The organism is Bacillus cereus group sp. MYBK79-1 (genome assembly GCF_051915365.1).
GTDB lineage: Bacteria > Bacillota > Bacilli > Bacillales > Bacillaceae_G > Bacillus_A.
The window spans coordinates 57672-115342 of record NZ_JBQAEO010000012.1; the positions used below are offsets into that span (position 1 = coordinate 57672).

The window sequence follows — 57671 nt, forward strand, 5'->3', positions numbered from 1 at the left end:
GCCGTCGTTAAATTTGCTTTATGTGCTTCATCATATAACGTTGTTCCTTTAATAGATTTTCGGTACCAATGCCAATCTGGTGACTCGCGTCCAGGTTGAAGTAACGTATTGCTAACTACGCCATGTTTATTAGGGTAGTTTCCAGTAACGATTGTTGAGTGACTTGGATATGTTACAGAAGGATAAATCGGTTCCACTTTTTTCGCAATTGCGCCTTTGTTTATCAATGTTTGGAAATTAGGAAGTTTTTGTAATATAGGAAAATCTAAAGCTGATAAGCAATCGAAAGATAAAATAATGACGCGGTTTGTTAATGCTTTATCCATAAAGTTCCCTCCTGATTATATAAAACCTATTCTTATATATTACTATTAATACCTAGTGATAAAAATATATTTTGAGGTGAAAATTTATTGTTTATTTTCAGAAAAGTTAAACATATAATTAAGTATAAGGGAATGAATGGAAGGAGGAAACACTATGGATTGGCTAGATGGATTTAGTATCTTTTACATCATTGGCGGAATTACGATTATCCTTGTATTTGCTATTTCGTATTTACTAAAGAAACGGTTTCCAGACAAGCAGTTTGATATTATATTTGCACTTAGTTTAATACTTCTTTGTTTAGCATCCTTCCCGGTTACAATGATGGTGATTGGTGGATGGGAAGGAATGGGATATGGATTTATTGGTTTTTTCGTTCTACTTGGTACACTTATCGGTATGATTGCACATCAACTTGTAAAAATCACGAGAAAAAGCTACGTATAAAACTGCAGAAAATGAAAAGAATATATAAAAATGAGAAAATTAGCTATTGTTTTAAAAAAGAATTTGTATTATGATAATCAACAAATTTATTTCGTTATAACGATGAAAAAGGATTAGTACATGTTCAACCTTTTTAGCAGAGAGAGAATCCAGCAGGCTGAAAGATTCTTAAAAAGGCAATATGGAACCTACCTTTGCGTTCTGCATATGCAGCGGGAATTTCCCGTTATCAAAAAGAGAGCATGCGCAATTTTTGTGCATGAATCAGGGTGGTAACGCCGGCAAAGCTCGGTCCCTATTTAGGGACACGGGCTTTTTTGTATTTTCTAGAAGGAGGAAGACTGACTATGGGAAAAGAACAAGTACAAGCGATTACGAAGATGGAAGAGGACTTTGCACAGTGGTACACAGATATTGTAAAAAAAGCAGAACTTGTTGATTATTCAAGTGTAAAAGGATGTATGATTCTACGTCCGTACGGTTATGCCTTATGGGAAAATATGCAGAAAGTTATGGATGAGAAGTTAAAAGCAACAGGTCATGAAAATGTGTATATGCCAATGTTTATCCCAGAGAGTTTATTGCAAAAAGAGAAGGATCATGTAGAAGGATTTGCTCCTGAAGTAGCATGGGTGACACATGGCGGGGATGAAAAGTTAGCGGAGAGACTTTGTGTACGCCCTACATCTGAAACTTTATTCTGTGAGCATTTTTCAAAAATTGTGCAATCCTATAATGATTTGCCAAAGCTATATAATCAGTGGTGTTCAGTAGTTCGTTGGGAAAAGACAACAAGGCCATTCCTTCGTACAACGGAATTCTTATGGCAAGAGGGTCATACAATTCATGAAACGGCAGAAGAATCTCAAGCTGAAACGTTACATATTTTAAATCTATATGCTTCTTTCTGTGAAGACTACTTAGCGATACCAGTAATTAAAGGACAAAAAACAGAAAAAGAAAAATTTGCGGGTGCAAAGGCAACTTATACAATTGAAAGCTTAATGCATGATGGGAAAGCACTTCAAACAGGAACATCCCATAACTTTGGAACGAACTTCTCAGAAGCATTTGATATTAAGTTTTTAGATCGTAACGGTAAGTGGCAATATGTACACCAAACATCTTGGGGAGTATCAACAAGAATGATAGGTGGACTTATTATGGTTCATAGTGATAATAATGGGCTTGTAATGCCTCCTAAAGTCGCACCAGTACAAGTTGTTATCGTACCGATTGCTCAGCATAAAGAAGGAGTTTTAGAGAAAGCAACAGAGTTACAAGGGCATATTCAAAAGGTTGCACGCGTGAAAATAGATGCTAGTAATAAAACACCAGGCTGGAAATTTAATGAGTATGAAATGAAGGGCATTCCAATTCGATTAGAAGTTGGGCCTAAAGATATTGAAAAGAATCAAGTTGTACTTGTAAGAAGAGATACGAAGGAAAAAGAGTTTATATCAATGGATCAAATAGAAGAACGTATTCCAGCATTACTTGAGGAAATTCATAATTCTTTATTTAATAAGGCAAAAGTATTTCGCGATGAGAATACGTATAGTGCGACGAATTTCGAAGAGATGAAAAAAGTAGCTGATGAAAAGCAAGGGTTTATTAAGGCGATGTGGTGCGGAGAATTAGCTTGTGAAGAGAAACTAAAAGAAGAAGTTGGTGTATCTTCACGCTGTATGCCTTTTGAGCAAGAGCATTTAGCTGAAGAATGTATTTGTTGTGGTAAAGAAGCGAAGCAAATGGTGTATTGGGGAAAAGCGTATTAATACTCTTTCTGATAGGTGATAAAAAGGACTTTGGGCTGCATAATAAAATGCAATCCAAAGTCCTTTTAGTTTTTCAATGTGTTTCATGTATTTTTTAGATGGAAGGATGTGTTTTTATTTTACTTTTTTACGGCGAATAAATAGTAACATACCAATTAGGAATGTTGAAAGTCCCATTAAAATAGATGCAGGATAATGTGTTGCAGTATTAGGTAACTTATCGCCTTGTTTTTTCGCATTATCTTTTACATTACCACCTTGGGAACCGTTGCCCCCCTGAGAACTGCTATCGCCTTTAACGCGGTTACCACCTTGGGAACCGTTGCCCCCTTGAGAACTGCTATCGCCTTTAACGCGGTTACTGCCTTGAGAGCCATTGCCCCCTTGAGAACTGCTATCGCCTTTAACGCGGTTACCGCCTTGAGAGCCACTGCCACCAGAACCGCTGCCGCCAGAGCCGTTGCCGCCAGAACCATTGCCACCAGAACCATTGCCACCAGAGCCATTGCCGCCAGAACCACTGCCATCAGAACCGTTGCCGCCAGAGCCATTGCCGCCAGAGCCATTGCCACCAGAACCGTTGCCACCAGAACCGTTGTCACCAGAACCGCTGCCACCAGAACCGCTGCCACCAGAACCGTTGCCACCAGAGCCATTGCCGCCAGAGCCATTGCCACCAGAACCGTTGCCACCAGAACCGTTGTTACCAGAACCGCTGCCACCAGAACCGTTGCCACCAGAGCCATTGCCACCAGAACCATTGCCGCCAGAGCCATTGCCACCAGAACCATTGCCACCAGAACCGTTGCCACCAGAGCCATTGCCACCAGAACCGCTGCCATCAGAGCCATTGCCACCAGAGCCATTGCCACCAGAGCCATTGCCACCAGAACCGCTGCCATCAGAACCGTTGCCGCCAGAGCCATTGCCGCCAGAACCATTGCCACCAGAACCACTGCCATCAGAACCGTTACCACCAGAACCACTATCGTCCTGAGAACCATTGTTTCCTGGTGGTTTATTATTATCTTTTGAGTTACCTTCTGCTAAATGATCGTTATTTTGTACAATTGCGTTTGTTGCTGGAGAGAAGTTTTCCGTTGCTGCATTACCGATATTTAAACCACTAAAAAAAGATAAAGAAAGAGTTGATGCTAAAATGAAGATTTTCGTCATTGTTTTCCTCCTAAGAAATTAATATTCCATCTAAAATACATCCCTTTGTAATATTTCTTAGGAAAAAGAGTTTTATGCAAAAAAACTATATATAGAAAAAGGTGGTGTATTTCTGAAGAGAGAAAAGAGTTAGTGTAAATTCTTTATAATAGTAGAGTGGTGGAAGTTTTACACTCATTACAGTAGAGGAAGTGACAGCAGATGAAAGAATATATTGCATTTGATATTGGTGGTACACAAATTAAATATGGAATTGTTTCAGAAACAGGCACAGTACTAAAGCATAAAACAGTTCCAACAGAAATTCATTTGGGTGGGGAACAAATCATTCAAAAACTTATTCTTCTATCCAAATAATTAATGAATAAACATACGATTTCTGGAATTGGCATTAGTACTGCGGGAATTGTTAATATTTATACAGGGGTTGTAACGGGAGGGGTGGAGCATATTCCGAACTACGCGACTATTCCTATTATTGATAGATTGCAAGGAGTATTACAAGTTCCTGTGTCCGTTGAAAATGATGTGAATTGCGCAGTTTTGGGAGAGACATGGAAAGGGATTGGAAACGGAAAAAGAAATTTTATTATGCTCACTCTTGGAACAGGTATTGGAGGAGCAATTTTTATAGGTGAAGAGTTATACAGAGGACATTCTTTTAGTGCTGGTGAGTGGGGAAATATGTTAATAGAAGGAAAGCCGTTTGAAGAGGTCGCTTCCATTTCAGGGTTAATTCGTCTTGTGCGAAAATATAAAGGTGAAAGCGATTGGAATGGAAAAAAGATTTTCGAACTGTATGATAAAGGCGATAGGGAAGTTAAGCAGGCAGTTGAGGTTTTCTTTAAGCACTTAGCGATTGGAATTAGTAACCTTGCTTATATTTTTAACGCATTATCCGAAAAAAATTACCTTCCTGGGGCGTGTGAAAGACGATAGTCTAGCGGTAGGTGGGAGATGAATTTTGGTTTGGCATAGCCAAACATTTGGTTTTCCTATTTATTTCGCCCTTGATATAATCAGTCTTATAAGAGGTAAAGTTTGGTATAACAATGAAAGTAGATAATAATCATGTAGTGTTCAGGTCTTGGGATCACCGTCATAGCTTATGGGAAATGAAGCGAAAAGTGAGGTGAATGGATATGACAAAGCAGAATAAGGCGTACAAGTTTCGTCTGTATCCAACAGAAGAACAAGCACATCTCATACGTAAAACGTTCGGGTGTGTACGTTTTGTATATAATAAAATGCTGACTGAACGAAAGGAAATATATATAAAACACAAAGCGAATAAGGAAGAACTGAAGAAGCAAAAATTTCCTACTCCTGCAAAATACAAAGTGGAGTATGAATGGTTGAAAGAAGTTGATTCATTGGCATTGGCCAACGCTCAATTAAACTTGCAAACTGCTTATAAGAATTTTTTTAGTGGTCAAAGTGATTTTCCTACATTCAAAAGTAAAAAGAGTAGAAAATCCTATACAACGAATCGAGTAAACGGAAATATTATGTTATTTCATGGTTATATCAAATTACCAAAATTGAAAATGGTGAAACTGAAGCAACATAGAGAGATACCGCAAAACCATATCATCAAGTCGTGCACAATTTCGATGACACTAACTGGTAAGTATTACGTGTCTATTTTGACCGAATATGAAAAAGAAATCACTCCAAAAGAAGTAGAACGTGTAGTTGGATTAGACTTCGCAATGGCTGAATTGTACGTGAGTAGCGAAGATGAGAAAGCCAATTATCCTCGCTTTTATCGTCAGATGTTAGATAGATTAGCAAAAGCGCAACGAGTATTGGCAAGACGTGTAAAAGATTCAGAGCGCTGGAATAAACAACGCATTCGTGTAGCGAAGTTGCATGAAAAGGTCACCAATCAACGTAAGAATTTCCTTCATCATAAGTCTAAAGAATTAGCTGCGAATTTTGATGTTGTAGCAATCGAAGATTTACATATGAAAGGAATGTCACGAGCACTTAGATTTGGTAAGAGTGTAGCGGATAACGGTTGGCGGATGTTCACGACATTTTTAGCATATAAGCTACAAGAACAAGGAAAACAGCTTGTGAAAATAGATAAATGGTTTCCTTCTACAAAGATGTGTAGCCGTTGTGGAAACAAAAAAGAAATATCATTATGTGAACGCACGTATGTGTGTTCGTGTGGACTCACAATCAGTCGTGACTATAACGCAGCGATCAATATTAGAAAGGAAGCCATGCGGTTATTAGCATTGATATAAATCGTAAGAAATAACCTTTGGAACAAGGGAGTTAGCTCGGCTGTCATAGGACAAATTCGTTAGCTATCAAAAGTAGCGATGAACCGAGAAGTCCCCACTCGGGGTAAGCTCGTAAGAGATACTAAGTGGGGGTAGTTCACTCCAGAAATGATTGTTATAGGTGGAGGAATTACTGATAGGGGAAATAAGTTTTTAAAAGAAGTAAAAGAAGTAAAAGAAGGGGTAGAAAAATATTTAAATAAAGAGATTTATAGTAATTGCGAGATTGAACTTGCACAAAACGGTAATTGTGCAGGAGTGATTGGTGCTATTTACCACTTCTTACATTAGCATAAATAAGTTATATGAATGTTTTCATATAACTGAGAATTTATCCTTTTTATCACTAGGTAAATAATGCTACAATGTAAGGGAAGAATACAATATTTTCCGCTTTGGAAAATGCTTTGTAGAAAGGAAGAAACTTCATGCCTATTATTTTAGAAAAAGGTCAAAAGATCGATTTAACGAAAGGACAACCAAAAGTAGCAAAACTACAGGTTGGCTTAGGCTGGGATCCAATTGGACAATCAGGTGGGTTTCTGTCTTCATTATTTGGAAGTAAACCAAATGTAGATTGTGATGCATCTGTTGTTATGTTAGAAGGAGATCGTTTTTTAAACAAAAACGATTTAGTTTACTTCGGAAACAAGCTTTCTAATTGTGGTAGTATTATTCATTCAGGAGATAATTTAACAGGTGAAGGTGCTGGTGACGACGAAACAATTTTCGTAGAATTACATAAAGTTCCGAGCCGTATTAATCGTTTAGTATTCGTTGTAAATATTTATGACGGTGTAAATCGTCGTCAAGATTTCGGGATGATTCGTAATGCATATATTCGTATTCAAAACCCGCAAACTGGTGAAGAATTAGCACGCTATAATTTATCGGATAATTATGCTGGCAAAATGACTTTAATTGCAGGTGAAATGTATCGTCACGGAAGTGAATGGAAGTTTTCAGCTGTTGGAGAAGGCACACAAGATAAAAACTTAAGTGAGATTGTATCACGTTATCAATAAAATAAACCGAGGAGGAATTGCATATGGCATCAATTTCATTGAAAAAAGGACAAAAGGTAGACTTAACAAAAACGAATCCAGGTCTTTCGAAAGTTCTTGTAGGACTTGGTTGGGATACGAATCGTTATGACGGACAAAACGATTTCGACTTAGATGTTAGTATTTTCTTAGTAGGTGCTAACGGTAAAGTTTCAGGTGCAGAGGATTTCGTCTTCTATAATAACCCTAAAGGCGCGAATGGTGCTGTAGAGCATCTAGGAGATAATCGAACTGGCGAAGGTCAAGGCGATGACGAATCAATCAAAGTAGATTTGAAAAATGTACCTGCACATATTGAACGTATTTGCTTCACAATTACAATTTATGATGGAGAAGGTCGTAGCCAAAACTTCGGACAAGTTTCTAACTCCTTCGTACGTATTTTAGATGAAGAAAAGAATGCAGAGTTAATTCGTTACGATTTAGGAGAAGATTTCTCTATTGAAACAGCTGTTGTAGTAGGTGAACTATACCGTCATGCAGGTGACTGGAAGTTCAATGCAATTGGAAGTGGATTCCAAGGTGGATTAGGTTCTCTATGTAATAACTTTGGTTTAGATGTAGAGTAATAGGTTAATAAATCCATCAGTGAAGCGTATGCTTACTGGTGGATTTATTTTTAAACATTAAATTATAGAGGTGAATATACATGGTTATTCAATTACAAAAAGGACAGAAAATTGACTTGGCAAAGACAAGCCCTGGTTTAACAAAAGCAGTAATTGGCCTTGGATGGGATATTAAATCTTATGATGGTGGATCAGATTTCGATTTAGATGCATCTGCCTTTTTATTAGATGCGAACGGAAAGTGTACGAAGGAAACTGATTTTATCTTCTATAACAATTTACAGTCTCCTTGTGGATCTGTTCTACATACAGGAGATAACCGCACAGGTGAAGGTAATGGTGATGATGAACAACTTGTTGTGGACTTAAAGAAAGTTCCAGCAGATGTGCACAGAATTGCTATTACAGTTACGATTTATGATGGAGAAGGCCGTAATCAAAACTTTGGACAAGTTGGAAATGCATTCGTTCGTTTAGCGAATGAAGAAACGAATGAAGAAGTTCTTCGTTTTGATTTAGGGGAAGATTTCTCCATCGAAACAGCAGTTGTCTTTTGTGAATTATACCGTCATAATGGACAGTGGAAGTTTAATGCAGTAGGAAGCGGATTCCAAGGTGGTTTAGGTGCGCTTGTAAGAGCGTATGGCTTGGATGCATAAGAAGGGAAACGATATTCGTTTCCTTTTTTTGACCTTTCTATAAATCTAGCAAAGAATAGGAGATAAAGGTAAGATGAGTATTTTGCAAGGAATCCTTGATACGTATGCTCAGTTTTTCGACTTGGACATGTGGATTAAAGTGTTGCAAGATCCAGTATCTTGGGGATTAATAGGTACACTTGTTGTACTTGAAGGGTTGTTATCTGCTGATAACGCACTTGTATTAGCAGTAATGGTAAAACACCTTCCGGAAGAGCAACGTAAAAAAGCATTATTCTATGGACTTATTGGAGCGTATGTATTCCGCTTTATTGCGATTGGAATCGGAATGTTCTTAATTAAATTAGCGTGGGTAAAAGTGTTAGGTGCACTTTACTTAGCTTGGCTATCAATTAAATACTTCATTGATAAAAGAAAAGGTAATGCAGAAGAAGAGGAAGCTCATGGTATGAACCAAAATAGTATTCTCTTCAGAATGTTTGGTGTCTTCTGGGGAACTGTTGCGATGGTTGAATTAATGGATATTGCGTTCTCTGTAGATAGCGTACTTGCTGCATTTGGTGTATCAAATAAAGTTTGGATTCTATTATTAGGTGGAATGCTCGGTATTTTAATGATGCGCGGTATCGCTGGTGTATTCTTAAAATTGTTAGAACGTATTCCAGAACTTGAAACGACAGCATATATTTTAATTTTAATTATTGCAGCAAAAATGTTACTGTCTGTTATTCATATTGAAGTAAGTCATACAGTGTTCTTCATTATTTTAGTTGTTGCATTTGGAGCAACATTAATACTTCACTATATGAAGTATTCTGGACAAGCTAAAGAAGAAGTTGCAGCTACTAAAAATAATCATAAATAATTGAAATGGGTTTGCTCGTTTTACGAGCGCCCATTTTTTATAACCAAAAATAGTTTATAATAGAAGAGAGACTTTATAAAAAAAGTAAATGTTTTTGGAGGTGAACTGTTGTGTTTTCACGTTTTACACTTCAACCATGTGCATTAAAAGACGAATCAGATTTAAAGCAATTTGAAGCGCTTTTAGAAAAACGCCCACAATATGAACTGACAGAGAATGAGATGAAGTTTAGTTATATAGCAACTCGTATTCTTGGTGTTCCTAATGATGTAGATGAATATTTCAATGAGCTATTTGATTATAGTCAAGTAAAAGGGATTGAGGTTTTGCATGAACAAAATTTAAATAAGGTGATTGATCCCGAAAAACTGCGCCATATTCAAGAGGTTTTTACATTACATCAAGAAGCACCGAATGGACTGACAGTAAATAGGCTTGTAGCCCATTTGTCTGGGAAACAACTATTACCACAAGTAGACAATCCTCACTTACAGCATTATATACATACGACGTTTATCTCTGTATTGAAATTGTATGAAAAACAACATAACCAATCATTAAAAACAGAAGGATTCCGTCGTTTCTTAATCGATATGATTAAGTTAAGTGAAAATTACGTAGCGAAGTGGTTCTCTACGATTAATTATAAGAAACAAATGCCGCGTATCGTTTGGTACGGTGATGCACAGGAAAGCCGTATATATTTCTTATACTTTCTTATTATGCTCGGCTGTGATGTACTTTATTACCACCCAGAAGGAAAAGATGGATTTGAGAATGTTGATGGGGAAGGAAGAAGTTTTGTTGTGTCTCATCCAAGTCGGATTTCTCTTGAGCCATTTCCAGATCGCCGCCGCGAACGTGTTGCTACAGTAGCATATCAGGCTTCAAAAGAAATTGAACAAGTACTTCACCACGATAATTCACTATTATACAAGCCGTGGCAATTTCGTTCCTATACGCCTGTAGCTCGTACGCTCAAAACAACGTATGATGAACTCTTTTTAATTACGAAAGAAAAGGCATTTGTGCGTCCAACGTTCTTTGTTGAAAATAAACACATTTATATCCCTTCTTTATTTGCGAAAATATCAGGTGTCTCAAAAAATGATAAAGAATATTTTCAGCGATTAAAGGCTATTACATCATTTGATAACAGTTTATTAATTAATACATTTCCGTTTACGAAAGAACAAAAAGCAAATTTCCAATATCATTACCGAGATGCGTTAGACCGCGGGGGTAAATTACACGCTGATTTAATTATGAATAGTCATTGGTGGCCACATAAGCGTTTGCCAGAAGGATTACAACATGGTATTGCAGAGGCGATCATTCATACGTGCCAAAGTGAAATGTGTAAACCCGTTGCGAAAGAGACGAAACAAGATGTAGCACTGTATGTTTTCGCGCAGCTTTCTCAAATACCGCCGAACATTTTAGAGCAACTTGAGAAATTTGATTACTCGCAAGAAGTACCGAAAATTGTTATATTTAATAATGAGAAGAGCGGAGAATTAAGCCGTTCGGATGCTGTTTTATTACTATTTTTAAATCAAATTGGAGTAGATGTATTCCACTTTAATCCAACGGGAAGAAATGATATTGAACCGTATATTGAGGCAGGAGCATTTGATTCCCATTGGCTTGAAGAAGTTAATTTCGATCTTGAGTTTCATGGTTCATCAGCCTATAAAAATTTATCACAAACAATAAAAGGACTATTTCGTCCATTTTTATAAGGAAAGGGAGAATGCCATATGAATAACCCAGTCATACTAGATTCGAAAACAGAATTAAATGAGCAAACGGCACAAGATGTTCGTTTACAACTTAGACAAGATGCAGAAGTACAACGTATTTATAATGCAGTAGATATTAAAGATCAGTTAGAATTAATCGAGCTTGGAAAAGAACCATCTATGGAAATTTCACGTTTCGCTGATCAAATTTTACATACAATGTCTTTATCAAAAATAGAAGACTCTGGAGAATTATTAAAACAGCTTGGTAAAATTATGGATAGATTTGATAGTAAAGACTTTGCGGAAGAGAAAAGCGGTTTCTTCTCACGTATGTTCAAAAAAGCTGATAAAATGATTGAACAGATCTTTAGTAAGTACCAAACAATGGGTCGCGAAATGGATAAAGTATACGTAGAAATTACAAAGTATCAAGATGAAATGAAAAAATCAATCGGTACGTTAGATGGTTTATATGAGCAAAATTTAAAATATTATTTAGACTTAGAAAAGTATGTAGTAGCAGGGGAAATGTTATTAGAGCGTTTAAATACAGAGCTCGTTCCGATGTACGAAGAGCGTGTGCGTAACAATGACCAATTAGCAGGTATTGAATTAGAATCACTGAAAAACTCTGTTGAAATTTTAGAGCAACGTATTGATGATTTAGAAAAAGCACGTATGGTTGCGCTACTGACAGCACCACAAATTCGTATGGTTCAACGTGGTAATAATAAATTAATTGGTAAAATCAATACAGCATTTATTACAACGATTCCTATCTTTAAAAATGGTATCATTCAAGCGGTAAATGCGAAACGTCAAAAGCTTGTTGCAGATTCTATGGCTGAACTTGATCGCCGTACAAATGAATTACTTAAGAAAAATGCACAAAATATCGCAACGCAAAGTGTGGAAGTAGCGAGATTATCAGGTTCTTCTAGTATTAAGATGGAAACACTTGAGGAAACTTGGAACATTATTTCAAGAGGTATGCAAGAAACACAACAAATTGAAGAGCAAAATAAACGTGAGCGTGAAGAAAGCCGCAAGCGTATGGCTACGTTAACAGAGAACATAAAAAAAGAATTACAAGGATAAAGTGAAACTTTAAACAACGGGGACATATCTCACAACTAGTGAAATAAATGAAAAGGCAATGAGGAATAATCCTCATTGCCTTTTAGTTTCTCTTTACTAATTTAATGATCTCATTCACAACAAGCGGAATGATACTTAATAAGAGAACAAATCCCCAATCTCGCATCGTTAATGCGTGCACACCGAATATATTTGCAAGAGATGGGATGGAGATGATACAAACTTGCATAAGAACACCGATAAGAAGGGAGAAGACTAAATATTTATTTGTAAAAATCCCAATTGAAAAAATGGATTTCGTTCTTGAACGCAAGTTAAATGAATGAACGAGCTGAGAAAAACTAAGAACGACAAATGCCATCGTTTGAGCGTGTAATAGAGCATCTTCATCAATTTTCTCTGGGAAGAGAGGGAATAAATTTGTATCTCCGGTATAGAATTTTGCACCTATGATAAAGGCTGTTAGCGTTAAAAGTCCAATGACAACTCCATTGAAAATAAGAAACGGAACGCTCCCACTAAATAGGCTTTCTTTCGCATGTCGTGGTTTTTCCTTCATCACATCTGGATCTTCAGGATCAACTCCAAGTGATAATGCAGGCAATGTATCTGTAATCAAATTGACCCACAAAATGTGAATAGGTCGTAGTGGTGTTGCCCAGCCGAGTAAAATGGCTAAAAATAAAGCGATAATTTCTCCGAAGTTACAAGAGAGTAGGAAGAGAATTGATTTTTTTATGTTACGATAAATATTTCTACCTTCCTCAACAGCTTTCACAATAGATGAGAAATTATCATCTGTTAACACGACATCTGCTGCCCCTTTTGCAACATCTGTTCCTGTAATGCCCATCGCTACGCCAACATCAGCTTGCTTTAAAGATGGAGCATCATTGACACCATCACCAGTCATAGAAACGATATTTCCTTTTGCACGTAATGCCTTTACAATCTTTACTTTATGCTCTGGAGAGACTCTGGCGAATACATTTAAGTGATTAATTTTATTTGCTAGTTCTGTATCTGGAATGTTATCTAATTCAGTTCCAATCATAATTTCAGATATTTCTTTGGCAATACCAAGTTCTTTGGCAATGGCAAAGGCGGTATCTTTATGGTCACCAGTAATCATAACTGTGCGAATACCGGCTTTTTTACATTCTGCAATGGAATCTTTTACTTCAGTTCGCGGTGGGTCAATCATACCGACAAGACCAATAAAGATGAGGTTTTCTTCAAGATGATCTATATCCACATCGTTTGAATTGTATTGTTTAAATGCGAATGAAAGTACTCTTAAAGCCTCTTGAGACATTGACCCGGCAGCTTCTAATATTTGATTTTTATCAGCATCTGCTAGAACCTCGATTTTACCGTTTTTAAATATGTGGGTACATCGAGGTAAGAGTTTATCAATAGCACCTTTCGTCATGCTATAGTAGCTTTCATCGTATGTATGCACCGTTGACATCATTTTACGATCTGAATCGAAAGGTAGCTCATTAACGCGTTCATGTATCTTTTCTAAATGATCTTTTTGCATGTTAAAAGTGCTTCCAGCAACGAGAAGAGCAATTTCAGTCGGGTCTCCGGTTTGTGATTCGTTACTGTAAGACGCGTCATTACATAGCACCATATTTTCTACCAATAGACGTTGCGCATCATTATTTACATTTAAGTTTTCTAAGTGGTCGTATGTGTTGTCACTATAAAAGTGAGTAACGGTCATTTTATTTTGCGTTAACGTACCTGTTTTATCTGAACAAATAATTGTGACAGAACCGAGAGCTTCGACAGCTGGTAGTTTACGAATGATAACATTTTGTTTAATCATTCGCTGCACACCAATTGCAAGAACGATGGAAACGATAGCTGGCAAACCTTCTGGAATAGCTGCAACGGCTAAACTAATTGCAGTCATAAACATTTCTAGTGTATCTCGTCCTTGTAAAAAGCCGATGAGAAACATCACGATACAAATAGCTACAGCAACAAAGCCTAAATACTTTCCGACTTGTGCTAAGCTTTTTTGAAGTGGTGTCATATCATCGTCTGCTTCATGTAACAGGGTAGCAATCTTACCAATTTGTGAATTCATTCCAGTTTCAACAGCAACACCGATGCCTCGTCCATATGTAACAAGAGTAGACATAAAGGCCATATTCTTTTGATCACCGAGTGGTACTTGTTCATCACTTTGCATGGAAGGGTGGTAGATTGCATCTTTATCAACAGGGACAGACTCACCAGTTAGAGCAGATTCTTCAACTTTTAAATTTGCCGTTTCTATAAGGCGTAAATCGCATGGGATATAACGTCCTGCATCCAGCATGACAATATCACCGGGAACGACGTGCTCAGATGGAATTTCTTTTAGTTCACCATTTCGCTTGACGATAGCTTTAGGTGTCGCCATCTTTTTCAATGCTTCTAAAGCTTGTTCTGCTTTCGATTCTTGGACGACACCGATAACGGCATTTAAAACTACAACGAGCGCGATAATACTGGCATCAGCCCATTCACCTACAAAGGCAGAAATAAGGGCAGCAATAATAAGGACATATACGAGGACGTCATTAATTTGGGCGAAAATACGCTGCCATAAATTGCGTTTTTGTTTTGTAGCCAATTCATTAGAACCGTATTGCTTTAAACGTTCATTTACAATTTCATCTGTTAAACCGTGTTGTTCGTTTGTTTCTAAATCGATTAATGTTTGATCTTTCGTCTTACTGTACCAATTGCTCATAAGTAAGCACCTCCAGTAAAAACAGTTAGCAATGGTAGTGTTGCTATTATTTGTGAGTAGTATGTATGGAGAAAAAAATCTAAGGTGAGGTTCTACTTCTATTGTACAATATTTTACAGTTGGTTGAGGGAAAGAGGAGAGTTGTCATGAATTTGTTGGAAATAAAAAAGAGCCTCATATAAGAGAGGCTTTTTTTACTTTTTAATTAATGTACCTAATTCTTCTGTAATAGCTTGCATTTCACTAATACTGAATGTTTCACGCTTCATAACATGTTCATAAATGTCACGTAAGTCTTCGTACATTTCTTCATTAAAACTAGCAGCTCTCATCGCTCCAGCATTAACCATACGTAATTTTTCTTTAATAGCTTCGACCATATATTCAACATTTTCTTCTGACTTTACGGATAAATCCACCGAAGTGTCCCCCTTTAAAATAACATAAGGCTATCTTAACATTTTTTATCATTTTCGTTAATGAATCTTTTCAATCCTATTAAATTAGTAGGGATTTCCTTTATATTTAATAATTGGTTGTTTATACTATAAGTATATATAAAGAAATGCACCAAGAAGGGAAGAAACAAAATATGGTTCAAGTATTGTTTGTTTGTCTTGGGAACATTTGCCGTTCACCGATGGCAGAAGCGATTTTTCGAGATCTTGTCGTAAAAGAGGGACTCGAAGAGAAAATTGTCATTGATTCTGCAGGAACTGGAGATTGGCATGTTGGCCATCCGCCACATAAAGGAACACAAAAAATTTTAAAAGAAAATGCAGTCACTTTTGAAGGAATTAAAGCAAGGCAAGTAGAAAAAGAAGACTTAACAAAGTTTGATTATATTATTGCCATGGACAACAAGAATATAGCAGATTTAAAAAGTTTAGGTAAAACTGGAGGCTATATTGGTAGGCTGTCCGATTTTGTTCCAGACGGTGGCTGGACAGACGTTCCCGACCCTTACTATACAGGGAATTTCCAAGAAGTATATGACCTTGTAACAGAAGGGTGTGCAAAGCTATTAGCTTTCATTCGAAATGAACAAGGAATATGAGGAAGCTTAGAAAGAAATACTTTCTAACATAAGAAATGAAAGGGTGAAGGAATATGGCAAAGAAAAATAATATTGCTCGAAACATTGCGATTGGTGTAGCTGCAGGTGTAGCTGTATCTATGTTGAAGAAAGAAAACCGTGAAAAAGTAAAAAATACTGCAGAAAAAGCAAAAACAAAGATGATTGAAATTGGTGAAAATGCAAAGATCAAAGAAAAAGTGCAAACTGTTACAGATAAAGGACGCGAACTTGCTGATTTAAATGTGGTGAAAGCGAAAGTAGCAGAAATTAAAAAATTAACGCCGTCTGTTGTAGAGACGTTAAAAGAAACGAAAGAAATTTTTAGTAAGAAAAAAGTTGAACCAGCAGAGAAGCCAGAAACGATTGAAATTCAAGCTGTATCTTCAAAAGTAGATGAACTGAAAGCAGAAGAAGAGCCAGTAGTTGCTGAAGATGGTGGTATGAAAGAAGCGCGTGAACTATTTATGAAAGACTCCAATGTAGAGGAAAAAAAAACTGAAGCGTACATTGAGTTAAAGCAAGATAAAGAAGAGAAGAAAAGCGTTTAAACATATATGAGAAAAATTTTAGAAAAGGTGAGAAGAAATCGTACTTATTCGTTTGGTAAAGATTTGTATGACCGGACGATGCGCGATGATGTAGCGGGCTTGGCAGCACAGCTCGCTTATTTCTTCTTGCTTGCGATTTTTCCTGGGCTTGTTTTCTTAATTACGCTTCTTGGATTCATTGACCTTCAAACAGAAAGTGTGCTCAATTTATTAGAACCGTATGTACCCGAAGATGCAATGTCTTTAATTGAAGTAAACGTTGATAAAGTTGTAAACCAGCAAAATGGTGGTTTATTATCATTTGGTTTATTATCGATGTTATGGTTTGCTTCAAACGGGGTAAATGCGGTTATGAATGCTTTTAACCGTGCGTATGATGTAACAGAAACACGTTCCTTTATTAAAACGAGAGCTTTATCTATTGTGTTTACGTTAGCAATCATTTTTATGATTGTCTTTGCGCTAATTGTTCCAGTGTTTGGACAAGTCATTGGGGCAGCGGTATTTAAAGCAATTGGTTTATCGGATAGTTTCTCTTACGTGTGGAGTATTACGCGGTTAGTAGCGAGTTTCTTTGTCCTATTTGCATTGTTTAGTTTTTTATATACATTTGCACCAGATCGAAAGTTAAAAAGAAGAGAAGTCATTTCAGGAGCGACATTTGCTACTGTAGGATGGATTGTGGTATCGTACTCATTTGCTTATTATGTAGATAAGTTTGCGAATTACGCCAATACATATGGTGGTCTCGGTGGTATCATTATTTTAATGTTATGGTTCTACTTAACTGGATGGGTAATTTTACTTGGCGGTGAAATTAATGGTTTACTCCATCATTATAGAACGGGTGACAATAATTCCCGTAATGAAAAATGACCTCTTGTTCCATAATAATAGGGAACAGGGGGGATATTTCATGAGTAATAATAAAAAGAACCACAACAACAAAAATAACAATAAACAAAAGAGCAGTTCGCATCCAAAGCATAAAACGAGTAGTAGTGCGAACGGACATAATAGCTACCACTAAAATAAAACGGGTCCTCTATGAGGGACCCGTTTTATTTGTTTCCTTTTAATAACCGTAAGCCATTCAAAATGACAAGAATCGTACTTCCTTCATGCCCAATAACACCGAATGGAAGAGCTAAAAATTGTAAGAAGTTTGAACAAATCAACATTGCAATTACAGCGAGCGAAAAGACTACGTTTTGCTTTACGATACGGTTCATTCGTTTTGATAAACGAATTGCTTGAGAAAGTCGAGATAATTCATTCTTCATAAGTACAACGTCTGCAGTTTCTAAAGCTACGTCTGTTCCTTCTCCCATTGCTACACCAATGCTAGCGGTAGCGAGCGCAGGGGCATCATTTATACCATCTCCGACCATTGCTACTGTCCCGTACTTTTCTTTTAGCTTTTTAATCGTTTCAACTTTCGTTTCTGGTAAACATGATGCGTAATATTCCTTTATATTACTTTCAGAGGCAATTGCTTTTGCCGTTTCCTCATTATCTCCAGTAATCATAATTGCCTCGACACCAATGCTTTGTAATTCGCGAATAGCAGCTATTGTTTCTTGGCGAAGCGTATCTTTTAAAGCGATAAGTCCAAGAATGCCTTCTTCATCACTAATATAAACGACAGTTTTACCTTCTTTTTCAAGTGAGGCAGAAATACCATTATGAAATGTCTTTGTTTCTTCACCGATAAAATCAGCTTTACCTATTTTATAAGCTTTGCTTTCAAATATTCCTTTTAGCCCAAAACCAGTTACATCTTCAACATTTTCTGGTTTTTTTAATGTAATGTCATACGCATGTTGTGCATATTTAACGATAGATTCTGCTAAAGGATGTGTAGAGTGGCTTTCAATTGACGCTGTAATAGAAAGTACTTCTTTTTCTGTTATATTTTCTCGAACATATACATCTGTTACGGTAGGTTTTCCCTGTGTTAATGTTCCTGTTTTATCAAAGGCGATTGCTTTTACAGAAGCGAGGCGTTCTAAATGTATGCCGCCTTTAAAGAGAATTCCGTTTCTTGCACCGTTAGAAATCGCAGATAACGTTGCTGGTGTAATGGCAGCAACGAGTGCACAAGGGGATGCGACTACAAGTAAGATCATAGCGCGATAAAACGTTTCATTCCAACTCCAATCCAGTAAGAAGTGAGGGACGAACATCATAAGCGCAACAACGAGTAGTACACCTTTTACATATGTTCCTTCAAAATTTTCAATGAATAGTTGTGATGGTGATTTTTCACTTTGTGCACTTTGGACGAGACGGATAATCTTTTGGAATAATGTTTGATCGCTCGGCTTCGTAATTTTAACTTCGATAGCACCGCGTAAATTTACAGTACCAGCAAATACTTCATCACCATGTTTTTTTTCATTTGGAATAGGTTCACCAGTAATCGCTGCCTCATCGATATTTGTTTCACCACTATGAATCGTACCGTCAGCAGGAACGCGCTCACCTGGCTTAATTAAAATGATGTCGTTAATTTGTAATCGTCCAACAGGAACATGTTCTTCATTTCCATTTGAAATACGTAATGCTTCTTCAGGTTGTAGATCAAGAAGCGCTGAAATTTCTTTTTGACTTTTACTTAATGTATAAGATTCCATCGCACCGCTTAGTGCGAAGATAAAGATTAAAATCGCGCCTTCTGCCCAGTAGCCAATGAGTGCAGCACCGATAGCAGCAAAGAGCATAAGCATTTCGACATTCAGCTCTTTCTCTTCAATTGTATCTTCAATACCTTCTTTCGCTTTTGCATATCCACCAACTATATAAGCAAGGATATAGCAAGTAATGCCTACATTCATTGCATCGTTCTTTGTGAATAACCAACCAGTTAAAATGAAAATACCAGATGCGATTGCAAATATAAGTTCATGATGTTTCTTTAATGTATCCCATAAAGAGGGATGAGAAATAGACTTTTGTACTTGTAATGTTTTTACTTCTGAGTTCATTACTACTCGCTCCTTCCAAATTCTTATTGAGAAAAATAATCAAAATCGAAACCCCTATAAAACGACGAAAGCTGCCATCCATAATGGATAGCAGCATTTCTGTTGAAACTGATTTTAATAATTATTATGTTGTAATTATTCTATAGTATAACATATGTTTTCGTTAGATGATATGTTTTTGTTTTTGTATAAACTGAAAACTTGTGTTTTCACAATTCCTTTGGTATATATGGATATTGTTCATAAAAAGATCGGAAAGGAAGACAACAAGTGAAGACAGAGAAATTTTTTACCCATCCGATTGGCGTACTAATTGCTGCGATAGTAGCGACTTTTTTATGGGGGAGCGCATTCCCTTTTATTAAATTAAGTTATGCTGAACTTGGAATTCAGCCACAAGAAGTTGGAGAGCAAATATTATTTGCTGGTTATCGTTTCTTTTTATCTGGAGTCATGCTCTTATTATTCTTTAAAGTGTTAGGAAAAGATATGGGCTTCAAAAAAGGAACGGGTAAGCAGTTAGTACAAATTGGTTTATTTCAAACATTTCTTCAATATATATGTTTTTATATTGGAATGAGTTATAGTTCTGGTATTGAAGGAGCTATCATTTCAGGAACATCATCATTCTTTCAAATTTTACTTGCTCATTTTTTATATAAAGATGATGCTCTCAATATGAGAAAAATAATTGGGGTCTCTATCGGCTTTTGTGGTGTCATTTTAGTAAATGTACCGAGTGATGGTAGTTTGTCATTCCATTTCGGAATCGGTAGCTTATTACTTCTTAGCGCAGCAATGTTGTATTCATATGGAAATATATTGGCGAAAGAAGGTAGTAAAACATTAGATGTTGGCTATATGACAGCATACCAAATGATCTTTGGTTCTATCGGGTTATTATGTATAGGGGCTTTGCAAGTTGGAGTCATGCCATTTACATTTAGTGTACATGCAATATTTATGCTTATCTACTTATCTTTCTTATCCGCAGCAGGATTTTGCATTTGGAATACAATTATGAAGTACAACAAAGTTGGAAAAGTATCAATGTACATGTTCTTTATACCCGTATTTGGTGTGTTATTATCGAGCATGATTTTAGGAGAAGCAATTCATTCATTCGTACTATTCGGTTTAGCGTGTGTAGCTGCGGGAATTATCGTGGTGAATCGGACGCCAGCTAAGCAAAAAATAGAGCAAGAAAAACAAGTAGCATAGACAACGAGAAAACGATTACAATGGAAGGACAGTGCTGTTCTTCTTTTTTTATATAGAAAAAGGATAATAGACTAGGTGTCACGAAAAAGGATACAAAAAGCATTTATTGAGGAGAAAGAAACAGTAAACAAAAACATAGACAAAAGTAGGCATATATAGTGAAAAGTAATTATGAAACAATATAAACCAAAAGAATTTTCAGAAATGCTTAATGTCTCTGTTAAGACATTGCAAAGGTGGGACAATCAAGGTGTTTTAACTGCTTACCGAAACCCAAAAGGAAGAAGATATTATACAGAAGAACTTGTTCAGGATTTAATATCTATCATTCATGTATTTAGCTGTAGAATATATGGGTTGAGAAAATACAAAAAGAAAATGTCGGAGGATGAAGACTTATGAAAAGAGCATATTTAATAGAAATCAAACCGACAACTGAACAAGTTAGTAAAATCCGTCAAACTATTGGGGTGTGTCGATATGTATATAACCTGTATATCTCTAAAAATAAAGAGGCATATGAGTCGGAGGGGAAATTTCTTAGTGGCTATGACTTTTCCAAATGGCTGAACAATATTCATACAAAAGAATGTGACCAGTGGATTAAAGAAGTGTCGAGCAAAGCGGTAAAACAAGCGATTATGAATGGAGATAAAGCTTTTAAGCGATTTTTTAAAGGTTTATCTAAGTTTCCACGATATAAAAAAAAGAAGAAGCAAGATGTGAAGTGCTACTTTCCGAAAAACAACAAAACAGATTGGACAGTAGAAAGACATAGAGTAAAAGTTCCTACAATTGGTTGGATAAGGTTAAAAGAGTATGGATATATTTCAAAAAATACAAATGTAAAAAGTGGTACAGTATATCAAAGAGCAGGAAGATACTATGTGTCTATACTCTGTGAAGTGAAAGGGGGAAAACCAAATGCAACTCTCAATGCAGTAGGTCTAGGAATTGATTTGGGAATTAAAGACTTCGCTGTACGTAGCGATGGAAAAACTCACAAAAATATAAATAAAACAGTACAAGTAAAAAAGATAGAAAAACGGTTAAAACGTGAACAACGCTCTTTATCGCGTAAATTTGAAAATCGAAAAAAGAGAGGTGAACAATCTGTTACTAACAAAAGAGCGAATATAGATAAAAATATTCTTAGGGTGCAAAAACTACATGCTAGGCTAGCAAATATTCGATTAGCGTATGTAAAGTCTATTGTAAATGATGTGGTGAAAACCAAGCCAACGTTTATTACAGTAGAAGATTTGAATGTGAAAGGTATGATGAAGAACAAACATTTATCTAAAGCTGTAGCGCAACAATGTTTTTATGCTTTTAAAACATTGTTATTAACTAAATGTAGGGAATATGGAATTGAACTACGGCAAGTGGACAGATTCTATCCATCTTCTAAAACATGTTCATGTTGCGGTCAAAAAAAGTCGGATTTAAAGCTGTCTGACCGAGTATATACATGTGATTGTGGAAATGTAATAGATAGAGATTTAAATGCATCTATCAACCTTTTACAAGCAAAAAAATATACAATACTAACGTAAATAGATTGTATATATGTACGGTGGGCTACATCGGAATTTACGCCTGTGGAGTGTCACAGCAAACTGTAGTAGCAAGTGATTAGCGAGGCAGGGCACGTAGAAGCAGGAATACTCTAAGAATATGCCTTTGTCTATATTTTTAGTAGCAGAACATGTTATGAATCTACTTTATATGGTGTTAATTGCACAAATCATTCTTTTTCTAATTGGTGCAATGTACGCAATAGGGCAGACAGAAAAGACAAGAAATAATATGCCGTTACCTTTAGCGGTGCGCCTTATTCTTAGTTTTTCTTTAACAGCAAGTGCAATTTGGATATGGTTACAAGATCCATCAGTAGAGTATAGTACGTGGGTTGCACTAGGTATGACGTTATCTACTGTAGGAGATTTATTTATGGCTGGTTTGATTCCGATTGGTCATAGGTTAATTGGAGGGATGATTACTTTCGCGCTTGCACATTGTTTTTATGTAAAAGCATTTTTGCAAAAAGGGATTTCGTGGAATGGTTTTTGGATTGGTTTACTCGTATACGGACTCTTTCTCATTATAGGATGGTTCTTCTTTATCCGAAATGAGAAACAAGATAAATTGTTTACGATAGGAGCTCTAATTTACGGATTGTGGGTTGGAGGAATGGCTTGCTTTGCATTCGCCGTATACTATGAGAATACAGGAATATGGTGGATACCAGCTTTTGGTGGTTTACTATTTGTGATTTCTGATTTTATTATTGGCGTGACAGATATTGGAGGGCGCAAATTAAAGTATGAGCCACTTTGGATTTGGTTTACATATGTAGCGGCTCAAATGTGTATTGTATATGTGGGAATATAAAAAGATACTCTTCGAATAGTGGATAGACTATTTGAAGAGTATCTTTTTTACTATTTTTCTCCAGCCGAATTTTGAGAAGGGAGGTTTACTGCTGACAAATAGTAAAGTAAATATAGATTATAGTATTTAAAATAAGAAATTTATCCCGCTTTAATGGGCAGTAAGACCAACACCTCAAAATTCAGCGAAGGCAAAGGATTTAGGTGGGGGATTAACTGCCCATTAAAGCCCGATTGGTTCAACTAATAATCAGTGGGGGATGAAGAAAACTCCCACTGATTAAAGTTTCACTTTATGAGGAGAGTTATTTTTAAGTTTGTGATATTACAATTTTATAATTCAGAATTTTGTGGAAATTATACAGTTGAAGTCCTTATAATAAAAGTAAAAAGATGATGAGATGGTGGAATGATGCAAAAGAAAAAACGTTTGCGTGAATTCTTTGGAACAATTGCAATTGCATGTTTGTTAGTGTTTGTAGCGAAAATTTTTGTGTTTTTTCCTACGACTGTAAAAGGAGCGTCCATGAAGCCAACGTTACAAGATGGGGATAAGGTGATTGTTAATAAGTTGGCAAAGCAATTTGAAAGTTATGGGAGAGAAGATATTATTGTTGTGAAGACGGATAATTTTTATGTGAAAAGGGTTATTGGTTTGCCTGGCGATGTCATTGAGGTGAGAAATGATCAATTATATGTGAATCATGAAGTGATAGAGGAAGAATATTTGTATAGTAATAGAAAACAAGCTGAAAAAAAACTTATGAATTTAACAGAGGACTTTGGACCGATTACAGTTCCTAAAAATAAGATTTTTGTTATGGGAGATAATCGCCTAATAAGCAGAGATAGTAGAAATGGTTTAGGACTTATTGATAAAGCAGATGTATTAGGTGAATTAGCGGCAATTTATTATCCATTTGAACATATGAAAATAATGAATTAATATAAAAAACCAAGCAAATTTTAGTTTGCTTGGTTTTTTATCCCGCTTTAATGGGCAGTAAGACCCCCACCTCAAAATTCAGCGAAAGCAAGGAAGTTAGGTGGGGGATCAACTGCCCATAAAAGTCCGATTGGTTCAACTAATAATCAGTGGGGGATGAAGCCCCCCACTGATTAAAGTTTCACTTTATGCTAAATCGTAGGAGACTCATTAAATGCATAGGCATCTTCATTATTTTTGTTCGTACTTAAAACAAATTTGTGCTGCAATAGTTGCAGTTTAAAGAATGCTAACGGATCGTGATACGTTTCTGGGTTGCTTCTTAACGTTGCTAATGTTTGCTCGTCTTCCTGTATTTCAAGTTGAGCTGATTCTACATTTTGTTTCAGTATGCTAAGTGGATCTTTAAAGAACATCATGATATCTCGTTCTAATGCGCCTTCAAATACTTCAAATTGAAGAAAGAATTGTTTTGAGATTGTTTGAGCAATTTCCGTATAATCTTCCGTTTCAATGTATTGTTTATATTTGTTTGCGAGCATAGATTGATTTTTTTGCATGTTACCAAATAGTTTTCCCGCACTCTTTAAGAAAAATTGTGTTGGTGTAAAGCGTAATAAAATATTGATGTTCGATACTGTAATTCGATTTGTCATACGTACAACATCTCGATGCCAATCATCTAGTAATTTGAAATCGCAAGGAAGTTTCATGCGTTCTTCTTTATATAATTTATTAAACGTTTCACTCATTTCATCTAAATAAGATTGAGCTTGAATAAATTCATTATGCGCTGTTTCAATCCACTCTTGAATAAATCCAGTAAATTTAGGAAGAAGCACTTGCTGTACATGTTTTTGAATTCGTTCGTTCATTGCAGCATTTAATTCTTCATGAACTAATTTGAAATCACTATCTTCTTGAACAAGGTCAGAACAGCTCTGTAATAATTCAGGAATTTGAGAATGGATATCTCGTGTGATTTCTTCTTTCGTTAAAAGATAAGATTCTGTAATAGAACGAATTTTATCTTTTTCAAGAGCAGTAAGATTGTTAATAAATCCGTTTAGTTTTACTGAGATATGTTTATTCCAGCGTACTGATTTCACTAATGTGTTTTCTAATTCCACACGTTCATTTACAAGGTATGCGATTGTCTTTTGCGTAAACCATATTAGTTTTTCTATACGTTCTTGTTCTATGTCGCGTCCTGCTAGATTAGAAAGAATAGACTCTGTAACATCTCCAAGTTGCTGACTACTCTCTTGTGAAGGAGAGTATGGGAAGAACTGCGCATTTGGGAAATGGACTTTAATCTTACTCATTAGTTTTTCATTATTGGACGTATTATTTGTGTGTAATACGAAATGGATTTGTAAGTTTGGTACTTGTTCACGTAAATAAAGTAATGTATCAAGCTCTTCACCGTGTAATGGTGAAGCTGAATTTAATACGTAAATAAGGCTATCTGCTGCTTGTAAGTATTCAAAGTATGAGCTGTTTTTATCCACTTGTCCTTGAACAGATGGCGTAACAAGAAATGCAAACTTATTTTTTCTTAAAAATCTACTTGGTAATTTAATTTCTATACATTTTTTCTCAGGTTCTGATTCGGGAGGTGTAGCCATTATTTGATGGAATTCATCAAAGTTTGGTATATTGTGCACATCTAACGCAGTGAATTCTGTTATTTCAGTTTGGCTATCATCTTTAAATAGAATAGGAGTTGTCACAGTCTCAGTTAAGATGTTCTCTCCTAATATAGAATTGACGAATGAAGATTTATCAAGGTCACTAGTTCCCGCTATTAGTAATTGAGTAACATTTAAATCACATAGTTCATGAACGAGTAACGTAAATTGATGACTTAAATCTACATCATTTTTTTCAGCCCATACAGCAATTGTTTCGAATAAATGAGAAACGGTTTCCATATTTACATTTGTTTCAGCTGTTGAATTAGAGAGTAGGGCTCCTGCACTTTTTACGAGTAATGACTCTAAAGTTGTAGGTGAAACTTCATTCCATGCTAACACTGCAGCAGAGACAAATAGGGCATCTTTTGCTTTCGTTAAACTAAACCAATTTGTTAATAGATCAGGTACAAGACCTTGCATTTCATGCATGAAATGTTCACCAGTAATTAATTCAAAGTACGTATCTTGATAGCGTTCAATAATTTCATGCCAATCGTCATTGTTGTCTGTTTCAATATGTAAGAATAAATGATTTATTGTTTGAATCCAAGGTAGATGCAAGTTTTCATTTTGATAGCTGTTCCAAAGAGCAATAACAAGTTCTTTAAAGTGGACTTGATCAATTGCATATAGAGCTTTTAAAGATTCATAGAAATATTCTGGTTTGATTTGTTTCGTAAATCCTTGATTCACATAATTGATTAAAGTATCGAACCAATGTAATGATTTTGTTCGAATTCCTTCTTGCACGGCAAGTTCGATGGCGTTATTCCAATCCTCTTGTTTTTCATAGAATGAGCGAGCAATTGAAGTAATATTTGGATAGTCAGGTTGGAATGCAACAGCCTCACTAATCGTCTTAAATGCTAGACCTAAACGATCTTGTTCGATATAAAGAGAAAGAAGTTGTAAGGAAACTTCCATTGTAAGAGTTGTATCTTCCGTTTGGATAGATTGATACATTTCTTCTGCTTTTGGCAAGAATCCTAGTTCAAAATAAGAATCTGCAATATTTTTGGTTGCCCAAAGTGCAAGTTCGTTATTTACTTTCTCCCATTTAAATATTGCTGCTTCAAAGTCTTTATTTTGGTAATAAAATTCACCTTGAGCAAAGCGGATATTAGAAATGTTGGAGAATTCATTGGTAGATTCATTTATATATGCTTCACCGAGTACTTCTGATATTGGAGTAGAAGTTTCTTCTGTTAAAAATGTTTTATAGTAAACTTTTTGGATAAATTGATTTTCAATGGTCATGTTCGTTCCCCCTGTATAATTTAGAAAAATGATGTTGTATGTAAAGGGTGCATGTTCTTTTAATAGGTAGAAGTTGCATTATATCGACCAAACTATATTTTTGCTAGGTATATCATTTTTCCTGAGAGTTAAACCGTTGCGAAAAGTAACTTTCCTTTATTGTAACAAAAAAACAAGCATATGAATTTTTATTTTTTAATCCCGCTATTTGTGGGGAGTAGGACTAGCGCTTCAAAAATCGGTGAATACAGGGGAAGTAGTCGGAAGTCGGGCGCCTAATTGGTGTGTAATGAGGATGAACAAATCACCACTGATAATGGTTCACTTTCTTCCTGATAAAGGAATGGATAGAAGTAGAGTTCATTATAAAAACAATGTATAGTGAATATGTATACCATGTTTGTCTGAAAGATAGAAAGGGCACAATGTGGAATAACGATCGTGCATAGGATGTGTCTTCCGAATGGAACAACATATTGGCGAGTTAATCGCACATTATGGGTATTTTGGAATTATTATAGCTTTAGCTGGCGGGATTGTTGGATTACCGATACCAGACGAGTTTTTATTGACCTTCGTTGGTTATAACGTTTCAAAAGGTGTTATGTCAGGAACTGCTGCGTTTTTAAGTGGGATGGCTGGTGCGATGTTAGGTATTACATTAAGCTACATATTAGGTTTAAAACTTGGACTTCCTGTTTTAAAAAAATATGGGCCGAAGATTAGAATTAAAGAACATCACATTGAAAAAACACATATTTTATTTGAAAAATATGGTCCATTTCTTTTAATGATTGGTTACTTTATCCCAGGAGTACGTCATTTAACAGCATATTTTGCTGGGATGTCTAATTTAACGCTCTGGCGTTTTTGTTTGTACGCTTACGGTGGTGCACTTATTTGGATAAGTGTTTTTATTGGGCTCGGCTGGAAGTTAGGAGAGAAGTGGCGTTTTGTTGAGTATAGTCTACATCATTATGGAATATGGATTTTATTTATTTCAGTAGTTGTTATATGCGTTGTATGGCTTTACATAAAGAAAAAGAAAAACCGCTAATAGCGGTTTTTTTAGCTGAAAGCGATAAATAGTACACCAGCTGTAATAAAGACTACGCCAACGCCAGTCATAAAGTTTAACTTTTCACCGAGTATAATCATCGCGAGAATGATAGAAAATACGACGCTTAATTTATCGACAGGAGCCACTTGTGAAACTTTTCCTGTTTTGAGGGCAAGAAAATAAAATAGCCATGACGAAGCACCTGCAACCCCACTTAATGTGATAAAGAGCAGTGCTTTTTTATTTAGCAGTACGTCGCCAATATTTTGAAATTTACCTTGGATAATAATAACGCCTACCATAAATAATGCCATAATAATAGAACGAACCGTTGTCGCGACATTGGCATCGATTCCATCTAAACCAATCTTTCCGAAAATAGATACAAGGGCAGCAGCGATTGCTGATAGTAGTGCGAATAAGAGCCATGAACTCATAGTAAAATTCCTCCAATCTTACATTATTATACATGAAAATCATTCTCAGGTATAAAGTGAAACTTTAATCAGTGGGATTTTACCGTCCCGCAAATAGCGGAATAAATAACGGAATAATCCCCACCTTATATTACTAATAAGGTGGGGATTATTATACTACTCTGCAATTTCCTCATACAAAAAGTACGTTACATTATAAATATGTTCTACTTCATCGTCTGTCATAAATAATAATTCGTCACGCTCAATCCCTTTTTTCTTTTCAATAAACTCAATCATGTTTTTGCGTTCTTCTCTTTTCATCAATTTTATTTCTCCTCTCAATCTGTTTTAATACAGTTTATTTAAGTTACTGCTATTATATAACAGAATCTTTAGAAAGTTCCACCTATTTTATTGTTTTTTTCAGAAGAACTTTTCGACAAAACGAGCCCACCTTAGGTGGGCTCGTTTTGTTTTATAGTCGTAAAAACTCGGGCTCCGTCGTACCAGCACCATCGATGTAATAAATTGTGTCGGGATTGATTTTTATTAATACGTAATTAGGGTCTTCAGGACCGAGTAACCAACGTTTTAAGCTATTATTCCAAAACTTATTTTTTAATGTGGAGTCTTCTTCAATGGAGGCTAAGCCTTCCACTTCAATATAGTCTTCATCTAATTTTTTTCCTTCACGTCCAAGTAGTACATGGACATTTGGATTGTTTTCAATATCTGTTATCTTTTTTGATTTCCGATCCGTTGCAATATATAACACAAAATCTTCATGGAAAAACATCATAAAGGCACTATGTGGTTTGTTTTCACGTACAGTGGATAATACACCAGTTCTTTGACCACCAATAATAGTTGCGATTTTTTCTTTTAAATGCATGCTTTTAACCCCTCTTTATAATTTATTATTTTCTCCGTTTAAACAAGATAATTTGAATATCTTTCATACTGTTTTCTTTAATCCGATTTTTTAAACGTAATTGTGATGAAATCGGACAAGTTAGGAGAAGAATAATAATAATATCGAGGAGAAATACATACGATGGAAGGATGAAAAGCATGTTTAATAAAATATTTCTTATAGTAGCGCTGATCGGGGTACCACTTTCTATACTTGGAAAAACGCTTCATTGGCCTCAAACAATTATGTTCGCTGTGTATTGCATTACGATTATCGCATTAGCGGGTTTTATGGGGAGAGCGACAGAAAGTTTGGCAATTGTATCGGGTCCTAGAATAGGTGGATTGTTAAATGCTACTTTCGGTAATGCTGTTGAACTCATCATTTCGATTTTTGCACTTCAGGCAGGATTAATTGAAGTTGTGTTAGCTTCTTTAACGGGTTCTGTACTTGGAAATTTATTATTAGTAGGAGGACTTTCCTTCTTTGTAGGGGGGCTTAAATATAAAAGACAAAGTTTTAATGTGTATGATGCAAGGCATAATTCAGCTTTATTAATCTTTGCTGTCGTAGTAGCTTTTGTTATTCCAGAGATTTTTTCAATGAAGATGGACGCTGGAAAGACGTATCAATTAAGTATCGGTGTATCTATTATTATGATTATTATGTACCTTGCTGCGTTGCTATTTAAGCTCGTTACGCACCGCGGTGTATATCAACATAAGAGTGATGAAGTAGCTCATGAGGAAGAACCGGAGTGGTCGAAAGGGAAAGCACTACTCATTTTAGCAATAGCGACAATTGCGGTCGCTTATGTGTCAGAGGCGCTCGTGCATACATTTGAGACAGTTGCAAAATCATTTGGGTGGTCAGAATTATTTATAGGGGTTATTATCGTTGCGATTGTTGGGAATGCAGCGGAACATGCATCTGCAATTATTATGGCGTATAAAAATAAAGTAAATATTGCAGTTGAAATTGCAATAGGTTCTACGTTACAAATTGCCATGTTTGTTGCTCCTGTATTAGTACTGCTTTCTATGTTCTTCACGCAAAGGATGCCTTTAGTATTTACAATACCAGAACTTGTTTCTATGATTACAGCTGTTTTCTTAACGATTGCGATTTCAAATGATGGAGATACAAACTGGTTTGAAGGCGGTACGTTATTAGCAGCGTATGTCATTATGGGAATTGGTTTTTATTTATTATGAAAAATAGGCATAACAATTGTGCTCAGAGAAAACAATAAACGAAGTAGTATATATACCTTTACGTAGGAAGGAGCCAGACAGGTGAAACGAGTATACAGCATATGTCTTTCAACTATGGTCTCGTTTATTCTATTATTTCCTAACATGAGTTTTGCAAAGACAACGGTAGAAACAAAAATGCCTTCATCTGTTTTAAATATTTCTAAAGACAATACGTTTCCAAATGATGCGCAAGATTTACCGCGTTTACAGCCGAGTAAGTTTGCTCAAGAACTATTGAAAACAGCAAATATTAAAATTGAAAATCCGGACTTAATTCGAATGTTTAATGAAACGACAATTTCGAATGCGCCGCTTGCGGTAGGGTACCGAGCGAAGATTTATTTAGGTCAATGGGCTTTAAATTATGAATCGGTGGATACATCGGTTAATTGGGAATATAAACAAGTAAATCGCAATGTGTACGATAATCGAGGAGGAGATCGCTTATATCCGCTACGCTATAAGCAAGAAACGCAAAAGACGGTTGAAGGCGATTTAACAGCAGATATGAAAGATGCTGCAGATGTGAAAAAAATGATGCTTCTCAAAGCACTTGAAAAAGTACAATTGCCACTTTCATTTAAAACGACGATTGGTTATGGTACCGGACATGAGCGCGTGTATAATATTAGCCCGAGTCAACTTGGATATTTATATGCTTATACACCAGCAGTAAATGAAAAAGGAAAAGTAACGTTTGGGGAAGTGTACCTTGTGTTAAAAGGAAATCAAAAAAGGCTTGTTGTAAAAAATATTACCTCACAAGGAATCGGAGCTGCTATTCCAATTCATGATCATTTGTATTTTAAATTTATTTCTTCTTCTCACTCGCAATAATGTGAAAAACGTCAGCTTATAAGCTGACGTTTTTATTTATCCCGCTATTTGTGGGCAATTGGTTCAACTAATAATCAGTGGGGAATAAACAAAACTCCCACTGATTAAAGTTTCACTTTATAATGTAATATTTGCTGTTTTTGATAAGAAATCTTCTGTTGGATAGTAGCTGTTTTTTACAAGAACATTCGGTCCGAGGCATTTTACTGCAGGACAGTGACAGCTTAATGATTTTGCTGTTTTTGAGGCACTCCATTTGTCATACGCTTCTTGTAGTGTGTTTGTTTGTACGTTACCTAGAAGAGGAACATCACCGAAATCAGTTACAATAATATTTCCATCGAAAATGTTAACGTTTAAACGAGAACGGCCATCTGGATCGTTACGAACTGTTACATTTTTGCTTTCTTGTAATTTCTTAAATGTGACGATGTCTCGCTCGTCATCGCTACAAGCGTAGAAAGGTAAAGTCCCAAATAACATCCATACATTTTCATCGCGAATTTCTAGTAAATGCTCAATTGCATCACGAATTTCAGCTTTTGTTAAAATTTCTAGATTGCTCGCAAAATCACTCGGATACATCGGATGAACTTCGTGACGTTTACAACCCATCTCTTCGACAATTTGACGATGAATATGTTCCATGTGTGGTAGAGTTCGTTTATTCAGCATCGTTTCGGCTGATACGAGTACACCGGCATCTGATAGAGCTTTACTATTTGTAATCATTCTTTCGAATAATTTTGCACGTTGTTCATAAGTAGGTTTACGTTCCATCATTGCAAATCCACCTTCAACGAAGTCATCGATTGTTCCCCAGTTATGAGATATATGCAATACGTCTAAATAAGGAATAATTTGTTCGTAACGTGCTAAATCTATAGTTAAGTTTGAGTTGATTTGAGTGCGAACGCCTCTTTCATGGGCGTATTTTAAGAGTGGTGTTACATAGTTGTCGACGGATTTCTTTGAAAGCATTGGTTCTCCGCCAGTAATACTTAAAGAACGTAAATGAGGAATCTCATCTAATCGTTTTAATAAAAGCTCCATTGGAAGCGGATTTGGATCTTTTGGCTGTAATGTGTAACCAACAGCACAATGCTCGCAACGCATATTGCATAACGTTGTCGTTGTAAACTCAACGTTTGTTAATAGTAGTTTGCCGTACTCTTCAAGGTCCATATACGCTTCCCATGGATCGTAAGAAGGAGTAATCGGCTTCATTTTTTGTGATATCGTCATATGAAATACTCCTTTGACTATTGAAATAACAATTTGTCCATTCTCTATAATAGAAGAATATGTACTTTTTATAAAGTGAAACTTTTTTTGTGAAAAAAGAGAGAGGGCTTACATTTGAATGAATGACTGTGACAAAATTGATGAAATTACATATCCATAGCAATCATTTTTGCGGTATAATAAAAGCAACTCGAATTAAAAGGAGAGTGCCTTCATGGGAAAAGCAATTGAAGATAAAGATTCACAATTAGTATATTTAAAAGAACGTTTAAATATGTTCATTGAAGTAATTGATACAATTGAACCTGAAGAAGTAGAGTTAGAAGATGTAGATCGTCTTCTTGCGATGTTAGATGAATTAGAATTAAAATGTGAGCAATTTAAAAAAGACGAATAATATATTAAAAAGGCTGCCAATGCAAAATTGGCAGCCTTTTTCTGTATGGATAATAGAAGGACGGTAGAAAAAAAGGTATAATCAAGTTGTGAAAAATTTCATTTAACCGCAAATAGCGGGATAAATAAAGAGCTGAAGAATATAATAATGGAATTTTCATTTCATAACGTTTTGGTAGCGTTCACAATTGAGGGGGAAGTAACAATGGAAAAGCTTCAAGAAAGCATGTATCAACTAATTGTTGAAACGTCAACGAACTTACCGAAAGATGTTCGTCGTGCGATTCAACAAGCGAAAGAACGAGAAAATGCAGGGACTCGTTCTGCGATGGCACTTGGCACAATTACGAATAATATTAAAATGGCTGATGATAACATCTCGCCAATTTGCCAAGATACAGGGATGCCAACGTTTAAAATTTATACACCAGTTGGTGTGAATCAACTAAAGTTGAAGGAAGCTATCTATCATGCGCTTGAGCGGGCGACAAAAGATGGTAAACTTCGTCCCAATTCTGTTGATTCTCTTTTTGGAGACAATAGTGGAAATAATTTAGGACCAGGTACACCGGTTATTAAGTTTGAACAATGGGAAAAAGATTATATTGATGCACGTTTAATCCTAAAGGGCGGTGGCTGTGAGAATAAAAATATTCAGTATAGCTTACCGTGTGAATTAGAAGGACTTGGACGCGCTGGCCGTGATTTAGAAGGGATTCGTAAATGCCTTCTTCATGCAGTATATCAAGCACAAGGTCAAGGGTGTAGTGCAGGTGTAATTGGTGTTGGTATCGGGGGAGACCGCACATCAGGTTACGAATTAGCAAAAAATCAATTATTCCGTACATTAGATGATGTCAATCCAGTATCAGAGTTACAAAAACTTGAAGAGTACGTATTAGAAAATGCGAATAAGCTTGGCATTGGTACGATGGGATTTGGCGGAGAAACAACTTTACTTGGCTGTAAAATTGGTGTATATAACCGTCTGCCAGCTAGTTTCTACGTATCTGTTGCATATAATTGCTGGGCATATCGCCGCCTTGGCGTAACGATCCATCCTGAAACAGGTGAAATTATGGATTGGCTATATCAAGAAGGTGACGATACACTTCAGCAAGAGGCACAAGAAAAAACAGAGCAACGTGAGATTGTATTACAAGCTCCAATTACAGAAGAGCAAATTCGTGAACTTCGCGTTGGTGATGTTGTAACAATAAATGGCATGATGTATACAGGGCGGGACGCAATTCATAAGCATTTAATGGATAACGATTGCCCAGTAGATTTAAATGGGCAAGTTATTTATCACTGTGGTCCAGTTGTCGTGAAAGATGAAAATGAAAACTGGCAAATTAAAGCGGCAGGTCCAACGACAAGTATTCGTGAAGAACCGTACCAAGGCGATATTATGAAGAAATTCGGTATCCGCGCTGTCATTGGAAAAGGTGGTATGGGTGCGAAAACATTAGCGGCTTTAGAAGAGCACGGTGGTGTATATTTAAATGCAATTGGCGGTGCAGCACAATACTATGCTGAATGTATTAAAGAAGTAAAAGATGTTGACTTCTTACAATTTGGTATTCCAGAGGCAATGTGGCATTTACGTATCGAAGGATTTAAAGCAGTTGTAACGATGGATTCTCATGGTAATAGCTTACATGCAGATGTTGATAAAACATCACTTGAAAAATTAGCTAGCTTTAAAGAGCCAGTATTTAAGTAAACAAAAATGCATCTCGAATCATGCGAGATGCATTTTTTTGGTATATATAGAAAAACATGTTCAGCATGAAAGGATGTGTGGCAACAGAAACTAAAAGTACGATTATATATGGAAAGGAGACTATTTATGAAATATAAATGGTTATATATAGGTCTCATTTTTTCAATTATGATGGCACTTGTTCCAGTTTCAGCATTAGCTTATACAAATACTCCACATAACTGGGGAATTCCGCGTCCTAAAAATGAAACAGTACCAGATGCAGGGAAGCTATATACAGAATTACTACAAAAAAATGGTGGTTTTTATTTAGGGGACACGGAGAAAAAGGATATTTATTTAACATTTGATAATGGATATGAGAATGGATACACAGGGAAAATTTTAGACGTATTAAAAGAGAAAAAAGTACCAGCAACTTTCTTTGTAACAGGGCATTACATTAAAACACAAAAAGATTTATTGTTAAGAATGAAAGATGAAGGACACATTATTGGAAACCATTCGTGGAGCCATCCTGATTTTACAGCGGTAAATGATGAGAAACTTCGTGAAGAATTAACGAGTGTAACGGAAGAAATTAAGAAAGTAACTGGGCAAAAAGAAGTAAAATATGTACGTCCTCCGCGCGGCGTATTCAGTGAAAGAACGTTAGCTCTTACGAAAGAAATGGGCTACTATAATGTATTTTGGTCACTTGCATTTTTGGATTGGAAAGTGGATCAGCAAAGAGGATGGCAATATGCCCATAATAATGTTATGACGATGATTCATCCAGGATCTATTTTATTACTTCATGCAATATCAAAAGATAATGCAGAAGCACTTGCAAAAATCATTGATGATTTGCGCGAGAAAGGGTATGATTTTAAAAGTCTAGATGACTTAGTAAAAAGCAATCAACCGTAAGCATGTATGCTTGCGGTTTTCTCATGCTATAATGATGTGTAAAAAGGATGGGGAAACGTATGTGGAGCGAACATGTTACGTTAGAGTATCCGTATCATTTTGAAGAGGTGTTAAAACGTTTATCTTTTGATCCTCTTAACGTCATTCAATTAGATGAGAAAGTTATTTATGTCCCGCTTTGTATAGATGAGGAACAGATTGTTGTTCGTCTGCAAGGAATCGGTACTGTTCAAAATCCACAGTTTTGGATTTCTAGTCAGAAAGGAAATCCAGAGAAAGTCATGAAACGAATGAGAGCCATTTTTCATTGGAATGAACCGTTTCAAGATATACAAAATCATTTTTTAAACACATCATTACGTCCACTATTTGAAACATATGCGTATACTCCAATCATTTTAGAATTTGATTATTTTGCTTGTCTTCTTCGCTGTATCATTCATCAACAAATAAATTTGAAATTTGCTACTGTGTTAACAGAACAGTTTGTGAAACGATATGGAACAGAGAAGAATGGTGTATTCTTTTTCCCAACTCCAGAAAGAGTAGCAAACATTTCAATAGAGGAATTGAGAGAGCAGAAGTTTAGTCAGCGAAAAGCTGAATATATAGTAGGATTAGGTAGAAGTATTGTCAGCGGTACATTAAATTTAGCGAGTATAGAAACCAGGGCGGAAGAAGAGGTTTCAGCACAACTGTTACCAATTAGGGGGATTGGTACATGGACAGTGCAAAATTTTTTAATGTTTGGGCTTGGACGGAAAAATATGTTTCCGAAAGCGGACATTGGGATTCAGCGTGCAGTACAAGGTGTATTTCAGTTAGATGATAAACCTGATGATGCATTTTTAGAAAAAGTGAAACAAGAGTGTGAACCATACTGCAGTTATGCAGCGTTATATTTATGGAAAAGTATAGAGTAGAGGTGTAATAATGATACAAAAGCAACATGAGAGTAAGTTGGAAGTTGGTCAAACGTTTCCTGTGACAATTAAACGTCTTGGGATTAACGGAGAAGGCGTTGGTTATTTTAAGAGACAAGTTGTTTTCATTCCAGGGGCATTACCAGGAGAAGAAGTTGTTGCTGAAACAACGAAAATTCAGCGTGGTTTCGCTGAAGCGAAAGTGAAAAAAGTTCGTAAAGCTTCACCACATCGTGTGAAAGCACCATGTCCAGTATATGAAGAGTGTGGCGGTTGTCAGCTACAACATTTAGATTATAAAGAACAATTAAATCAAAAGCGTGATATCGTTGTACAAGCGTTTGAGAAGTATATGAACAACAGTTTAGAAGAGAAAATTCGTCCAACGCTTGGTATGGAAAATCCATGGCATTATCGTAATAAGAGTCAATTACAAGTGGGACGTAAAGACGAAAAGGTTATTACAGGGCTGTATAAACAAAACTCACATCAGTTAATTGATATTGCTCATTGTATGATTCAACATAAAGCAACGAATGAAGCAACAAAAGTTGTAAGACGTATATTAGAAAAGTTAAATGTCTCTATTTATAATGAGAAAAAGCAAAAAGGTTTAGTACGTACGATTGTGACACGTACTGCAGTTCAAACAGGGGAAGTACAAGTTACACTTATTACAACAAAAGAAGAATTGCCAAATAAGGAGCAATTTATCGCAGAAGTACAAAAGCAAATGCCAAGTGTGAAATCAATTATGCAAAATGTGAATTGGCGTAAAACATCTGTTATTTTCGGTGATAAAACATTTAAATTAGCTGGAAAAGAAGTAATTCAAGAAACACTTGGTGATTTATCATTTGAATTATCAGCACGTGCATTCTTCCAGTTGAATCCGGAACAAACGGTTGTTTTATATGATGAAGCGAAAAAAGCAGCAGCTTTAACAGGTGATGAGAAAATTGTAGATGCGTATTGTGGCGTTGGTACAATCGGTCTTTGGCTTGCAAATGATGCAGCGGAAGTACGTGGTATGGATGTAATTCCAGAAGCAATTGCAGATGCAAGAAAAAATGCGAAGCGTCACGGATTTACAAATACGAAATATGAAGCAGGTAAAGCTGAACAATGGTTACCAAAATGGGTAAAAGAAGGATGGCGTCCAGATGTAATTGTTGTCGATCCACCTCGTACAGGTTGCGATGATAAATTACTGGAAACAATTTTAAAGGTGAAGCCGAAACAAGTTGTTTACGTATCTTGTAATCCTTCTTCATTAGCACGTGATGTACAAGCATTAATGAAGAGTTATGAAGTGGAATATGTGCAACCAGTAGATATGTTCCCACATACAGCTCATGTAGAAAATGTAGTGAAGCTTGTTAGAAAGTAGAGTTTATTTATATTCCCTCACGATATGAGGGAATATTTTCTATGAAGGAGAGTAAAATGAATAATTATAAATTAACGATTCAGTACGATGGTGCACGTTTTAAAGGATGGCAACGTCTCGGTAATAACGATAATACGATTCAAGGAAAAATCGAAAGTGTTATATCTGAAATGGTTGGAAAAGAAATTGAAATTATCGGTTGCAGTAGAACAGACGCTGGTGTACATGCATTGAATCAAGTTGCTAACTTTCAAAGTGATGAAAAGTTAGTGGAACATAAAGTGAAAAAATATTTGAATCAATATTTACCAAATGATATTAGCATTACAAGCGTAGAAGAAGTACAAGATCGCTTCCATGCTCGTTACAATTCTAAAGCAAAAACATATCTTTATAAGATTTGGAATGAAGAGCATACAAATCCATTTATGCGTAAATACAGCATGCATGTGAATAAAAAATTAAATGTGAAAAGCATGAAAGAAGCTGCGAAACATTTAGTTGGTTCACATGACTTTACTGCTTTTTCAAATGCGAAATCAAAGAAAAAGTCTATGGTTCGAGAAGTATATACACTTGAAGTGATGGAAGAGGCAGGATTCGTACAAATTAGAGTAAGTGGTAACGGATTCCTTCATAACATGGTGCGAAAAATTGTTGGAGCATTAATTGAAGTTGGATTAGGACAATTAGATGCAGAAGCAATTCCGCACATTTTAGAGTCGAAACAACGTAATCAAATTAATTGTCTTGCTGAGGCGAGTGGTTTGTATTTGGAGAATGTTGAATTCTAAAAGATATGGATATAAAAAAAAGCACTCATGTGAGTGCTTTTTTTATGCTGATGCAGCCGTTTTATCTTTTCGGAAAATCCCCATTAATCCTCCGATTAATAATAAAATTCCTGGTAATAAGTAAACAATAGAAATACAAATAAATCCACCAATGGCAGCAATCGTCATCATAATGCCGCCTACTTTAGCTTTGCTCTTAACCATAACGCATCCAACAATTCCTAAAATAGAAAGAGCTACAGCAGCCCAGCCTAATCCAATAATTTGATTAGCTCCGTCAGCTTCAACCGCTGCTCCGACGCCGCCGATAAATAAAGCGATAAATGCACATAAAATCCCGAATATACCACCGATTAGTCCTAATACAAATTCTGTTGTTCTTTTCATAGTAACCACCTTTTAAAAAATATTTATTAGCTTTTTTATCCAACTCACAATTTGTTAGTTCAAACATAAGTGAAGTTTATATAAATAATCTTCAGAGATGTTGAAATGTCAGATTTAGAACTTACATGATAACAAACATAATGAATACTGAATGTCGAAATTTGTCGATGGAATGAAAGAGTATTTATTCTGTATATAATCAATTTTAAATTAAGTTTTGAGGTAGAGGGAATATAAAGAAAAAAACACGAGAGTAGTAAACATCTCGTGTTTAAATACGATAATTAACTTTGTCGGTTTAAGAAGATTTCTCTTGCTTCATACGTATCTTCAAATTCCAAAAAGCGGCAAGCATAATAGCTGCAAAGGAGCCGCTAATTGTTGCTAGTAGCTTTGCATAAGGGAAACTGTTCATATCCATGAGTAACATCATACATACAAGGGTAGGGAAGAAGGCTAAGTATTGTAATAACTTTAATTTGTTACCATTACTCATATATATCGTTCCTTTCTAGTATGTTATATGTTTATTGTAGCATATTTTACCAAATATTTATTTGTACTTTAAAGCAGATTTATTCTGCATTAACAGGCAATAAAAGTCGAATTGATGAGGGCTGATTATAATTTCGCTTTATAATATTGATTCCTTTAGAGACTGTAAAATTGTAAACAGTCTCTTTTTTTGTGAAAATAAAGCTGGGAACATACTACGTATGCAAAGGGGAATGAGCGATGAAGCAAGAAGTTTCACAGCTGTTAAAACAAATAGATTTAAGGAAAGAGGAATTACTAGAACTTACAAAAACATTAATTCGTTTTGAAACACCAGCACCGCCAGCGAGAAATACAAATGAGGCGCAAGAATTTGTTGCAGATTTTCTAAGAAAACGAAACTTTAGTATTGATAAATGGGATGTATATCCGAATGACCCGAACGTTGTTGGGGTGAGAAAAGGAATAGAAAGTGACACACATAAAAGTCTTATTATTAATGGACATATGGATGTAGCTGAAGTATCAGCAGGTGAGGCGTGGGAGACTAATCCGTTTGAGCCGTTTATAAAAGATGGTTGGTTAGTTGGACGTGGTGCGGCAGATATGAAAGGGGGACTGGCTGGGGCACTATTTGCTATTCAACTTTTACAAGAAGCTGGCATTGAACTACCTGGAGATTTAATCTTTCAATCAGTAATTGGGGAAGAAGTTGGAGAAGCAGGTACACTTCAATGCTGCAAAAGAGGTTATGATGCTGATTTTGCAGTTGTAGTGGATACGAGTGATTTACATATGCAAGGACAGGGCGGCGTAATTACTGGATGGATTACTGTGAAAAGCCCCCAGACGTTTCATGATGCAACACGCAGACAAATGATTCATGCTGGAGGACGTCTATTCGGAGCGAGTGCGATTGAAAAAATGATGAAAATTGTGCAAAGTTTACAAGAATTAGAGCGCCATTGGGCAGTTATGAAAACATATGAAGGCTATCCACCTGGAACAACAACGATTAATCCAGCTGTTATTGAAGGCGGACGGCATGCAGCGTTTATTGCGGATGAGTGCCGATTATGGATAACGGTGCACTTCTATCCGAATGAAACACATGAACAAATAATAAAAGAAATTGAAGAATTTATTGGGAAAGTAGCGGCTGCCGATCCATGGTTAAGTGAAAATCCACCACAATTTAAGTGGGGCGGAGAATCAATGATTGTGGATCGTGGCGAAATTTTCCCTTCTTTAGAAGTAGATAGTGAACATGCAGCAGTAAAAACGCTTAGCTCAGTACACGAATCACTTCTATCTAAACATGCAATTTTAGATATGTCTGCAACGGTAACGGATGGTGGTTGGTTTAGTGAATTTCATATTCCAGCTGTTATTTATGGACCAGGTACATTAGAAGAAGCTCATTCAATAAATGAGAAAGTTGAAGTAGAACAGTTAATTGAATTTACAAAAGTAATAACGGCATTTATATATGAATGGTGTCATACAAAAAAATAGATTAGTGTTTTGAAATCGTACAGGTATGTATACTTGTACGATTTTTTAGTGAACTATTTCAGAGTTGAACAGAAACAACTGAAATAGTTCTTTATTTTTCTATGTCTTTCGTTTTAGTTCGATTAATTTCTCTTTCGCTAATTCAACAGCAATTGCATCATCTAAATAGCCAATTGGAAAGAGATAGTCGGGAATAATATCTGTCGATAAAATGAAATACAGTAATGCGCCTCCAAGAACTGCACGCTCTTCTTTTGAGATAGTTTCATTGCAAAATTGTTGATACATATCCGTTAATTGTTCAATAAAAGGGCCAGCGCTATCAATTTGTTCTAGCTTGCTCGCGAAACTTTCATGAATACGTTTTTCACCTTCTGTTGTCTGAGCATAGCGTTCATAGTTTTCAAGTTCTTGTTTTACGCGAGTTGTTGTATAGTCGAAATCGAATAAGTTAGAGGATTGCAGCGTTTGCTGAATTGTATCAAGAGATGTGTACATATCCGTCTTTTCTTTATTAATGTGAGGAGAATCAGGATACATTTCATCAAATAGCAATTGGGGTGGAACTTGCAGACATTCTGCAAATTTTTGTAGATGTTTTTGTTTTGGTGGTTGTTTACCATTCATAATTCTTGAGATTGTTGCGGGATCAATATTTGTAAGCATTCCTAATTGGCGCATGGATAAGGCACGTTCTTTTAAAAGTTTTTTTATTAATGTACTAAGCCGCTCATTTGGATTTTCTTTAGGCATAGTGAAGGCACTCCTTTTTTATTGTTGAAAAAATGTTGAGCATTTATTACATGTATATGAAACAGACAGGCACAGTTTCTCAACATTTTCATAATATGCATGGAAAAGTGAGAAAAAGGGGTGGCTGTTTATGAGTACGGCAGGTCTATTTTCAATTTTTTTAATCGGGATTGCTTCTAATTTAGATAATGCAGGTGTTGGGATTGCATATGGCATTCGTAAAATTCGAATTTCGTGGCTTAACAATTTTATCATCGCATTTTTTGGGTTTTTATTTACTTTATTAGCTGGTTTTTTGGGGAACTGGATAGCGCTATTTATTTCAGAGTTTACTGCAAACCTAATTGGAGCAATCGTTTTAGGTATAATCGGTGTATTCGTTTTGTGCCAGCCTTTCTTGGGGCAAAGAAATACTGTAGGTTCTAAAGATGGTAATATACTTATGGGCATTTTACGTGATCCAGAAAAAGCAGATTTTGATGGTTCTAAAACAATTAGTTTTTCAGAAGCAATTGTTTTAGGGATTGCGTTGTCTATTAATAATATTGCAGGTGGATTTGATGCTGGGGTAACAAACTTGAATCTATGGCTTACAGCAACTATTTCTGGGGTGTTTAGTTTTATTTGTATTAGTGGTTTTGCGTATGTAGGAAAACGATTTTTAGCAGAATACTTAGGGAAATGGGCTACTGTTATTGCGGGCGTACTATTAATTCTCATTGGGATAGATCAGTTATTGTAACATACAATGTTCGAGCATTTCCTCGGAAATAATCGAATGAATTGCATATATCGACAGCACATGTGTAATTACCGAGACATTACTGTTTATATAAATATGAAAGCACCTACATAGGTGCTTTTTTAACGTATATCTTCAATTAATTGTTCCGATTCTTCATGCATGCTGTACTCACTTAAAACTTGAATGCAAAGCCACTTTAATTCTTCGATAGTATGTTCAAGTTCTTCAGGAAGTACATGATGAATGTCTTCAAGTCCCATTCCGAAATGAATAAGTTCAAGTACTTGATCATCGATGTTTCGATCCATTAGTAGTTCAAGTACTTCTAAATTGAATATGTATCGGTGAGCTTCATCGAGTGAAACCACTTTTAACTTTAGGCTTTCTACAATACTCAATATAAAAAGAAGAATTGTTTTTTCAAGAACAGGCTGTTTTCCCATTTGAAATATTAGTTTCATCTTTCGCACCTCCACATATAGCGCTAGGTTGTACTATACTATTCAGAAGGGGGGAGCAAATATGCATGATATAGAGAAACTTTCAGTACGGTTTTTGTAAGGGTATTGATAGCAGATAAAATTAAGGTATTTATGAAATAAAAAAATCCTGCTAGTATAGCAGGATAACTCTGAATTAAAAAATGCTCCATCCTTCTTGAGCAGAAAGAAGTTCAAGAATTTTAAAACCAGCGATACTATTTCCGTTTGCATCTAAAGCCGGTCCGAAAAGACCAATTCCCATTTCTCCTTTTACGCAGCCGAAAATGCCACCAGCTACACCACTTTTTGCTGGGATACCAACGCGAATCGCAAATTCACCAGACTCGTTATACATACCGCATGTAACCATAAATGTTTTACAGATTTTTGTAATATGTTTAGGGATAATTTGTTTTTTCTTATATGGATCATAGCCATCCATCGCAAAAATTAAGCCGATACGTGCTAAATCGATACAGTTTACTTCAACTGCACATTGACGAGTGTATAAATCCATAAGTTCTTCAATATCACAATCGATAATTCCGTTTTGTTTCATATAGTAGCAAAGTGAACGGTTTAAGTAAGCAGTCTCTAATTCTGAATTGGCAACTTTAGAAGAATAATTAATAGTAGGATTATCTGTTATTTCACGTACAAAATGAAGGATGCGCTCCATTTTTTCTTCATTATCGTTTCCTGCTAACATGCTTGTAATAGCTAGTGCTCCTGCATTAATCATTGGATTAAGTGGTTTGGAAGGACTTGTCGTTTCTAACTTAATAATAGAATTAAATGGATCGCCAGTTGGCTCCATTCCAACTTTAGAAAATACATATTCTTCACCACGATCTAAAAGGGCAAGTGCAAGTGTAATTACTTTTGAAATACTTTGAAGAGTAAATAGTGTCTGTGAGTTGCCAGTATGGATGTATTCTGTTTCTTTATGGAAAATGGCAATCCCTAAATCATCTGGATTTGCATTTCCTAGTTCGGGGATATAAGTAGCAAGCTTTCCTTTTTTTGTATATGGTTTTACTTGTTCTAACAACTGTTGTAAGTTGTTTGTTTCAATGCACTGCATAGTACCAACGCTCCTATTTCGAATTAACTAAGTTTACTTTTCCCGATATGCTCGGAAATAAATAATAACATGAAAAAGTGGAATGATAAAACGAAAGTTACACGTTCTATAGTAGGTATTTCGTTTTGAGTATTCTATATTGAAAAAGGAGAATTTTCCTTTTATATAACAGTTTGGAAATAGGAGATTTATCCATAAAAAATTCGAAAATAAAAACTACACATCTATACAACTATATGTTATTATGGTTATGTAAATAGAAAGCGTTTTCTAAGGCGTACTTATAATGATAACGATTTCATAAATTTGATAGGGGGAATTAAAATGTTGCAGTTTCTACAACGTATTGGTAAAGCGTTAATGCTTCCAATCGCCGTACTACCAGCAGCAGGATTATTGCTTCGTTTAGGGCAAGAAGACGTATTTAACATTCCTGTTATGGCACAGGCCGGTGCAGCAATTTTTGATAATTTAGCACTTATTTTTGCAATTGGTGTTGCAATCGGTTTGTCTATTGACGGTAGTGGAGCAGCTGGACTTGCCGGAGCAATCGGATATCTTGTTTTACAAAATACAACGAATGCTCTAAGTAAGACATATTCAGCAGCAGAGTTAAATGATAAATTAAAAAGTGTTCAAGATTTAGTCGGTTCAGTGGATCCAACTAAATTAGCAGATACAATGACAAAGGTTTCAAAAGCAGCGGCGTTAACGCCGAAAATTAATATGGCCATACTCGGTGGTATTATTGCAGGGGTTGTTGCTGGGTTACTATACAACAAATTCCATAAGATTAAACTACCAGAATGGTTAGGATTCTTTGCAGGAAAACGTTTTGTACCAATCATTACTTCAATCGTAATGCTTCTTTTAGGATTAGTATTCGGTCAAATTTGGCCAACGATTCAAAGTGGTATTGATGCAGTAGCACATGGTATCGTGAACTTAGGTTCAGTTGGTGCTGGTTTATTTGGATTATTAAACCGTTTATTAATTCCAATCGGTTTACACCACGTAATGAACACATACTTCTGGTTCGTACTTGGTGACTTTACAAATGCAGCTGGCGATATCGTTCATGGTGATATTGCACGCTTCTTTGCAAAAGATCCATCAGCAGGTATGTTCATGACTGGTTTCTTCCCAATCATGATGTTCGGTTTACCAGCAGCATGTTTCGCAATGATTGCAGCTGCTAAACCAGAAAAACGTAAAATGGTTACAGGTATGTTAGGTGGTCTAGCATTAACTTCATTCTTAACTGGTATTACAGAACCAATTGAATTCTCATTCATGTTCTTATCACCAGTATTATATGGAATTCATGCTGTATTAACAGGTCTGTCTCTATTCATTACAACAACTCTTGGCATTCACGATGGTTTCTCATTTAGTGCCGGGGCAATCGATTACTTCTTAAACTTCGGTATTGCAACAAAACCATTGTTACTAGCAGGAATCGGTTTAATTTACGCAGCAATTTACTTTGTAGTATTCTACTTCTTAATTAAGAAGTTCGACCTAAAAACTCCTGGTCGTGAAGACGAAGAGGAGCTAGCTGAAGGTGAAGAAGCTCCAGTTGCAGGTTCAATTGGTGAAACTTACGTAGCAGCTTTAGGTGGAAAAGAAAACTTAACAGTTATTGATAACTGTGCAACACGTCTACGCTTACAAGTGAAAGATGCTGGTCAAGTAAACGAAGCAGCATTAAAACGTGCTGGTGCAAAAGGTGTTATGAAATTAAGTAATACGAGTGTTCAAGTTATCGTAGGTACAAATGTTGAATCTGTTGCCGATGATATGAAAAAACACGTATAAATAATGAGATAAGAGGATATCCGAAAAGATTGATGACATCAATCTTTTAGAGGATATCCTCTTTTTTTGTTAACAATTTAACAGCAATCTTACTTTTATAAATTTTCTTTTTCTTTTTTATACATATAGGTTGGTAATATGTGCAGTGCGTGATAAAGTAGGGATGACATGGAATGGAGTATCCATAATCTACTAAAAAAAATCTTTAGTAGAGGGAGTAAATTATTGTTGAGTAAGGGGAAAAAAGCAATCATGGATCAGGAAAAAAATAATGCGAATGGGAAAGCACGTCGGCCGATTGTATACATAAAAAGAACAATCATTCTCGTCTTACTATTTTCAGTTGTATATTTCATGTATACAAAAATTGTTGCGGATAATAAGAAAGAAGAAACTTTAAAAGCAGCAGCAGAAATGAAGAAACAAGAAGAGCTCAAAAAGAAAGAAGAAAAAAAGAAGCAAGAAGCACAAAAACAAAAAGAGCAGGAAGAACAAGTAAAGCAAGTACAAGCTGTGGAAAAGCCTGCTGAGGGACCACCTCAAGAAATTAATGAAAACGCTCAATTAGATCAATATTTACAAAACGCAGGATTTAGCGGGACGGCTGTTATTGTAAAGAACGGAAAAGTTCTTTTAAATAAGGGATACGGTATGGCGAACAAAGAGAAACAAGTACCGAATAATTCAGAGACAACTTTTTATATTGGTTCTATTTCAAAGGCGTTTGTAGCAACTGCTATTATGCAATTAAAAGATCAAAATAAATTAAACGTAGAGGATACGGTTGCAAAGTATATTCCAGATTTCCCTCAAGGTAATGGTATTCAGTTAAAACATCTACTAACACATACATCAGGAATTCCAGAGTATGAGCAAGGGACAGAGGATATTTCTCATGAAGAATTGATAAAACGAATAGGAAAGCAAAAGCGTGTTGGGAGTCCAGGAGAGAAATGGAAATATTCCGATTCGAACTATTCGATACTTGCTTACATCGCTGAGAAGGTAAGTGGACAACCGTTAGAAGAGTATATTAAACAACATATTTTTGCAACTGCGGGTATGAAACATTCTGGTTTCGGTAAAGCGTTAGAGCAAACAAGGTTTCCATCGACAGGTTATAAAATAGTAAATAACAATATGACAACACCGAATATTCCAAGTATGTCACAACTATACGGTTGTGGTGATATATATACAAGTGCACATGATTTATATTTATTTAATGAAGCGCTCTTCTCTGGAAAGTTAATTTCAAAAGAGAGCTATGATCAAATGTTTACGGGCGGAAAAAAAGATTACGGGTTTGGATGGTACGTAGACCCAGGAAGTTATTCGAATCACGGTGTAATGCCAGGATGGAATTGTTTAAATGGATTTAGTAAAAACGGAAGTGTGTATGTCGTTTTATTATCTAACATTCAAAATAACATTAAATCATTTGGTAAAGTGAATAACGACATTTACACGATGTTGCGAAATATTGAAGTGTAAGAGGCTATCCTTTTGGATAGTCTTTTTTATTGAGGAAGTGCATGTGCAATGAGATAATAAAAAAATGGAAAAGGGGGAGGGATATGAGTATACATAGGCATCACGCACGTAATGCAAAACGCATTTTTTTTGTATCTGTCATTGTATGGATTATCGTTGCAATTGCATTATTGATGGAATATAAAAAAGGGACGCTATTCACTTCGCAGAAAGAAAATCTGAAATTAATAGGTGTTGTACTACCGGCATTTGGATTATTAATATATAGCTTTATAGAAAAACGAAGATCAAAAATGCTTAAACAGGAAAATGATAATATAGAGAATTCTGAATTATTGGAGCAACAAAAATTTGTTGTTCGCAAAGAGGTAGGAGTATTTCAAGTAATAACGTACTTTGGATTAGATGGTAGTGCAGTAGGGTTTTTAAAAGAAGAGTATGATTTTGTTATGCAACGTGTATGGCAAGCTGTACTTTCTTTTTTTGTTAAGGGACTACATAAGCAACAATTTTATTTATATAATCACTCGGGAGAAAGATTGTTGCGTGTTCAAAAGAAGATGGGAGTATGCAACTTCTATATTTTTTCCGATATAGAGGGAAAGAAAATTGGAGAGTTGAAACAAGTGCTAAGTTTAACGAAGTGGGAATGGATCTTTTTAGGAGTGGATGGTAAAGAATTTGGTAAAGTGACTGGGGATCTTTCAGCAACATTGCAGAAAATAGACTGGCGAGATGGAACGCATATTGATGTGAAAGAAGATGGTATTCCGCTAGAAGCTGTTAAGTATTTCTCGGCAAGCGGTGGTTCACTTGTTACAGCTGCTATAAGTGAAAAGGCAGAATTGCCACGAGCGGTTTATTACAGTATCTCTGCCATAATTACAATTAAAAATTAAAATATATATAAAGATAGATGGGACACCATCTATCTTTTTTATGTGATTAGAAAAGATTGTTTCTTTGAAAAATGTATGCCTTACCTATCACAAAAAAAGCCTGCTTTGTATACATTAAGATGTATGAATGTAATTTTTATATTTTAAAAAATAATAGGAGGAGAAGTGTATGTGTCTGTTCAAAAAATATTGGCATAAATTATCCCGATTATTTAATAGACAATTAAGCTATTTTTTAGATGACAAATTATTACCTGCTGTGGAACGGCTTTTATTTTCGCAAAACTTCGCAAGGTTTATTCAAAGAAATTCAAAGAAAGCTACGGAAGAATTTATTGAATCAAGTCAATTTCAATCTATTATTTGTAACATATTAAAAGAATGTAATACATCACCGTTTAAAGAAATTGCAAAGCAATATTTAGGTAAAAACGTTGAAATTACTGTAACGGTTGGACAGTTAACGGGTGTGATTGTAGCGGTTGGGGATGATTTCTTAACACTGCAAGAAGGAATAGGAACAGAAGTTTTATTACCATTTACAAGTATTATATCAATTAAAGAAGCGTAAGAGAGGAGACTTATATATGTTATTTACTGATGAATTGCGTAACCATGTTGGTGAGTTAGTGCAAGTTGTGACAGCGGCCGAAATTGTCGCAGGTATTCTGTTATCTGTGACGGACGGGGTAGTAAGTGTTCGGACTTCTCCATCTTATGGACCACCGGAAGATGTAGTTGTGCGTATTCCTATTATTTCTTATGTTCGCTTGGAAGGGTAAGAGTGATACAAGTATGAGAGTATCAGTTATTATTCCAGTTCATAACGAAGCCAGTACTTTATCACAAGTTTTAGTAGAAGTAGAGAAATTGAAACCTTATGAAATTATCGTAGTAGATAATGGATCGACAGATGGGACGAAAGAAATAGCGTTACAACAACATTGCCATGTCATTTATTATAAATATTCTCTTGGCAATGATGTTGGACGGGCAATTGGAGCAAGAGAAGCGAAAGGTGACATTGTTTTGTTTTTAGATGGTGACATTGTCATTGATAGTAAAGAGCTGCAACGTTTCGTAAAAGGAATTCAGCAAGGTCACCAAATTGTTGTGAATAATTTAACATGGTCCGTTTATTTAAAGATGAGACCGCATTATACGACAGTTGGCAAATGTATGTTGAATCGTTATTTGAATAAAAAAGAGCTTGTTGTTGGATCTTTAATCGCAATTCCACATGCAATGAGTAGGGAAGTTATTCAGAAATTTGGTTGGTGGAATTTAGCAGATCCAGCACTGTTTCAAGCGATGGCGATGTCTAGAGGAGTAGATATTGTCGATATGGCTTCGGTTGATGTTATTCATACAAATAAAGTGCGTCCTGTTCATACTGGTACATCACCCGGTTCTCCTTATCCGAAAGCGACTAGTCGTATTATGGGAGATCATTTACGTGCTTTGCAATATGTAATCGAAATATATGGTAAGCGTGGTGGTTTTTCGGAAGGAAATAGGGATAGAGGGTTTATAGGAAAGTATAGACCAGTTGTATTACAAAAGAAAAAAGCGAAATATAGTGCCATTATCCCCGTATCAGAAGAGAAAATGACTATAAGATCTGTTATACAAGAAGTAAAAAAAGCAGGTGTAGATGAAATTATAGTGGTCGCGAATGGAGCTGATATTGAGACAATTAAACAAGCAAAGTTAGAGAATGTGATCGTTATTGAATTCGAGGAAGCTCTCGGACACAATGTGGCCCGAGCGATAGGAGCTATGCATGCCACGACCGATATTTGTTTATTTGTCGATGGTGATTTTGTTATTCCAGGAAAAAAACTAATTCCCTTTTTACATGCTATTGAAGATGGATATGATGTGGCATTAAATGATTTACAGTGTTTATTAGATACGTTTCATCCGGCAGATCCAATTAGTATGGGAAAATATTTTGTGAATTTGGTAGCAAAACGACCAGATTTATGGAATAACTCATTAACAGCAGTACCACATGCTATGCACAAAAAGGTAATAGAGAAAATAGGGTATGATTCTCTTATCATTCCACCGTTAGCTCAAATGAAAGCTATTTTGGAGGGATTCTCTATTACAGCGGTAGAATTTGTAGATGTTATAAAAACAAATCGAGTACGCCCAGAGCAACATGGATTTGTAAATGGGCGCATTCCAGCATTTGACCGTATTTTTGGTGATCAACTTGAGGCAATTGCACATTTATTGCAATCCACAGACGAACGCGGGAGCTTTACAGATGGAGAGCGGGATAGAAATATAATTCAACAATTGAGAAAGGAAGAAGAGAATACAGATGAATGTTAATAGTACAGTTGCTATTATCGGATTAGGATATGTTGGTCTTCCTTTGGCAGTCCATTTTGCAGAGAGAGGACATACAGTACTTGGATTAGATAAAGATACTAGAAAAATAGAATCCATTATAAAAGGAGAAAGTTATATTCCGGATGTTTCTTCTAAATTGTTACAAAGTTTATTGACTAAAAAAAATTTAATAGTAAATACACCAGATCAAGGTATTGCTGATTTTCAAAATAGTGATTATGTTATTGTCACTGTCCCGACTCCAATTAATGAACAAAGAGAACCAGACTTAAGTGCCCTCATTTCAGCTTCGCACTATATACAACAAAACCTTCAAAAAGGACAAACCTTCATTTTCGAAAGCTCCACATATCCAGGCACACTTGAGGAAGTTATTATTCCGATTATTTCTCAAGCAGGCCAAAAGATAGGAGAAGATTTCTATATTGGATATTCCCCTGAGAGAATTGATCCAGCTAATAGTCAATATTCCGTTCAGGATATTCCAAAGGTTATTAGTGGACAAACTGAGCAATGCAAACAAAAAGTACAGGATTTATATAGTACGATCTTCGATGTAGTTGTTCCAGTTAGTTCTCCGAAAGTAGCGGAAATGTGTAAGTTATTTGAAAATATTCAGCGCCTAGTCAATATTTCATTAGTAAATGAGTTAAACACACTATGTGAAAGTTTAGGAATTGATTTTTATGAGGCGCTTGAAGCTGCATCTACAAAACCGTTTGGATTTACCCCATATTGGCCAGGACCAGGAATAGGAGGACATTGTATTCCAGTAGACCCTTTATATTTTCAATGGAGAATAAAAAAGAATGGAGCAATTAGTCAATTAATTGAAGCAGCACATGTGATTAATGAAGAAATGCCAGAGAAAGTAGTCCAGAAAGTAAAAGGCATGGTGCAATCACCTGCATCAGTTTTAATTGTAGGAATTGCGTATAAGAAAGATGTAAATGATTTGAGAGAATCACCGGCGTTACCAATTATTGAATTGTTAATAAAAGAAGGATATGAGATAGAATATCACGATCCATATATTTCTTCTGCAAAATTTGGAAATAAAGTGTATCAATCTGTTTCTTTGGATGAACAAGCTATGAAACAAGCGGGTTGTATTTTAATTTTAACTGATCACTCTAATATCGATTGGAAGCTTTTTAAAGGAATGAAGCGAGTGATAGATACACGTGGAATTATAAAGAAGGTGAGTGTATGAGTGCTAAATGTTTAATTACAGGTGGAGCAGGATTCATTGGATCACATCTAGCTGAAGAACTGGTGAAAAGAGGAAATGAAGTCACGATTGTGGATAACTTTTATAAAGGAAAAAATAAATATCATGATGAGTTAATGAAAGAAATTCGGGTTATTCCAATAAGCGTTTTAGATAAAAATTCTATTTATGAATTAGTAAATCAACATGATGTAGTGTTTCATTTAGCAGCAATTTTAGGTGTGAAAACGACAATGGAAAAGAGTATAGAGCTTATTGAAACGAATTTTAATGGAACGAGAAACATTTTACAAGCAGCGCTAAAAGGACAGAAAAAAGTAGTCTTTGCGTCTACTTCAGAAGTATATGGTAAGGCAAAGCCACCCTTCTCTGAAGAGGGGGATCGATTATACGGGGCAACTTCTAAAATACGTTGGAGTTATGCAATCTGTAAAACGTTAGAAGAAACATTATGTTTAGGATACGCTTTAGAAGGTTTACCTGTAACGATTGTTCGTTATTTTAATATTTATGGTCCAAGAGCGAAAGATGGTCCGTATGCAGGGGTAATCCCACGATTTATCAGTGCTGCCCTGCAAGGAGAAGACATTCTCGTATATGGAGATGGAAAGCAGACACGTTGCTTTACGTATGTAAGTGATGCGGTAGAGGCAACGATTCGAGCAATGGATGAGAAGGTAAATGGTGAGATTATTAATATAGGTTCTGAGAACGAAAATAGTATAAAAGAAGTAGCAGAAGTAATTAAAAAGCTAACGAAATCTTCTTCGAAAATTGTACAAGTTCCTTTTGAAGAAGTATATCCACATGGATTTGAAGAAATTCCAAATAGAAGACCAGATGTAACGAAATTAAAAGAACTTGTGCAATTTCAAGCGACAGTAACGTGGGAACAAGGATTGAAAGAAACTATTAAGTGGTTTCGTGAAGAAAACAATGGCTAAGTCGCTATCGATTATTATACCTGTATGTAATGAAGCAGATACGATTTCAGACGTTATTCAATCGGCAAAAGGATTAAATCCAGTAGAGATTATTGTAGTAGCAAACGGTTGTCATGATGGTACAGAAGAGGTTGCTGATCGTTTAGGGTGTAAAGTAATCAAGTATACAGAGCTACTAGGGAACGATGTTGGACGTGCAGTCGGCGCAAAACACGCGATAGGTGATGTACTACTATTTATAGATGGTGATTTTGCTATTCCAACTTCAAAATTACAATTATTCCTGAATCCGGTTTTACATGATCAGGCCGACATCGTTTTAAATAATTTGGACGCATTATTTTTAAAGAAACAAAAACCGCACTCCGTGACAGTATGGCGTCAAATATTAAATGCAATATTAGAGCGTGAAGAGTTAAAAATTGATTCTTTATTATCTGTACCTCATGCGTTGACGAGAGAGATTGTTCAAAGTATTGGATATGAATGTTTTGTTAATCCTATTGTGGCTCATTTACGCCTAGTACAAAGCAAATGGAGAATTAGTCGTCATTGTGCAATTGACGTTATTACCCCGAATAAATTTCGTCCGACCGAGCATGCTGCGTATGGCACGGGTCTTTCTCAATCTGAAAAACGGATGATAGGTGATCATATAGAAGCTGTAGCGGAGCGAATAGTAGGTAGCGATGAGCGCGGAGGGTATTATGATGGCAATAGGAAAAGAGATAGTGTTTATCATACTTTAGATTTCGAAGATCTTTATCAAGGATGGGGCGTTACATCTAAATTGTATAAAGGAAAGCAATTATCGGTCATTATTCCTGTACAAGATGAAGAAAAAACAATTGGAAATGTTATAGAGGAACTTCGAAAAATTGAACCTTTTGAAATTATCGTTGTTGTAAATGGTTCGTCTGATCAAACAGCAACGATTGCAAAAGAAAAGGGAGCAACAACAATTGTATATAAAGAAGCGCTTGGAAACGATGTAGGGCGTTCACTTGGAACTTACTTTGCAAAAGGGGATATTGTGCTGTTTATAGACGGTGACTTTGTTATTCCAGCTAGGGAATTATATCCTTTCGCAAAAGCTATTGCAGATGGAGTGGATGTCGCATTAAATGATTTAAATCATTATTTAGATTTAAGAGTACCGCTTCACCTTGTAACTGCATTTAAATATGCATTAAATTTAGCTTGTGATAGAAAAGATCTAGGAGTAGGCTCACTTATTGCTGTACCGAATGCGTTTAGTCATAAGTGTTTGAAAGAAATCGGATATAGATCTTTACTTTCACCTTGTGTAGCCCAAGTGAAAGCTATTCTGTCAGGGTTCGAGATTGCGTGTGTAAGTCGTGTAGAGGTTGATAAGATGAACCGTATTCGTCCCAGTGAGCATTTTGCAAAAATAGGTCATCCTCCAGCTGTCTTGCGAATTATAGGTGATCATATAGAAGGATTAGAGCAATTAATTGTATTAGAAGGTAGTCGTGGTGGATTCTATGATGGGAATAGAAAAAGAGATGTTTTAGAGTAGTAACAAAAAAAGTGTACAACATATGTACACTTTTTTGTTCTGTTATAAAAACTATAACAGATTAGGAGATAAGAGTATTACAGCTCTACAATGGGTATTGTTCTTGTATTACAAAATAGGACTCGTATATAAGGATACCAAAAAAATACAATTAAGGAAAGGGTTAATTATAAAGACTTTTAATTGAAGTTAACACTATGCATATAGTAGTTTGCTCAACGTTTCACAAACATGTCACAACTATTTCGTTCACTTTAGCAAAAAAGTAGTATTCTAAGTGTGTAAGCTGTTATATAAAAAATCTTAGTCCTGTACTAATCAAAAATGGAGGAGATTAGGATGACTCAAGTATTAGAAAATGTTAAAAACGCATGGGAAAACTTTAAAGGTGAAAAATGGAAAGCAGAGATTGATGTTCGCGATTTCATTTTAAATAATGTAAACGTTTTCGAAGGGGATGAATCTTTCTTAGCGGGAGCAACTGAAGCAACGAAACAACTTTGGGATCAAGTAATGGATTTAACAACGAAAGAACGTGAAAACGGTGGCGTTCTTGATATGGATACAAAAATTGTTTCTTCTATTACATCACATGAACCAGGATATTTAAATAAAGATATTGAAAAAGTAGTCGGTTTCCAAACTGAAAAACCATTTAAACGTTCTTTACAACCATATGGTGGTATTCGTATGGCGGAACAGGCTTGTGAATCTTATGGATACGAAATGGATAAAGAACTTAGTCGTATTTTTAGAGATTGGAGAAAAACTCATAATCAAGGTGTATTTGATGCATATACACCAGAAATGAAAGCGGCTCGTAAATCAGGTGTAATTACTGGTCTTCCAGATGCATACGGGCGTGGACGTATTATCGGTGACTATCGACGCGTAGCATTATATGGTATTGATCATTTAATTGAAGTGAAAAAAGCTGATTTGAATTTAACTGGCGGTGTAATGAGCGAAGATACAATGCGTTTACGCGAAGAGTTATCTGAGCAAATGCGTGCACTTCAAGAGTTAAAACAAATGGCTGCTTCTCATGGCTTTGATATTTCTAAGCCAGCAACAAACACACAAGAAGCATTCCAATGGTTATACTTCGCATATCTTGCAGCAATTAAAGAGCAAAACGGAGCTGCGATGAGTCTTGGACGTACTTCTACATTCTTAGATATTTATATTGAAAGAGATTTAGCAAACGGTACTTTAACAGAAGAAGAAGTACAAGAAATTGTGGATCACTTCATTATGAAATTACGTCTTGTGAAATTTGCAAGAACACCTGATTATAATGAATTATTCTCTGGTGACCCAACTTGGGTAACTGAGTCTATCGGTGGTATGGCATTAGATGGTCGTCCATTAGTAACGAAGAACTCATTCCGTTTCTTGCATACATTAGATAATTTAGGACCAGCTCCAGAACCAAACTTAACAGTTCTTTGGTCTAAACAATTACCACAGAACTTTAAAAACTACTGTGCGAAAATGTCTATTAAAACATCAGCAATTCAATATGAAAATGATGACATTATGCGTGCTGACTACGGCGATGACTACGGAATTGCTTGTTGTGTATCTGCAATGAGAATTGGTAAACAAATGCAGTTCTTCGGCGCACGTGCAAACTTAGCAAAAGCATTACTATATGCGATTAACGGTGGTAAAGATGAAAAATCTAAAGCGCAAGTTGGTCCTGAGTATGCACCGATTACTTCTGAAGTATTAGAGTATGAGGAAGTTATGCGTAAGTTTGATATGACAATGGAATGGTTAGCAGGTCTATATTTAAACACATTAAATGTTATTCATTACATGCATGATAAATATAGCTACGAACGTATTGAAATGGCACTTCATGATACAAATGTTCTTCGTACAATGGCAACAGGTATCGCGGGTCTATCTGTAGTAGCAGACTCTTTAAGTGCAATTAAACACGCAAAAGTAAAACCAATTCGTGATGAAAACGGTATTGCAGTTGACTTTGAAATCGAAGGAGATTTCCCTAAATACGGTAACAATGATGACCGTGTAGATGAAATCGCTGTAAATCTTGTAAAAACATTTATGAATAAACTTCGTAAACATAAAACATACAGAAATTCTGTTCATACAATGTCTATCTTAACAATCACATCTAACGTTGTATACGGTAAGAAAACTGGTAACACTCCAGATGGTCGCCGTACTGGAGAACCATTTGCACCAGGTGCGAACCCAATGCATGGCCGTGATACAAAAGGTGCATTAGCTTCATTATTATCTGTAGCTAAATTACCATATGAAGATGCACAAGATGGTATTTCTAATACGTTCTCTATTATTCCAAAAGCACTTGGTAAAGAAGATGATGTACAAGTACGTAACTTAGTATCAATGCTTGATGGTTATGCAGTAAAAGAAGGCCATCACTTAAATATTAACGTATTTAATCGTGAAACATTAATGGATGCGATGGAACATCCTGAGAAATATCCACAATTAACAATTCGCGTATCTGGTTACGCTGTAAACTTTATTAAACTAACTCGTGAACAGCAAATTGATGTAATTAACCGTACAATGCATGAAAGCATGTAAGTGAAAAAAGTGTCCCTCTGTATTTTATAAATGGCAGAGGGAGGCTGTTTCAATAAAGGAGGAAGTAACATGGTAAAAGGAAGAATTCATTCTGTAGAGTCTTGTGGTACTGTTGATGGCCCAGGAATTCGTTATGTCATATTTACACAAGGGTGTTTATTACGTTGTCAATATTGTCATAATGCTGATACGTGGGAGATCGGTAAAGGAAAAGAAATAACAGTTGAAGAAGTAATGCAGGATGTGACATGTTACCTTCCTTTTATTGAAGCTTCTGGAGGCGGTATAACAGTTAGTGGTGGTGAGCCATTATTGCAGCTAGATTTCTTAATTGAATTATTTAAGAAATGTAAGGAAGTTGGAATCCATACAACAATTGACTCTTCGGGTGGTTGTTATTCTGAAGAACCAGAATTCCAAAATAAGCTAGATATTTTAATGGATTACACAGATTTAGTTTTATTGGATTTGAAACATATTGATTCAAAGAAACACCGTAAATTAACAGGGAAACCAAATGAACATATTTTACAATTTGCTCGTTATTTATCGGATAAAAATAAAC

54 protein-coding genes, 2 pseudogenes and 1 other annotated feature (2 of these 57 cut by a window edge) are annotated in these 57671 nt (G+C 35.8%); of the genes and pseudogenes, 41 read left to right on the top strand and 15 right to left on the bottom strand.

Going from position 1 to position 57671, the window contains the following annotated elements:
* On the bottom strand, positions 1-326 hold the 5' portion of the coding sequence (locus ACTFOB_RS18675) for an alkaline phosphatase family protein (protein ID WP_440029165.1). It extends 988 nt beyond the left edge of the window; the window shows 326 of its 1314 coding nt (coding positions 1-326); the start codon lies at positions 324-326; its stop codon lies beyond the left edge, outside the window.
* Between the two features lie 154 nt (positions 327-480).
* On the opposite strand from ACTFOB_RS18675, the gene ACTFOB_RS18680 reads away from it, so the two are divergent.
* Complete coding sequence (locus tag ACTFOB_RS18680) at positions 481-774, top strand: YesK-like family protein (RefSeq protein ID WP_029437317.1); 294 nt, start codon at positions 481-483, stop codon at positions 772-774.
* Between the two features lie 93 nt (positions 775-867).
* Positions 868-1074: a binding site (T-box leader), on the top strand.
* A 47-nt stretch (positions 1075-1121) separates the two neighbouring features.
* Positions 1122-2552, top strand: a complete 1431-nt coding sequence (proS, locus tag ACTFOB_RS18685; protein ID WP_440029164.1) for a proline--tRNA ligase — start codon at positions 1122-1124, stop codon at positions 2550-2552.
* A 114-nt stretch (positions 2553-2666) separates the two neighbouring features.
* Here proS and ACTFOB_RS18690 read toward each other — a convergent pair whose 3' ends face one another.
* A complete protein-coding gene (locus ACTFOB_RS18690; RefSeq protein WP_440029163.1) occupies positions 2667-3728 on the bottom strand; it encodes an LPXTG cell wall anchor domain-containing protein in 1062 nt (353 codons plus the stop codon).
* A gap of 201 nt (positions 3729-3929) precedes the next feature.
* Between ACTFOB_RS18690 and ACTFOB_RS18695 the strand changes: the two are divergent.
* The 9 genes and pseudogenes from ACTFOB_RS18695 to ACTFOB_RS18735 all read left to right on the top strand — a co-directional run.
* Positions 3930-4619: pseudogene (locus tag ACTFOB_RS18695) on the top strand (ROK family protein); the annotation flags it as partial.
* A 251-nt stretch (positions 4620-4870) separates the two neighbouring features.
* A complete protein-coding gene (locus ACTFOB_RS18700) occupies positions 4871-5983 on the top strand; it encodes an RNA-guided endonuclease TnpB family protein (protein ID WP_440029161.1) in 1113 nt (370 codons plus the stop codon).
* Between the two features lie 135 nt (positions 5984-6118).
* Positions 6119-6313 (top strand): annotated as a pseudogene (locus tag ACTFOB_RS18705) (ROK family protein); the annotation flags it as partial.
* 137 nt (positions 6314-6450) lie between these two features.
* A complete protein-coding gene (locus tag ACTFOB_RS18710) occupies positions 6451-7047 on the top strand; it encodes a TerD family protein (protein ID WP_151631916.1) in 597 nt (198 codons plus the stop codon).
* A 23-nt stretch (positions 7048-7070) separates the two neighbouring features.
* A complete protein-coding gene (locus ACTFOB_RS18715; RefSeq protein ID WP_151631914.1) occupies positions 7071-7655 on the top strand; it encodes a TerD family protein in 585 nt (194 codons plus the stop codon).
* 80 nt (positions 7656-7735) lie between these two features.
* Entirely contained in the window at positions 7736-8314 is a 579-nt protein-coding gene (locus ACTFOB_RS18720; RefSeq protein WP_440029158.1) for a TerD family protein, read from the top strand.
* A 73-nt stretch (positions 8315-8387) separates the two neighbouring features.
* A complete protein-coding gene (locus ACTFOB_RS18725; protein WP_440029157.1) occupies positions 8388-9179 on the top strand; it encodes a TerC family protein in 792 nt (263 codons plus the stop codon).
* 110 nt (positions 9180-9289) lie between these two features.
* Positions 9290-10921, top strand: a complete 1632-nt coding sequence (locus ACTFOB_RS18730; RefSeq protein ID WP_440029155.1) for a YceG family protein — start codon at positions 9290-9292, stop codon at positions 10919-10921.
* A gap of 18 nt (positions 10922-10939) precedes the next feature.
* The gene (locus ACTFOB_RS18735) at positions 10940-12022 is read left to right on the top strand and encodes a toxic anion resistance protein (protein ID WP_001064402.1); all 1083 of its coding nucleotides are present in this window, start codon (positions 10940-10942) and stop codon (positions 12020-12022) included.
* 82 nt (positions 12023-12104) lie between these two features.
* Here ACTFOB_RS18735 and ACTFOB_RS18740 read toward each other — a convergent pair whose 3' ends face one another.
* Positions 12105-14771, bottom strand: coding sequence for a cation-translocating P-type ATPase (locus ACTFOB_RS18740; protein ID WP_440029153.1), 2667 nt, complete (start codon positions 14769-14771; stop codon positions 12105-12107).
* A gap of 194 nt (positions 14772-14965) precedes the next feature.
* The gene (locus ACTFOB_RS18745; RefSeq protein ID WP_000366197.1) at positions 14966-15190 is read right to left on the bottom strand and encodes a DUF1128 domain-containing protein; all 225 of its coding nucleotides are present in this window, start codon (positions 15188-15190) and stop codon (positions 14966-14968) included.
* 173 nt (positions 15191-15363) lie between these two features.
* Here ACTFOB_RS18745 and ACTFOB_RS18750 point away from each other — a divergent pair, with 173 nt between their 5' ends.
* From ACTFOB_RS18750 to ACTFOB_RS18760, 3 genes are read left to right on the top strand one after another with little or no spacing between them, the layout of a single operon-like run.
* Entirely contained in the window at positions 15364-15828 is a 465-nt protein-coding gene (locus ACTFOB_RS18750) for a low molecular weight protein-tyrosine-phosphatase (protein WP_000250910.1), read from the top strand.
* A gap of 53 nt (positions 15829-15881) precedes the next feature.
* Positions 15882-16397 (top strand): DUF4075 domain-containing protein, encoded by a 516-nt coding sequence (locus tag ACTFOB_RS18755; protein WP_440029151.1) that lies wholly within the window; start codon positions 15882-15884, stop codon positions 16395-16397.
* Positions 16398-16403: 6 nt separating this feature from the next.
* Complete coding sequence (locus ACTFOB_RS18760) at positions 16404-17273, top strand: YihY/virulence factor BrkB family protein (protein WP_001226533.1); 870 nt, start codon at positions 16404-16406, stop codon at positions 17271-17273.
* Between the two features lie 185 nt (positions 17274-17458).
* On the opposite strand, the gene ACTFOB_RS18765 is transcribed toward ACTFOB_RS18760, so the two are convergent.
* The gene (locus tag ACTFOB_RS18765; protein WP_440029150.1) at positions 17459-19384 is read right to left on the bottom strand and encodes a heavy metal translocating P-type ATPase; all 1926 of its coding nucleotides are present in this window, start codon (positions 19382-19384) and stop codon (positions 17459-17461) included.
* Between the two features lie 270 nt (positions 19385-19654).
* Here ACTFOB_RS18765 and ACTFOB_RS18770 point away from each other — a divergent pair, with 270 nt between their 5' ends.
* The 5 genes from ACTFOB_RS18770 (at position 19655) to lepB (ending at position 23944) form a co-directional block, all read left to right on the top strand.
* On the top strand, positions 19655-20605 hold the full coding sequence (locus ACTFOB_RS18770) for a DMT family transporter (protein ID WP_440029149.1): 951 nt from the start codon (positions 19655-19657) through the stop codon (positions 20603-20605).
* Between the two features lie 171 nt (positions 20606-20776).
* Entirely contained in the window at positions 20777-21007 is a 231-nt protein-coding gene (locus tag ACTFOB_RS18775; protein ID WP_440029148.1) for a MerR family transcriptional regulator, read from the top strand.
* Positions 21004-22161, top strand: coding sequence for an RNA-guided endonuclease InsQ/TnpB family protein (locus ACTFOB_RS18780; protein WP_440032731.1), 1158 nt, complete (start codon positions 21004-21006; stop codon positions 22159-22161). Before ACTFOB_RS18775 ends, ACTFOB_RS18780 begins: the two co-directional genes overlap by 4 nt.
* Before the next feature lie 157 nt (positions 22162-22318).
* Positions 22319-22999, top strand: a complete 681-nt coding sequence (locus tag ACTFOB_RS18785; protein WP_440029484.1) for a lysoplasmalogenase — start codon at positions 22319-22321, stop codon at positions 22997-22999.
* 408 nt (positions 23000-23407) lie between these two features.
* Entirely contained in the window at positions 23408-23944 is a 537-nt protein-coding gene (gene lepB / locus ACTFOB_RS18790; protein ID WP_151631896.1) for a signal peptidase I, read from the top strand.
* 191 nt (positions 23945-24135) lie between these two features.
* On the opposite strand, the gene ACTFOB_RS18795 is transcribed toward lepB, so the two are convergent.
* A complete protein-coding gene (locus ACTFOB_RS18795; RefSeq protein ID WP_440029480.1) occupies positions 24136-26898 on the bottom strand; it encodes a tetratricopeptide repeat protein in 2763 nt (920 codons plus the stop codon).
* 463 nt (positions 26899-27361) lie between these two features.
* On the opposite strand from ACTFOB_RS18795, the gene ACTFOB_RS18800 reads away from it, so the two are divergent.
* Positions 27362-27955, top strand: a complete 594-nt coding sequence (locus tag ACTFOB_RS18800) for a DedA family protein (protein WP_440029478.1) — start codon at positions 27362-27364, stop codon at positions 27953-27955.
* Between the two features lie 11 nt (positions 27956-27966).
* On the opposite strand, the gene ACTFOB_RS18805 is transcribed toward ACTFOB_RS18800, so the two are convergent.
* The 3 genes from ACTFOB_RS18805 to ACTFOB_RS18815 all read right to left on the bottom strand — a co-directional run bounded on the left by ACTFOB_RS18805 (position 27967) and on the right by ACTFOB_RS18815 (position 29269).
* Positions 27967-28395 (bottom strand): EamA family transporter, encoded by a 429-nt coding sequence (locus ACTFOB_RS18805; protein ID WP_000100307.1) that lies wholly within the window; start codon positions 28393-28395, stop codon positions 27967-27969.
* Between the two features lie 156 nt (positions 28396-28551).
* Positions 28552-28698, bottom strand: coding sequence for a BH0509 family protein (locus tag ACTFOB_RS18810; RefSeq protein ID WP_000817786.1), 147 nt, complete (start codon positions 28696-28698; stop codon positions 28552-28554).
* Positions 28699-28852: 154 nt separating this feature from the next.
* Positions 28853-29269 (bottom strand): pyridoxamine 5'-phosphate oxidase family protein, encoded by a 417-nt coding sequence (locus tag ACTFOB_RS18815; RefSeq protein ID WP_151631890.1) that lies wholly within the window; start codon positions 29267-29269, stop codon positions 28853-28855.
* Positions 29270-29448: 179 nt separating this feature from the next.
* Between ACTFOB_RS18815 and cax the strand changes: the two genes are divergently transcribed.
* Together cax and ACTFOB_RS18825 are read left to right on the top strand one after the other, a co-directional pair.
* Entirely contained in the window at positions 29449-30504 is a 1056-nt protein-coding gene (cax, locus tag ACTFOB_RS18820; protein WP_440029475.1) for a calcium/proton exchanger, read from the top strand.
* A gap of 81 nt (positions 30505-30585) precedes the next feature.
* Positions 30586-31383: a YfkD famly protein gene (locus ACTFOB_RS18825; RefSeq protein ID WP_151631888.1), complete on the top strand. Its 798-nt coding sequence runs from the start codon at positions 30586-30588 to the stop codon at positions 31381-31383.
* A 117-nt stretch (positions 31384-31500) separates the two neighbouring features.
* On the opposite strand, the gene yfkAB is transcribed toward ACTFOB_RS18825, so the two are convergent.
* A complete protein-coding gene (gene yfkAB, locus ACTFOB_RS18830) occupies positions 31501-32628 on the bottom strand; it encodes a radical SAM/CxCxxxxC motif protein YfkAB (protein WP_151631886.1) in 1128 nt (375 codons plus the stop codon).
* 214 nt (positions 32629-32842) lie between these two features.
* Here yfkAB and ACTFOB_RS18835 point away from each other — a divergent pair, with 214 nt between their 5' ends.
* The 6 genes from ACTFOB_RS18835 to truA all read left to right on the top strand — a co-directional run bounded on the left by ACTFOB_RS18835 (position 32843) and on the right by truA (position 38766).
* Positions 32843-33025 (top strand): SE1561 family protein, encoded by a 183-nt coding sequence (locus ACTFOB_RS18835; protein WP_000513547.1) that lies wholly within the window; start codon positions 32843-32845, stop codon positions 33023-33025.
* Between the two features lie 204 nt (positions 33026-33229).
* Positions 33230-34750 carry a class I fumarate hydratase gene (gene fumA / locus ACTFOB_RS18840; RefSeq protein ID WP_440029472.1) on the top strand — a complete coding sequence of 507 codons (1521 nt, stop codon included), beginning with the start codon at positions 33230-33232 and terminating at the stop codon, positions 34748-34750.
* Positions 34751-34876: 126 nt separating this feature from the next.
* Positions 34877-35659, top strand: coding sequence for a delta-lactam-biosynthetic de-N-acetylase (pdaA, locus tag ACTFOB_RS18845; protein ID WP_429608084.1), 783 nt, complete (start codon positions 34877-34879; stop codon positions 35657-35659).
* A 59-nt stretch (positions 35660-35718) separates the two neighbouring features.
* Entirely contained in the window at positions 35719-36582 is an 864-nt protein-coding gene (locus ACTFOB_RS18850; RefSeq protein WP_440029470.1) for a DNA-3-methyladenine glycosylase family protein, read from the top strand.
* A 10-nt stretch (positions 36583-36592) separates the two neighbouring features.
* Positions 36593-37972: a 23S rRNA (uracil(1939)-C(5))-methyltransferase RlmD gene (rlmD, locus tag ACTFOB_RS18855; RefSeq protein WP_000615215.1), complete on the top strand. Its 1380-nt coding sequence runs from the start codon at positions 36593-36595 to the stop codon at positions 37970-37972.
* Positions 37973-38028: 56 nt separating this feature from the next.
* Positions 38029-38766 carry a tRNA pseudouridine(38-40) synthase TruA gene (gene truA, locus ACTFOB_RS18860; protein ID WP_440029468.1) on the top strand — a complete coding sequence of 246 codons (738 nt, stop codon included), beginning with the start codon at positions 38029-38031 and terminating at the stop codon, positions 38764-38766.
* Positions 38767-38808: 42 nt separating this feature from the next.
* Here the strand turns inward: truA and ACTFOB_RS18865 are convergent, their stop codons facing one another.
* Complete coding sequence (locus ACTFOB_RS18865; RefSeq protein ID WP_061676724.1) at positions 38809-39153, bottom strand: DUF4064 domain-containing protein; 345 nt, start codon at positions 39151-39153, stop codon at positions 38809-38811.
* A gap of 298 nt (positions 39154-39451) precedes the next feature.
* The gene (locus ACTFOB_RS18870) at positions 39452-39649 is read right to left on the bottom strand and encodes a hypothetical protein (RefSeq protein ID WP_440029466.1); all 198 of its coding nucleotides are present in this window, start codon (positions 39647-39649) and stop codon (positions 39452-39454) included.
* 239 nt (positions 39650-39888) lie between these two features.
* Here ACTFOB_RS18870 and ACTFOB_RS18875 point away from each other — a divergent pair, with 239 nt between their 5' ends.
* Complete coding sequence (locus ACTFOB_RS18875; RefSeq protein WP_440029465.1) at positions 39889-41163, top strand: acetylornithine deacetylase; 1275 nt, start codon at positions 39889-39891, stop codon at positions 41161-41163.
* 99 nt (positions 41164-41262) lie between these two features.
* On the opposite strand, the gene ACTFOB_RS18880 is transcribed toward ACTFOB_RS18875, so the two are convergent.
* On the bottom strand, positions 41263-41916 hold the full coding sequence (locus ACTFOB_RS18880; RefSeq protein ID WP_440029463.1) for a helix-turn-helix domain-containing protein: 654 nt from the start codon (positions 41914-41916) through the stop codon (positions 41263-41265).
* Positions 41917-42046: 130 nt separating this feature from the next.
* Here ACTFOB_RS18880 and ACTFOB_RS18885 point away from each other — a divergent pair, with 130 nt between their 5' ends.
* On the top strand, positions 42047-42658 hold the full coding sequence (locus tag ACTFOB_RS18885; protein WP_440029461.1) for a manganese efflux pump: 612 nt from the start codon (positions 42047-42049) through the stop codon (positions 42656-42658).
* Positions 42659-42780: 122 nt separating this feature from the next.
* On the opposite strand, the gene ACTFOB_RS18890 is transcribed toward ACTFOB_RS18885, so the two are convergent.
* The gene (locus ACTFOB_RS18890) at positions 42781-43122 is read right to left on the bottom strand and encodes a DUF3969 family protein (RefSeq protein WP_000766603.1); all 342 of its coding nucleotides are present in this window, start codon (positions 43120-43122) and stop codon (positions 42781-42783) included.
* Positions 43123-43297: 175 nt separating this feature from the next.
* Positions 43298-44227, bottom strand: coding sequence for a glutaminase A (glsA, locus tag ACTFOB_RS18895; protein WP_440029459.1), 930 nt, complete (start codon positions 44225-44227; stop codon positions 43298-43300).
* 324 nt (positions 44228-44551) lie between these two features.
* Between glsA and nagE the strand changes: the two genes are divergently transcribed.
* The 11 genes from nagE to pflA form a co-directional block, all read left to right on the top strand.
* Entirely contained in the window at positions 44552-46045 is a 1494-nt protein-coding gene (gene nagE, locus ACTFOB_RS18900) for an N-acetylglucosamine-specific PTS transporter subunit IIBC (RefSeq protein WP_166703516.1), read from the top strand.
* Between the two features lie 168 nt (positions 46046-46213).
* Positions 46214-47539, top strand: coding sequence for a serine hydrolase domain-containing protein (locus tag ACTFOB_RS18905; RefSeq protein WP_440029457.1), 1326 nt, complete (start codon positions 46214-46216; stop codon positions 47537-47539).
* An 83-nt stretch (positions 47540-47622) separates the two neighbouring features.
* Entirely contained in the window at positions 47623-48438 is an 816-nt protein-coding gene (locus ACTFOB_RS18910; protein ID WP_440029455.1) for a sugar ABC transporter ATP-binding protein, read from the top strand.
* 169 nt (positions 48439-48607) lie between these two features.
* Positions 48608-49009 carry a DUF2642 domain-containing protein gene (locus ACTFOB_RS18915; protein WP_440029453.1) on the top strand — a complete coding sequence of 134 codons (402 nt, stop codon included), beginning with the start codon at positions 48608-48610 and terminating at the stop codon, positions 49007-49009.
* A 16-nt stretch (positions 49010-49025) separates the two neighbouring features.
* Positions 49026-49220, top strand: coding sequence for a hypothetical protein (locus ACTFOB_RS18920; RefSeq protein ID WP_440029452.1), 195 nt, complete (start codon positions 49026-49028; stop codon positions 49218-49220).
* Between the two features lie 13 nt (positions 49221-49233).
* A complete protein-coding gene (locus ACTFOB_RS18925; protein WP_440029450.1) occupies positions 49234-50781 on the top strand; it encodes a glycosyltransferase family 2 protein in 1548 nt (515 codons plus the stop codon).
* A complete protein-coding gene (locus ACTFOB_RS18930; RefSeq protein WP_440029448.1) occupies positions 50771-52015 on the top strand; it encodes a nucleotide sugar dehydrogenase in 1245 nt (414 codons plus the stop codon). The genes ACTFOB_RS18925 and ACTFOB_RS18930 overlap by 11 nt, the downstream gene beginning before the upstream one ends.
* Positions 52012-52977 carry an NAD-dependent epimerase/dehydratase family protein gene (locus tag ACTFOB_RS18935; protein WP_440029446.1) on the top strand — a complete coding sequence of 322 codons (966 nt, stop codon included), beginning with the start codon at positions 52012-52014 and terminating at the stop codon, positions 52975-52977. The genes ACTFOB_RS18930 and ACTFOB_RS18935 overlap by 4 nt, the downstream gene beginning before the upstream one ends.
* Positions 52970-54517, top strand: a complete 1548-nt coding sequence (locus tag ACTFOB_RS18940) for a glycosyltransferase family 2 protein (RefSeq protein WP_440029482.1) — start codon at positions 52970-52972, stop codon at positions 54515-54517. The genes ACTFOB_RS18935 and ACTFOB_RS18940 overlap by 8 nt, the downstream gene beginning before the upstream one ends.
* Positions 54518-54856: 339 nt before the next feature.
* Positions 54857-57106: a formate C-acetyltransferase gene (pflB, locus tag ACTFOB_RS18945; protein WP_440029444.1), complete on the top strand. Its 2250-nt coding sequence runs from the start codon at positions 54857-54859 to the stop codon at positions 57104-57106.
* 69 nt (positions 57107-57175) lie between these two features.
* Positions 57176-57671: the 5' portion of a pyruvate formate-lyase-activating protein gene (gene pflA, locus ACTFOB_RS18950; protein WP_440029443.1), read on the top strand. It continues 236 nt past the right edge of the window; the window shows 496 of its 732 coding nt (coding positions 1-496); the start codon lies at positions 57176-57178; its stop codon lies off the right edge, out of view.

Excerpts from the sequence above, each read along its gene's own strand:
- ACTFOB_RS18680 (WP_029437317.1), top strand. The coding sequence starts at position 481 with ATGGATTGGCTAGATGGATTTAGTATCTTTTACATCATTGGCGGAATT.
- proS (WP_440029164.1), top strand. The coding sequence starts at position 1,122 with ATGGGAAAAGAACAAGTACAAGCGATTACGAAGATGGAAGAGGACTTT.
- ACTFOB_RS18690 (WP_440029163.1), bottom strand. The coding sequence starts at position 3,728 with ATGACGAAAATCTTCATTTTAGCATCAACTCTTTCTTTATCTTTTTTT.
- ACTFOB_RS18700 (WP_440029161.1), top strand. The coding sequence starts at position 4,871 with ATGACAAAGCAGAATAAGGCGTACAAGTTTCGTCTGTATCCAACAGAA.
- ACTFOB_RS18710 (WP_151631916.1), top strand. The coding sequence starts at position 6,451 with ATGCCTATTATTTTAGAAAAAGGTCAAAAGATCGATTTAACGAAAGGA.
- ACTFOB_RS18715 (WP_151631914.1), top strand. The coding sequence starts at position 7,071 with ATGGCATCAATTTCATTGAAAAAAGGACAAAAGGTAGACTTAACAAAA.
- ACTFOB_RS18720 (WP_440029158.1), top strand. The coding sequence starts at position 7,736 with ATGGTTATTCAATTACAAAAAGGACAGAAAATTGACTTGGCAAAGACA.
- ACTFOB_RS18725 (WP_440029157.1), top strand. The coding sequence starts at position 8,388 with ATGAGTATTTTGCAAGGAATCCTTGATACGTATGCTCAGTTTTTCGAC.
- ACTFOB_RS18735 (WP_001064402.1), top strand. The coding sequence starts at position 10,940 with ATGAATAACCCAGTCATACTAGATTCGAAAACAGAATTAAATGAGCAA.
- ACTFOB_RS18740 (WP_440029153.1), bottom strand. The coding sequence starts at position 14,771 with ATGAGCAATTGGTACAGTAAGACGAAAGATCAAACATTAATCGATTTA.
- ACTFOB_RS18750 (WP_000250910.1), top strand. The coding sequence starts at position 15,364 with ATGGTTCAAGTATTGTTTGTTTGTCTTGGGAACATTTGCCGTTCACCG.
- ACTFOB_RS18755 (WP_440029151.1), top strand. The coding sequence starts at position 15,882 with ATGGCAAAGAAAAATAATATTGCTCGAAACATTGCGATTGGTGTAGCT.
- ACTFOB_RS18760 (WP_001226533.1), top strand. The coding sequence starts at position 16,404 with ATGAGAAAAATTTTAGAAAAGGTGAGAAGAAATCGTACTTATTCGTTT.
- ACTFOB_RS18765 (WP_440029150.1), bottom strand. The coding sequence starts at position 19,384 with ATGAACTCAGAAGTAAAAACATTACAAGTACAAAAGTCTATTTCTCAT.
- ACTFOB_RS18775 (WP_440029148.1), top strand. The coding sequence starts at position 20,777 with ATGAAACAATATAAACCAAAAGAATTTTCAGAAATGCTTAATGTCTCT.
- ACTFOB_RS18780 (WP_440032731.1), top strand. The coding sequence starts at position 21,004 with ATGAAAAGAGCATATTTAATAGAAATCAAACCGACAACTGAACAAGTT.
- ACTFOB_RS18785 (WP_440029484.1), top strand. The coding sequence starts at position 22,319 with ATGAATCTACTTTATATGGTGTTAATTGCACAAATCATTCTTTTTCTA.
- lepB (WP_151631896.1), top strand. The coding sequence starts at position 23,408 with ATGATGCAAAAGAAAAAACGTTTGCGTGAATTCTTTGGAACAATTGCA.
- ACTFOB_RS18795 (WP_440029480.1), bottom strand. The coding sequence starts at position 26,898 with ATGACCATTGAAAATCAATTTATCCAAAAAGTTTACTATAAAACATTT.
- ACTFOB_RS18800 (WP_440029478.1), top strand. The coding sequence starts at position 27,362 with ATGGAACAACATATTGGCGAGTTAATCGCACATTATGGGTATTTTGGA.
- ACTFOB_RS18805 (WP_000100307.1), bottom strand. The coding sequence starts at position 28,395 with ATGAGTTCATGGCTCTTATTCGCACTACTATCAGCAATCGCTGCTGCC.
- ACTFOB_RS18810 (WP_000817786.1), bottom strand. The coding sequence starts at position 28,698 with ATGAAAAGAGAAGAACGCAAAAACATGATTGAGTTTATTGAAAAGAAA.
- ACTFOB_RS18815 (WP_151631890.1), bottom strand. The coding sequence starts at position 29,269 with ATGCATTTAAAAGAAAAAATCGCAACTATTATTGGTGGTCAAAGAACT.
- cax (WP_440029475.1), top strand. The coding sequence starts at position 29,449 with ATGTTTAATAAAATATTTCTTATAGTAGCGCTGATCGGGGTACCACTT.
- yfkAB (WP_151631886.1), bottom strand. The coding sequence starts at position 32,628 with ATGACGATATCACAAAAAATGAAGCCGATTACTCCTTCTTACGATCCA.
- ACTFOB_RS18835 (WP_000513547.1), top strand. The coding sequence starts at position 32,843 with ATGGGAAAAGCAATTGAAGATAAAGATTCACAATTAGTATATTTAAAA.
- fumA (WP_440029472.1), top strand. The coding sequence starts at position 33,230 with ATGGAAAAGCTTCAAGAAAGCATGTATCAACTAATTGTTGAAACGTCA.
- pdaA (WP_429608084.1), top strand. The coding sequence starts at position 34,877 with ATGAAATATAAATGGTTATATATAGGTCTCATTTTTTCAATTATGATG.
- ACTFOB_RS18850 (WP_440029470.1), top strand. The coding sequence starts at position 35,719 with ATGTGGAGCGAACATGTTACGTTAGAGTATCCGTATCATTTTGAAGAG.
- rlmD (WP_000615215.1), top strand. The coding sequence starts at position 36,593 with ATGATACAAAAGCAACATGAGAGTAAGTTGGAAGTTGGTCAAACGTTT.
- truA (WP_440029468.1), top strand. The coding sequence starts at position 38,029 with ATGAATAATTATAAATTAACGATTCAGTACGATGGTGCACGTTTTAAA.
- ACTFOB_RS18865 (WP_061676724.1), bottom strand. The coding sequence starts at position 39,153 with ATGAAAAGAACAACAGAATTTGTATTAGGACTAATCGGTGGTATATTC.
- ACTFOB_RS18870 (WP_440029466.1), bottom strand. The coding sequence starts at position 39,649 with ATGAGTAATGGTAACAAATTAAAGTTATTACAATACTTAGCCTTCTTC.
- ACTFOB_RS18875 (WP_440029465.1), top strand. The coding sequence starts at position 39,889 with ATGAAGCAAGAAGTTTCACAGCTGTTAAAACAAATAGATTTAAGGAAA.
- ACTFOB_RS18880 (WP_440029463.1), bottom strand. The coding sequence starts at position 41,916 with ATGCCTAAAGAAAATCCAAATGAGCGGCTTAGTACATTAATAAAAAAA.
- ACTFOB_RS18885 (WP_440029461.1), top strand. The coding sequence starts at position 42,047 with ATGAGTACGGCAGGTCTATTTTCAATTTTTTTAATCGGGATTGCTTCT.
- ACTFOB_RS18890 (WP_000766603.1), bottom strand. The coding sequence starts at position 43,122 with ATGAAACTAATATTTCAAATGGGAAAACAGCCTGTTCTTGAAAAAACA.
- glsA (WP_440029459.1), bottom strand. The coding sequence starts at position 44,227 with ATGCAGTGCATTGAAACAAACAACTTACAACAGTTGTTAGAACAAGTA.
- nagE (WP_166703516.1), top strand. The coding sequence starts at position 44,552 with ATGTTGCAGTTTCTACAACGTATTGGTAAAGCGTTAATGCTTCCAATC.
- ACTFOB_RS18905 (WP_440029457.1), top strand. The coding sequence starts at position 46,214 with ATGGAATGGAGTATCCATAATCTACTAAAAAAAATCTTTAGTAGAGGG.
- ACTFOB_RS18910 (WP_440029455.1), top strand. The coding sequence starts at position 47,623 with ATGAGTATACATAGGCATCACGCACGTAATGCAAAACGCATTTTTTTT.
- ACTFOB_RS18915 (WP_440029453.1), top strand. The coding sequence starts at position 48,608 with ATGTGTCTGTTCAAAAAATATTGGCATAAATTATCCCGATTATTTAAT.
- ACTFOB_RS18920 (WP_440029452.1), top strand. The coding sequence starts at position 49,026 with ATGTTATTTACTGATGAATTGCGTAACCATGTTGGTGAGTTAGTGCAA.
- ACTFOB_RS18925 (WP_440029450.1), top strand. The coding sequence starts at position 49,234 with ATGAGAGTATCAGTTATTATTCCAGTTCATAACGAAGCCAGTACTTTA.
- ACTFOB_RS18930 (WP_440029448.1), top strand. The coding sequence starts at position 50,771 with ATGAATGTTAATAGTACAGTTGCTATTATCGGATTAGGATATGTTGGT.
- ACTFOB_RS18935 (WP_440029446.1), top strand. The coding sequence starts at position 52,012 with ATGAGTGCTAAATGTTTAATTACAGGTGGAGCAGGATTCATTGGATCA.
- ACTFOB_RS18940 (WP_440029482.1), top strand. The coding sequence starts at position 52,970 with ATGGCTAAGTCGCTATCGATTATTATACCTGTATGTAATGAAGCAGAT.
- pflB (WP_440029444.1), top strand. The coding sequence starts at position 54,857 with ATGACTCAAGTATTAGAAAATGTTAAAAACGCATGGGAAAACTTTAAA.